This window comes from Pseudomonas sp. FW305-96, assembly GCF_058783825.1.
This window is the reverse complement of sequence record NZ_JBYSYW010000013.1, coordinates 55756-112096: the sequence shown is the minus strand read 5'-3', so window position 1 is coordinate 112096 and position 56341 is coordinate 55756. Positions and strand designations below refer to the sequence as shown.

Sequence of the window (56341 nt, the reverse complement as noted above, 5' to 3'; positions counted from 1 at the left end):
CGCATTTGACGTGTTCACGGACCACGCCCCGATAATTGCGCCCCTCCCAGGCGAAGGCGACGCTGTGCGCCTTCTCCACCTTGCCGGGTAGCGGTGGTTCGATATGCAGGCGCAGCGCGGGGCGGCCCTGCAGGCTGAGGGCGGCCAACTGGACCTGACACATGGCGCGCTGGGCCACTGGGCCGAACAGGGTATCGCGGACGAAATCCAGCTCCAGGCAAGCGCAAGGGGCACGACAGGGCATCTTCATGGTGGCTTTCCGACGAAAGAGGCATACCTCGAAGATTTGAAGCCTAAAGGCGCGAGACGTTCAAATTATTTCAGTTGGCCCTGGCATTGCACGGTTCCCGTGGGCGCCGGCTTGCCGGCGATGGGCCGCAAAGCGGCCACTCTACCCCTGACACAATGGCGTCGGTGCCTGGCGGGGCTAGCCTGGCCCCTTCAGCGGATTAACGGTGCGCCGAGAATCTCCAGCACTTTGTCGCGCAACTGGTCGATGCTGAACGGCTTGCCGATCAGGTGCATGCCCGGGGGCACGTTGAAGCTCTCGGCGTAGCCACTGGCAAACAGCACCGGCAATGCCGGCCGGCTTTCCCGGGCCTTGGCCGCCAGTTCCTCGCCGCGCAGGTCGGGCAACCCCACGTCGGTCATCAACAGCGCCAGCGGTTGCGTGGGATCCTCGATGATCTTCAGGGCCGCGGCAGCGCTGTCGGCCTCGATGGCGGCATAGCCCAGTTCGTCGAGCACTTCGACTATCAGCATGCGAACGATGTCGTCGTCTTCGACTACCAGAAGGTGCATTGTGTGGATCCTGTTTCGATGGATTGTCTCTACTCTGTGCGCAGGGCCATGGCAGAAGTTCCCAAGCTTAACGGCATGGACAAATAGATGGAACGATTGCCATAGACAGGCTTCAAATACTGGCTAAATGCCCTGCCAGTTCCGCGAAAGCTGGTTAGACTCGCTGTATTCGCGGTCGGTCTGGCGCAGGGCAACCCTTACACGATGTAGACGCCGGTCTGTTCAATGGATTTATTTCGCTCGGGCACTTTCACATGATTCAAGCAGCCTCGATGGACCAACGCAGTTTTCGCAAACTGCTGAGCCGCAACGTCGGCCTGCCCCTGGGAGTGGGGCTACTGGGCGCCGTGGCCTTTGTCGCGGTGATCTACTACCTGCTTTCGGCCATGCAGTGGGTCGAGCACACCGATCGGGTGATCGGCAATGCCAACGAGACGATCAAGCTGTCGATCGACATGGAAACCGGCATGCGCGGCTATCTGCTGACAGGCGAAGAGCGTTTCCTCGACCCCTATGAAGTGGCAAAGCCACGCATCTTCGGCAGCCTGGACAGCCTGCGGGCAATGGTGGCCGACAACCCTCAGCAAGTCGACCGCATCGACCGCATTGCGGCGCTGCAGCGCGAGTGGAACACTTTCGGCAACGAAGTCATCAGCCAGCGGCGCAGCCAGCAGGGTGATGTGGTGTCGTCGATTGGCCGTGGCCGCGGCAAGCGCCTGACCGACGAGATCCGCAAGGAGTTCGAGACCTTCATCAACACCGAGCAGCAACTGCGCACGACGCGCAACGAGACGGTCAGCACGGTCACCATGACCGCGATCTCGGCGTTCGTGCTGTTCATCGTAGCCCTGAGCGCGTTGCTCGCCTACCTGGGGCGGCGTGACCTGCTGGCCTTGTCATCGAGCTATGTCGAGAACCTGGAAGCCCAGCAACGCGCCGCCGAGCGCCTGGAACAACAGGCCTGGCTGCGCGCCGGGCAGACCCAGCTGGCCGAGCAGGTGCTGGGTCAACTGACGCTGCCAATGCTCGGCGACAATATCCTGCGCTTTTTCGCCGGTTACCTGGGCAGTGTGGTCGGTGCGCTGTATGTGCGCGATGAACATGGCCAGCTGGTGCGGGTCGCCACCTATGGTCTGGATGCCGAACAGCAGGGCAGCGAACCGCGCGTGGGCGATCATGCCGGCCTGCTGGGCGAGGCGGTGGCCCAGGCGCGGCTGTTGCGCCTGGACGAACTGCCGGAGGACTACTATCGCCTGAGCTCGGGTCTGGGCCGTGGCTTGCCGCGCAGCGGCGTGGTGGTGCCGTCGCAGGACGATGGGCGGGTCAACGGCGTGCTGGAGCTGGGATTCCTGCGTCCACTGCAAGAGCGCGACGTGGAATTGCTGCAGCGAGTCGCCGAAAACCTGGGCATCTCCATCGAAAGCGCCCGCTATCGCCAGCGCCTGCAGGAAGTGCTGGCCGAGACCCAGCAGCTCAACGAAGAACTGCAGGTGCAGCAGGAGGAGCTCAAGACCGCCAACGAGGAGCTCGAGGAGCAGTCGCGGGTGCTCAAGGAATCCCAGGCCCACCTGGAGACCCAGCAGGCCGAACTTGAGCAGACCAATGAGCAACTGGCCGAGCGCACCGAGGCCCTGGACCGCAAGAACAGCGAGCTGAACCAGGCCCAGGTCGAGTTGCAGGCCCGCGCCGACGACCTGCAGCGCTCGAGCAAGTACAAGTCCGAGTTCCTTGCCAACATGTCCCATGAACTGCGCACGCCGCTCAACAGCTCGCTGATCCTGGCCAAGCTGCTGGCCGAGAACGCCGAAGGCAATCTCAGCGAGGAGCAGGTGAAATTCGCCGAGTCGATCTATTCGGCTGGCAACGACTTGCTCAACCTGATCAACGATATTCTCGACATCGCCAAGGTCGAGGCCGGCAAGCTGGAAGTGCGCGCCGAAAGCACCCCGCTGGAGCGCCTGGTCGAAGGCCTGCAGGGCATGTTCCGGCCGTTGGCGCAGGACAAGGGCCTGTCCTTCGCCGTGCAGCTGGAGCAGCCGTTGCCGGCGTCACTGTTCACCGACCGTCAGCGCCTGGAGCAGATTCTCAAGAACCTGCTGTCCAACGCCATCAAGTTCACCGAGCGCGGCCAGGTCAGCCTGCGCATCAGCCACCAGGCGGGCCTGGGCATCGTCTTCGCGGTGCGCGACACCGGCATCGGCATTGCCGCCGACCAGCAGCAGGCGATCTTCGGCGCCTTCCACCAGGTCGATGGCACCAGCAACCGGCGCTATGGCGGCACGGGCCTGGGCTTGTCCATCTCCCGTGACCTGGCCCACCTGCTTGGCGGACAGATCAATGTCGACAGCAGCCCGGGGCAGGGCAGCGTGTTCAGCCTGATCCTGCCCGAGCACTTCGAACCCTCCGCGCAGCAGGTCGAGGTGCACAGCCTTCGCCCGGCGGTCGACGAACTGCCGCCGCCACCGCCAGTGCCGACACCCGTGCGCAGCGAGCGTCCGACCCCGGCCTTTGCCGATGACCGCGAGAGGGCGCCGTTCGGCAACCGCTGCATCCTGGTGATCGAGGACGAGCCGAATTTCGCCCGCATTCTCTTCGACCTGGCCCACGAGCTGGGTTACAGCTGCCTGGTTGCCCATGCCGCCGACGAGGGCTTCGAGCTGGCCGCCCAGTACTTGCCCGACGCTATCCTGCTGGACATGCGCCTGCCTGACCATTCCGGGCTCACCGTGCTGCAGCGCCTGAAGGAGCAGGCCAGTACCCGGCACATTCCGGTGCATATCATTTCGGTCGAGGACCGCGTCGAGGCTGCCATGCACATGGGCGCGGTGGGCTACGCGGTCAAGCCCACCAGCCGCGAGGAACTCAAGGCAGTGTTCGGTCGCCTGGAGGCCAAGCTCACGCAGAAGCTCAAGCACATCCTGCTGGTGGAGGACGACGACCTGCAGCGCGAGAGCATCGCCCGCCTGATCGGCGACGACGATATCCAGATCACTGCCGTAGCCATGGCCCAGGACGCCCTGGCGCTGCTGCGCGAGAACATCTACGACTGCATGATCATCGACCTCAAGCTGCCCGACATGCTCGGCAATGAGCTGCTCAAGCGCATGACTGCCGAAGACATCCGCAGCTTCCCGCCGGTGATCGTCTACACCGGGCGCAACCTCACCCGCGAGGAGGAGGCCGACCTGCTCAAGTATTCGCGCTCGATCATCATCAAGGGCGCGCGTTCGCCCGAGCGCTTGCTCGACGAGGTGACGCTGTTCCTGCACAAGGTCGAGTCGCAGCTGTCCAACGAACGCCAGCGCATGCTCAAGACCGCCCGCAGCCGCGACAAGGTGTTCGAGGGGCGCAAGATCCTGCTGGTGGACGATGACGTGCGCAATATCTTCGCCCTGACCAGCGCCCTGGAACACAAGGGCGCCATCGTCGAGATCGGGCGCAACGGGCGTGAGGCCATAGAATGCCTGGAAGCCAATGACGACATCGACCTGGTGCTGATGGACGTGATGATGCCGGAAATGGACGGCTACGAGGCGACCCGGCTGATCCGCCAGCAACCGCGCTGGCGCAAGCTGCCGATCATCGCCGTGACCGCCAAGGCGATGAAGGACGACCAGCAGCGTTGCCTGCAGGCTGGGGCCAACGACTACCTGGCCAAACCGATCGAGCTGGACCGCCTGTTCTCGCTGATCCGGGTCTGGCTGCCGCAATTGGAGCGAATCTGAAATCTTGACCAGTGAACGCAATACCGATATCGAGATCCGGCTGCTGATCGAGGCGATCTACCTCAAGTACAGCTACGATTTTCGCGATTACTCCGGCGCCTCGATCAAGCGCCGGATCCTCCATGCCGTGCGCCAGTTCGACTGCCGCACGGTATCGTCGTTGCAGGAGCGGGTGCTGCACGACCCGGGCATGTTCCTCGAGCTGCTGCAGTACCTGACGATCCCGGTCAGCGAGATGTTCCGCGACCCCGGGCACTTCCTGGCACTGCGCAACGAAGTGGTGCCGCTGCTGCGCACCTGGCCGTCGCTGAAGATCTGGATCGCCGGTTGCAGCACCGGCGAGGAGGTGTACTCCATGGCCATCCTGCTGCGCGAGGAAGGCCTGCTCGAGCGCACCATCCTCTATGCCACCGACATCAATCCACACTCGTTGGAGCGGGCCAAGCAGGGCATCTACTCGATGCAGAGCATGCGTGAGTACGAAGAGAACTACCGCAAGGCCGGAGGCCGGCGCGACTTTTCCGACTACTACACCAGCGCCTATGGCAACGCCATCATGGACGCCAGCCTGCGTGACAACGTGACCTTCGCCGATCACAGCCTGGCCACCGACAGCGTGTTCTCCGAGACGCAACTGGTGTCGTGCCGCAATGTGTTGATCTACTTCAACAAGGGCCTGCAGGACCGTGCCCTGGGGCTGTTCCACGAGTCGCTGTGCCACCGCGGTTTCCTGGTGCTGGGCAGCAAGGAGTCGGTGGACTTCTCGGCCTACGGCGAGCGTTTCGAGCCGTTGGTGCGGCCCGAGCGGATCTACCGCAAGACATGAACAGCGTGCGTGCGATTGTCATTGGCGCCTCGGCGGGTGGCGTGTCGGCACTGTTCAGCGTGCTCGGCGTGCTGCCCGACGATTTCGCCATCCCGGTGTTGTGCGTGCTGCACCTGCCCGATGATCGCCACAGCCAGCTGGCCGAGGTGCTGCAACGCCGCCTGCGCCGCCCGGTTCGCGAGGCCTTCGACAAGGCGCGGATAGAGCCGGGGCTGATCTATGTGGCGGGGCCGGGCTATCACCTGTCGGTGGAGCGTGATTGCACCTTGTCGTTGAGCCAGGAGGAACCGGTGCATTTCTCGCGACCGGCCATTGATTTTCTTTTCGAGTCGGCCGCCGACGCCTATGGCTCGGAGCTGCTCGGCGTATTGCTCACCGGGGCCAATGAAGACGGTGCCCGAGGGCTTTTGCGCATCAGACAAAGCGGTGGCCGGACGGTCGTCCAGGACCCCCGCGAAGCACAGGTCGCGTTGATGCCGGAGGCCGCCCTGGCCCTGCACGACCCGGACCATATTCTTTCCCTGAGTGGTATCGGGCAGTTGCTCGCTACCCTGGAACCCAGCGCATGCTAAGCCACATCACCGCGAAACTGCTGATCGTCGACGACCTGCCGGAAAACCTGCTGGCTCTGGACGCCCTGATCCACGGCGATGACCGCGAGGTGTACCAGGCCCAGTCCGCCGACGAGGCGTTGTCGCTCCTGCTCGAGCACGAGTTCGCCCTGGCCATTCTCGATGTGCAGATGCCGGGCATGAACGGTTTCGAGCTGGCCGAGCTGATGCGCGGCATGGAGAAGACCCGCAACATCCCCATCGTCTTCGTCAGCGCCGCCGGGCGCGAGATGAACTATGCCTTCAAGGGTTACGAGAGCGGGGCGGTGGATTTCTTGCACAAACCACTGGAAACCCTGGCGGTGAAGAGCAAGGTGTCAGTGTTTGTCGACCTGTTCCGTCAGCGCAAGGCGCTGGACCGCCAACTGCAGGCCCTGGAGCAGGGCCGCCAGGAGCAGGAACTGTTGCTCAACCAGTTGCAGCTGGCCCGTGGCGAGCTGGAGCGGGCGGTGCGCATGCGCGACGACTTCATGTCGATCGTCTCCCATGAGGTGCGTACGCCACTCAACGGGCTGATCCTGGAAACCCAGTTGCGCCGCATGCACCTGTCCCGCGGCAACCTCGCGGCGTTCAGCGAGGACAAGCTCAAGGCCATGGTCGAGCGCGACGAGCGTCAGATCAACAGCCTGATCCGCCTGGTCGAGGACATGCTCGATGTCTCGCGGATTCGCACCGGCAAGCTGTCGATCCGGCCGCGCACCTTCGACCTTGGCCAGCTGGTACGCGGGCTGGTGGAGAACTTCGCCGCCCAGGCCAGCGCGGTGGATACCGTCATCGAGCTGCAGCGTTGCGATGCCTTGCAGGGCGAGTGGGACGAATTCCGGATTGAACAGGTGGTGGCCAACCTGTTGTCCAATGCCTTGCGCTACGGCAATCGCAAGCCTGTGCAGGTGCGGGTGTTCGAAGAGGATGCCATGGCCTGCGTGCAGGTGCAGGACCAGGGTATCGGCATCGATGCGCAGAACCAGCAGCGGATCTTCCAGCAGTTCGAGCGTGTCGCCGCGCAGCAGGCCAGTGGCGGCCTGGGCCTGGGGCTGTACATTTCCGAGCAGATCATCCTCGCCCATGGCGGGCGGATCCAGGTCCACAGCCAGGTTGGAGCAGGGTCGACGTTCACCGTCCAGCTGCCGCTATCGGTGTTGCCGCACGCCTGTGACCAGACCCGGGCAACCTCTGCGTAAAGCTGCGGTCTGATAGCCAACCTATTGAATTCGAAGGCGTTGTCATGAGTGAAGATGCACAAGACGTGGTACTGGTGGTCGAGGACGAGCCGGCGATCCGCATGATCCTGCGCGATTACCTGGCAGGCGAGGGCTACCACGTGCTGGTGGCCGAGGATGGCGAGCAGGCGTTCGCGATCCTGGCCAGCAAGCCGCACCTGGACCTGATGGTCACCGATTTCCGCCTGCCGGGCGGGATTTCCGGAGTGGAGATCGCCGAGCCTGCCGTGAAACTGCGGCCTGACCTGAAGGTGATCTTCATCAGCGGCTACCCGGCGGAGATTCTCGAGTCCGGCAGCCCGATCGCACGCAAGGCGCCGATCCTCGCCAAACCGTTCGACCTGGATACCCTGCACGAGCAGATCCAGGCGTTGTTGCGCTAGCTGCGAGCACGTGGCCGGTTAAAGTGAGAGCGGGCTTGCCCCGCGACGGCGCGCATGCAGGATGGCACCGGCGGGGCCGGTGATCGCGGGGCAAGCCCGCTCCCACGCAGCCCTGTGGAGCCTGTGACGAGGCTTACCCGATCTGCGTACGCAGCAATGCCATGGCCCGGTCAACCTGCTGTTCGTCGTTGAGCAGGCTCGGTGCGAAGCGGATCACCGGTCCTGCGTCGCGGTCCACGGCATCGACCATGACCTTGTTGGCGTTCAGGTAGGCGGCGACGGCATCGGGATCGCGATCCTTGATGCGGAAGAAGGTGAAGCCTGCGGAGAACTCGCGGCTGGCCGGAGTTACCAGCTCCACGGCGCGGTGTTCGGCGAGCCGCGCCTTGAGGTAGTCGTTGAGCTGGTGGATACGCGCCTGGACATCGGCCTTGCCCAGCTCCAGGTGCAGCTTGAAGGCCTCGCCCAGCGCCCAGCGGTGCTCAAAGGCGTGGTACCCGCCCGGGGTCATGATGGTGCCAAAGTCCTCGTTGCGCGAAAAGGTGGCGAAGGTCGGTGTCAGGTGCTGCATCTGCTCGGACGCCGCGCAGATGATCCCGGTCCCGCGTGGGCCGAACATCCACTTGTGGGTGCCGGCGATGAAGTAGTCGCAGTTGAAGTCGGCGAAGCGGGCGTTTTCCACGCCGAAGCCGTGCACGCCATCGACCACGTAGACAATGCGCTCGGCCTCGTCGCGGTTGCGGTTGTGCTGGCGCACCAGCTCGCCGATAGCGCCCACCGGCAGCTTGACGCCGCTGCCCGAATGCACCCAGGTCATGCCCAGCACCCGGGTTTCAGGGCGAATGCTGCGGTCGATCACGCTCAGCACCCGGTCGGTGGACACGTCGCCCGGCTTGTCGAACAGGCGCAGCTTGCGCACCTGGGTGCCGTGCTGGCGCTGACGGAAGGCCAGGCAGTTGTGGGTGGAGTAGTGCTCGTGCTCGGTAGTCAGGATCTCCTGGTGCGACGCCACGTGCAGGCCGCCATAGATCATGCCCAGGCCCTCGGTGGTGCTGCCGGTAAGGGCGACCTGGCGGGGACGCACGTCCAGATAGCGGCCTGCCCACTCGCGGACCTCATCCTCGCGCTGCCATTCGTACTGGCTCTCCCAGTCCATGCACACCGCAGGGTTGTGGTCGAGGGTGGCGCGGTGGCGGTCGATCGCATCCTGTACCGGCCGCGGGTGGGCGGTGATCAGGAAGTTGGCGAAGTGCGCGACATCCGGCGCCAGGGGGAACAGCTGGCGCAACTGACGCCATTTGTCCGGGCCCTGCAATGACGCCGGGGTGGCGGTGGCGGCCAGGGCGCTTGGCAGCAACGGCAGGCTGGCCGCCAGGGCGGCGGCCTGCTTGAGGAAGGCGCGCCGATCAGTCATGGCGGGTTTCCTGGGCGGTATTGGCGAGCTGGGCCACGGGGTTGGCGGCTTTCTGCACCTGCCCCCAGACGCGCAGGAAGTTGCCTGCCCAGAGCTTGGCAATATCGGTTTCGGAATAGCCACGGGTCAGCAGTTCGGCGGTCACGTTGCGGATCTCGCCGACGTTCATGAAACCGGTGACGCCACCGCCATCGTTGAAGTCGGAGCTGATACCGACATGGTCGATGCCCATTTTCTTCACGGCGTAGTCGATGGCGTCGACATACTCCTTGAGGCCGGCGCGGGGCTCCTCATCGACGATGGCGTACAGGCTGCTGGCGTATTCGCCGAAGCGCGCCTCCGGCCAGATGGCGATGATCGGGTCGCCCGGCATCAGTGCGTTGGTCAAACCTTGCAACGGTTGCAGGTCGAAGCGTGCGCGCAGGGCTTCGAGTTTCTCCAGGGTCGGCTTGCTCAGGGGCTTGAGGTAAGTGGTGAAGGCCACCACCTGAAGCACGCCGCCGCTGTCCTTGATCAGTTGCATCTCTTTGTCGGACAGGTTGCGCGGAATGTCCACCAGCGCCCGTGGTGCCGAATGCGAGGCCACGAACGGCGCGCGGCTCAGGCGGGCGACATCTTCCAGGGCCAGGGTGGACATCTGCGAGACATCGATGATCACCCCCAGGTCGTTGAGCCGCTTGACCGCCTGCTCGCCCAGTGGCGAGAGGCCGCCGAAGGCGTCGGGGGTGTCGTTGAAGAATGGCAGTGGCCGCGAGGAATCGGCCCAGGCGTTGTTGCCGGTGTAGCTGAAGCCGAACATGCGCATGCCGCGCTTGGTCCACAGGTCGAGCTGTGACAGGTCGCTGCCCAGTGGGTAGGCGTTGAGCATGCTGATGAAGATGGCGAATTTGCCTTCACCGTTCAGGCGTCGGAAGTCGTCCGGTGTGTAAGCGATGCCGACCTGGTTGGGGAAGTCGCGCACAATGCCGCTGATGATCTTGTAGCGCACTTCCTGCTGGTTGCGGGCCTCGTCGATGAAGCCAGGTGTGGGGCGGTGTGGCGCGTTCGGGCCGTTCCACAGCTCCGGCCAGCCGAAGACGGTCAGCGCCGCGCCGGACAGCCGGCCCTTGGCCGCCTTGGCCAGGTCGAACTGGCCACGGCCGTCCTTGTCTGCTTCGTAACCGGTGCTGCCGTAGCCCAACGGCACGGTGACATGGCTGTCGAAGGAGAGCATGTGCTCATGCAGGTCGTTGGCCTGCTGCACGATCGCACGGGGGTAGCCGCCGTCCTGTTTCCAGAAGTAATAGCCGGCGGCTCCACCCAGGGCGGCCACCAGGGCCAGGGGCAGGCCGATGTACAAGGCTTTGCGGGAGCGGGTCTTGGTCATTGCCATCTCGTTGCAGGGCTGATCGGTTCCGGCCTGGCGGCGCGGTGGGCGCTAGGGCAGGGCTCGGGTATCAGGTGGACGAATGGCGGGCGGGTAAATTTATCGGTGGGCGAGCATCAAGTTTGCGCGCGTGGCGCCGATATTCCAGTCATTGAAAGGACCCACCGTGGAGGATTAAGGAATGGTAGGTATCAACAACGTCAGCAGCAGCATCGCCACGCAACTGGTCAAGGGGCAGGCCAAAGAAGACGAGAAGTCGCCGGCTACTGTCGCGGTAGACCTCAAAGGCACCGGCGAATCAGGCAAGCCTGCCGGCGCAAAGAAGGCCGAGGATGACGAGGGTAGCGGCGAGCCGTCGTACATTCAGCAAATGCGCGAGATGATCAGGCAATTGCAGAAGCAGATGGCCGAAGAGCAGCGTCAGCTGGCGAAGATCGCCGCGCAGGAAATGGACGACACCACGAAAGCGACGATGATTCTCGCCAAGCAGTCGAGCATTGCCACCTTGAGCGGGCAAATACAGGCAGCGACCGCGAAGTTGCTTGATGCACTGACCAAGACCGGCGGCAACAGTGCCGGTGGCATGGTATCCACCCAGGCCTGAAAACGCCCGGTTTCAGCCCACAACGCCCCGCTTGCGCGGGGCGTTGTCGTTTCAGTCCTGCGCCAGGCGCGCACGCTGTCTTTCGCTCTTGTATTGCATGGCCACCGCCGGCGCCGGCTTGGCACTGCCGGTTTCCAGCCACTGGCGCATGCGGCTGGCGTCGGCGAAGTGGGTGTACTTGCCGAAGGCGTCGAGGATCACCATGGCCACCGGACGGTTGTCCATTTTGGTCAGCAGCACCAGGCAGTGCCCCGCCTCGTTGGTGAAGCCGGTCTTGGTCAGCTTGATGTCCCAGTTGCTCTTGTTCACCAGGTGATCGGTGTTACGGAAACCCAGGGTGTAATTGGGCTTGCGGAACGCCACGGTCTTTTCGCGGGTGACCGACAGCTCGCTGAGCATCGGGTACTTGCGCGAGGCCATCAGCAGCTTGGCCAGGTCCTGGGCGGTGGAGACGTTCAAGGTCGACAGGCCGGTCGGCTCGACGTAGCGGGTGTGGCTCATGCCCAGGCTGCGGGCCTTGGCGTTCATCGCCTTGATAAACGCGCCGTAGCCACCGGGGTAGTGGTTGGCCAGTGAGTTGGCCGCACGGTTTTCCGACGACATCAGGGTGATCAGCAACGTCTCGCGACGGTTCAGCTCGCTGCCCAGCCGTACCCGGGAATACACGCCTTTCATCTCCGGGTTGTTGGCGATGGTCATGGTGAGCATCTCGTCCATGGGCAGCTTGGCGTCGAGCACGACCATCGCGGTCATCAACTTGGTGACCGAGGCGATGGGGCGCACGCGATCGGCGTGGCTGGAATACAGCTCCTTGTTGGTGTTGAGGTCGATCAACAGGGCGCTGCCGGACGCCAGATGCAGTTTGCTCGGGTCACGCTGGACCTGGGCCGGGGGTTGTGCAGCAGCGGTCGACGGTAGGGTCGCGGTTCCTGTGAGCAACAGCAGCAGGCTGAGGATGGACAGGGAAGTTTTCACGTTGAGGCTCACTAAATGTTGGTATGTCGTTGGCTGTGCAAGGGTTTCCCCCAAAAAACCGTTGCATTCTGGAGTATGGCCGAACGGCTGTCGAATGCCTTATATCCAAAGGGCGTAACGTGAACGAAATTTAATCCTGTACCAATTCCGTACCAATGACTGCCGATTCCAGCTTGGCAAGCTCGGACAAGTCACTCGCTGAATTCGTTGAAGTGGGGAAGACGCTGGCGGGCAGCGCCGATTTGAGCTATTGCTTCGATCTTGATCAACCACTCAAGGCGCGTGAGATGAAGCGATTACTGCTGTTGGCTTTGCTGGTAGCGTCAGGCGCGGCTCAGGCTGGTATTCCACTGCTGAACGCAACATGCCCCGGGAAAATTGAAGTCCACGCGGACGAGGGCGGCCCGATCTACATCAATGGCAAAGAGGGCAAACTGAAGAAGTTCAACGAGAACTACTTCGAAGCCAAAGCCAGCGGAGTGACCATTTCGCTATCGATCAACCCGGACGGCTCCCCGAGCGTCTCATACACCGGAAGGAACCGGGCCAACGGCATTTGCCAGGCGAAGGCGCAGGGCTCTTAGGCTCTGTATGAAAAGCCTTGATACTCGGTGATGCCGCGTTGAAAACAGCCTGGTGCGCCAGCCCGGTCGGAATGCTCATTTGCAACCCGTAAAGTCGAGCGCGACTCCGACCGTTCCTCGGCTGTTTTCGCCTTGCCTGACCTTCGTCCAAAGGCTTTTCATACAGCGTCTAGATCGAAGTTACGATCGCAAGAGCCAGCTGCTCATCAGACATATAAGGTTGGCTGTAGGCTGAATGGTAGTACCGGACAGCTTGCTCAAATTGAGCTCCCCGTATCTCGCCACCTGAACCGATAAACGCCAGTGCGTCGGCTTTTGCCGATTTCATATTGGTATTCCAGACCGTCAGCGCCGTGGTCCCCCCAACAATTATAAAGGGGAGTAGTGTCGTGCCATACGTCGCACTTTCGAATGGATCACTCGTTTCGTGCGCCATTGTAGGAGCGCAAGCACAGGCCAATAAAATCATGCCTAGAGTTCTCAAGAGGTCCATCCCCAACTTGCTTCCTGCTGCCCGGTAGAAGGGCGCTACCATAGCAGGGAAACAGGTTTCTGGCGTTACGCTCTGTACGTAAAGCCTTGATGTAACGTCAAGCAAATTTAACCCGGCGCGCTTGGCGCCGCCCCTCCATGGTCAACCGGACGACCTGCCATGACACTCGGTATCGATTTCACCGACCAGGCGACCAGCCTGCATCACGATGCAATTCTAAAACCCTTGCGCGCATTCAACGATGGCGTGATCGGCTCGCCCGGCGCGGCCACTGTCGCCTGGACGCTACGCGATCCTGCCAACGATGAAATCGTCGGTGGCCTTTATGCCAGGCTCGGCGGGGGCTGGATGTTCGTCGAACTGCTGGTGGTGCCCGAGCGGATGCGCGGGCAGGGCTGTGGGCGTGAACTGATGGCCAGGGCCGAGGCACTGGCGAGGGAGAAGGGCTGTGGCGGGATCTGGCTCGACACCTTCAGCTTCCAGGCGCCGGACTTTTACCGCAAGCTGGGGTTCGAAGTCTTTGGCGAGATTGCCGATTTCCCGCCTGGACATACCCGCTATTTTTTGCGCAAGCGCTTGGCCTGGCTCGCGGGGACTTAACCAACCCGCAACCAGATCGCCGAGGCGTCGTCGCTCATCTTGAAGCGCGGATAGCGCAGGCAGGCCGCATCGTCGTGCTCGATGCCACGCAACGTGCGCGCCAGGTCATCGAGGCCATGAGCCAGCAGGCGCTCGATGAAACCGGCCGGGTCGTAGGCCCGGTAGGTGTCGAACAGCGCCGCGAAACCGTCGCTCATCAACAGGATATCGTCGCCTCGGGCCACTGGAGCGCGGCTGTAGAGCGTCCCTTCCCGGGACAACTGGGCATCGATGCCTAGCACGGCCCGGGGGCGTTCACGGGCTACCCGTCGGTCAGCCAGCACAGCGGGGGTGCGCACGCCATGGGCGCCGGTGCCGGGGCCAAGTGCCGTAGCCTCGGCACGCTCGGCCTCGCGGTCGGGCTCCGGGGTGAGGAAGTGAATGCCGCGCGCGCTGCGGTGCAGCACCACGCAGTCGGCCAGGTGCGCGCAGACCAGCTCTTCGCCTTCCAGCGCCACGGCGGCAAAGGCGGCACGTGGCAACTCCCAGGTGGCCACGGGCTCACGCTGGCGGTCTTGCAGATAGGCCTGGGCGATCGAGTCGAAGACTGACGCGCAGACCTGCCGCAGCGGCCCCGACGCCATGGCGAAGGCACGCTGGGCCGTGGCCGAGAGCCAGGCCGCGCCGCCGCGCTCACCCAGCAGGCCTGGGGCGCCGAGGTCGGTGGCGCCGTCGATCACCCAGGCATGACGGTCGGCACTGCCGAGGCGGTCGTCATTGGGCACATCGGTCTTGCCGGCCAGGCTCAGGGACTGGATCAGGTCGAAATGCATGGAGAACTCCGGATCGATGGGGTGCGACAACCTTGAACGCTGGGCCACCGAGCGTCAAATATCAGGGCGTGGGTGGGCGGTCCCAGCAGTCGCTGTCCAGGGCGCAGACGCCGTACTGCCGGTCCATCTGCGCCATGCGCCGCAGGTGGGCGTCGATGATGTCGCGGTTTACTTCGCTGTCGATGATGTAGCGGCTGTAACGATCGATCAGGCGGAGCTTCCAGTCCTCGCGAGTGGCTGCGTCCAATGTGTCGGGCGCGTTGGCCAGGCGTTGCAGGGTGAGGTCGTCGACGCGCTTGAGCTGATCGGTGAAGGTGGCGATGTAAAGGGCACGCTGCGCTTCCTTGTGGCGCAGGGTGTCGGCATCGAAAGCATCGAGGTTACGTTGCCATTGCGTCCAGTAGGCGTCCGGCAGCTGAAGATCGCGCTTCTGGCGCAGCTTGGCGACGACCTGCGCATTGCTCTGGCGCGGTGCTGGTTGGCGGTTCTGGCTGGCCAGCGGATCCCGGGCGAGCGCCTGGGCGATCCAGGCATTGCGCGCCTCGCTGTCCGGCAGAACCGGGCCCAGTGGCGGGGCGTTGTCGGTGGTGGCGCGAGGCAGGCCATTGCAGCCGGTGAGTGACAGGAACAGCGACAGGATCAGCAGGGCCGGGAGGTTGTAACGCAATTTGAATCTTCCTTGAGTAACCGCACAATCAGGGCGGATGCACGAGAGGTATCGGCGCTTGCGCGGCTGACTTGAGCGCTCAGCCGAGGTGCTTGGCCATTTCCGTGGTAGGCGCCCAGCCCATGCCGGCGTAGACCGGGCGGCCCACCTCGGTGGCATGCAGGACGGCAAAGCCCAGGCCGCGCCGGGTGAACTCTGCCTCGGCCAGACGCATCAGTTTCGACGCCAGTCCCCGGCGGCGATGGGAAGGTTCCACGTAGACATTGAGCACATAGCCGCGCTGGTCGTGACAGGGATGCGCCGGGTGCGGCGGCCAGTCGATCGACATCAGGCCGATGGCCGCCACCGGCTGCTCGTCATCCAGCAGCACGAACCCGTAGTAGCGACCATCGGCCAGGCGCGGTTGCAGCCAGGGCCGGAAGTGTTCGGTCATGGTTTGCAGGTTTAGAGGGTCGCCACCGGCCTCCAGGAACATGGCCTCGCGTTGGGCGCAGACCATGGCCTGGTCGCCCGGCAGCAAGCGGCGCAGGACCAGCCCGGAAATATCGCGGGTGGTGGGCAGTTCGTTCATGGCAGCTCCCTTGGTTACTGGCTTCGATCCTAGGCGTGGCGGACAATTGCCGTTAGACACAGATGGCGAGCAAACCCGGCATACAGCACCCTTGTTGCTGTCTGCGTTTATTTCAAAGTGTTCGCCACGAAGGCTTCTGCGCTCGATCTCATCTGACTGGCCAGCCGTTGATCGCGCTTGCCCAGGGCAGGTGGATCCGGGGGCTAGACTCGTGGGCAGTGAGACCCGCCCAGGAGAGCGCCCATGACCGCCAAGAACACCGTTTGCCTGTGGTACGACAACGACGCCGAGGACGCGGCGAACTTCTACGCCAGCACCTTTCCCGACAGCCGCGTGAGTGCGGTGCACAAGGCGCCCGCCGACTACCCCTCGGGCAAGGCGGGCGACGTGATCACCGTCGAGTTCACCGTGATGGGCGTGCCCTGCATCGGCCTGAACGGCGGCAAGGCGTTCAGCCACAGCGAGGCGTTCTCGTTCCAGGTGGCGACCGACAGCCAGGAAGAGACCGACCGCTACTGGAACGCCATCGTCGGCAATGGTGGCAGTGAAAGTGTCTGCGGCTGGTGCAAGGACAAATGGGGCCTGTCCTGGCAGATCAGTCCACGGATACTCACCGAGGCCGTTGCCAGCGCCGATCGCGGCGTGGCGAAGCGGGCGTTCGAGGCGATGCTGCAGATGGGCAGGATCGATATCGCCGCCATCGAGAAAGCCATCAAGGGCTGAACCGAGGGGCGCCTCAGTGCACGCGCTTGCGTTCGCTGACGCATGCCCTCGCTTGCTCGGCCAGCGTATCCAACCGTGCGTCGCGCAGCCGTTCGGCCTCGACCATCGTCGCCTCGCCCTGCTGTTTGAGCAGGTAGGCATGGATCTGCCGCACCTCGACGGTCTGGTAGATCGGCGCGATGTCCAGTCGCCCGATCAGTGCGTCGCTGGCCTTGCCGGTACTGCTCATCAATACCTGCGGCCCGGCGCTGGCGACTACCTGCAGGCCCATGTTCTCGAACCACGGCACTTGCTGGGCAAAGGCGCTCAGCTCGACACAGGGATAGCGGCCACGCACGGCATCCAGCAGGCCACGGGCGATGCCTTGGCGGCGGTGGCTGGCGTCCACGGCGAGGTAGGCGAGGGCGCAGGCTTGCGGGTTGTCCTGGGCCGGCAGTACCAGGGCAAAGCCGAGCAACCGGTCCGGCGCGTCGGCATCCAGGGCGAGGGTCAGTTCGACCCGCAGGCCGCGGTTGCCGTCCAGGGCCATCAGGTACTGGTGCACCTCCAGGCCGACACCATATTGGTACAGCGGGTACAGCGGGTTGTCCGGGCTGATGGCGACGCTGCTGAGCTGACCGACATGGTCGATCACCAGTTGGCGGATCTGGTTCTGGAAGGATTCGGGCGGCACGCCGTCGAGGCGGCGGAGGATGAACATCGCGGGTGGAACTCCGGCAAGGTGTGAAACACCCGCCCCGGACGAGGCGGGTGTCCATTCTACCCGCAGATGCTAGCGCAGCCCAGCCAGCATCAGGTCGAGGTTCTGCACGGCGGCGCCCGACGCGCCCTTGCCCAGGTTGTCGAACACCGCGGTCAGCAGCACCTGGCCGTGCTCGGGGTTGGCGTACAGGGCCAGGCGCAGGTCATTGCTGTCGTTCAGCGCCTGCGGGTCGAGCGCCGCGGCCGCGCCATGCTGGTGCAGGGGCATGACCTGCACGTGCCGGGCACCCTGGTAGTGTTGTTCCAGGCAGGCTTGCAACTGCTCGGCGCTGACGCCGGGCAGCAGGCGCAACTGCAGGGGGATGCTCAGCACGATGCCCTGGCGGTAGTCGCCGTAGCCAGGGACGAACACCGGCCTTGCGCTGAGCCCGGCGTGTCGCTGGATCTCCGGCACATGCTTGTGGGCCAGTTCCAGGCCGTACAGCTGCAGCGTCGGCAGGTAATCATCGCTGCGCCGTTCATGGCGCTCGACGGCGGCACGGCCACCGCCGGAGTAGCCGGAAATGGCATGGATGCTTAGCGGGTAGTCGGCGGGCAGCAGGCCGGCCTTGACCAGCGGATGCAGCAGGGCGATGGCACCGGTAGGGTAGCAGCCGGGGTTGCTGACCCGGGGGGCCGTGGCGATGCGCTCGGCCTGCTCGGCGTTCAGCTCCGGCAGGCCGTAGACCCAGCCTGGAGCTGTACGGTGCGCCGAGCTTGCGTCGATCACCCGCACCGCCGGGTTGCGCAGGGTGGCCACGGCCTCGCGGGCGGCTTCGTCGGGCAGGCAGAGCAGGGCGATGTCGGCGCTGTTGATAGCCTCGCTGCGACGGGCCGGGTCCTTGCGCTCGGCCTCGGGCAGGGTTAGCAGGCGCAAGTCATCGCGGCCTTGCAGGCGGGCATGGATCTGCAGGCCGGTGGTGCCTTGGTCGCCATCGATGAAGACGAGGGGTTGGTGCATGTCGATTATCCGGTGACGAGGGTGATGGCTAATCCTCGCCGCTTACTGGACGAAAGAAAATTTGAATATCATGATGGCCACGTTCAGTAATTCTGAATTGATAGCCGCTCCTGCGAGATCCCATGCGAGAAATCAGCCTCGACCGCCTGCGCACCCTGGTGGTGATCGCCGACTGCGCGTCCTTCGCGCAGGCCGCCCGCCAGCTCAACCTGGCGCCCCCGACCATCAGCCTGCATGTGGCCGAACTGGAGGCGCGCATCGGTGCGCCATTGCTCACCCGCACGCGCGGCCAGGTTCGCCCCACGACCGTCGGCGCGACGCTGCTGGCCCGCGCCCGGCGCCTGCTGGCCGATGCCGACCAGGCGCTGGACGAGGTGCGTCGCCAGGTCGAAGGCCTGACCGGCCGGGTGCGCCTCGGCGCCTCGACCGGCGCCATCGCCCACCTGTTGCCCCAGGCCCTGGAAACCCTGCGGGTGGACCACCCCGGGATCGACGTGCAGGTCCAGGTGCTGACCTCGCAGGCCTCCCTGGCGCGTCTGCGCGAAGGCACCCTGGACATCGGCCTGGTGGCGCTGCCGCAGGTGGCAGGCAAGGGCTTGAGGATCACGCCGTGGCGGCGCGATCCGATCATGGCCTACGTGCCCGCCGACTGGCAGCCGCCGGCGCGGGTCACCCCGGCTTGGCTGGCCGGTAGGGCGCTGATTCTCAACGACAGCACCACCCAGCTGTCGCGGGTCACCTCGGAGTGGTTCGCCACGGCGGGGCTGTACCCCGAGCCGCGAATCGAGCTGAACTACAACGATGCGATCAAGAGCCTGGTGGCCGCCGGGTACGGCGCCACCTTGCTGCCGCAGGAAGGTGAGGTGCGTCAGCCGCAGGCGCGCATTGCCCAACGGCCGCTGCGGCCAGGTTTGTGGCGCCAGCTGGGCATCGCCTGCCGCGAAGGTGAGGTGGAGCGGGCGACCGGGCATGTACTGGAGGCACTTGGGCGGTTGCGCCAGTGACATTTTCAAGGGGCCTGCGGATCGTGCCCCAACGATTGCAGAAACAATGAGAACAGCTCCGGTTGCGACGAGATGTCCAGCTTGGCGTAGAGGTGCCGGCGGTGCACCTTGATGGTCTCCGGTGAAATGGCCAGCCGCTCGGCCATGGCTTTCGATGAATAACCGCGCAGGATAAGCCGGGCGATCTCCAGCTCGCGCTCCGACAGCACCTTGGCACCGAACAGGCTCATGGCGTCGCGCACCTGGTGGGCCATGCCCGCCGCTGGCGTCGGGCGCAGGCTGTGCTGCTGCCAGTGCTGGGTCATCAGCGCGACCACCCACGGACATACCAGCGCCAGCAGGCCGTGGCTGGCGCTGTCGAACCGTTCGCGCCGGCCCAGCGACAGGGACAGGGCGCCGCTGTCGCCGAGCTGGACGATGAACTGCACCTCGTCCTCCAGGACATGGTCGTGGAAGTACTTGAGGTAGTACTCGCTCTGGCGGAACTGGTCCGGCGCCACTTCTTCCAGGCGATGCAGGCCATCGCCGATGCGCTCCTGGCAGGCCTGGTAGAACGGGTCGAGCTGATACAGGCCACTCAGGTACAGGGCCATGGCCTCGGGGTTGCCTTCACCCCGCGCGTCGAAAATTTCCAGTGCCCGGGGCAGCCCGGTACGGGGGTAGAACATCGCCAGGGCATTGTCGAATGCCAGCCATTGCTGCAGCAGCAGGATCAACTGGCGCCAGAAGCGCGGCTGGCCGATCTGCTCGACGGTGCGGGCAAGGCCAGCGTGGGCGCTGGCTTCGGTGAACAGGTGGTGCATGGGCCCCCGTGGCTTACGCCAGTTGCAGGTCAGGTATATCGCAGATTTCCCGATCGCAATGGGTGCGTGGGAGCGGGCTTGCCCCGCGATGGCGTCGGATCAGGCAACCCTGAGTCATCGCGGGGCAAGCCCGCTCCCACAAGTTTCGACCTGCGATTGCGCAGTCTCGGGAGGTTTCCCGCTCCCCGTCAAGGGGCGTACCCCCTAAGGGTAATTGGCCGAAGGCTTGCCCAGGCCTACAGTCCGGCTCAGGTCCAGCGGCCGCGCGACCGGTTTTCCCCTCACAACCAATAACAATCAGAGGAAAAACGCCATGAGCTCCAGCGAAGAGCCCGCAAGCGCGCTCAAGCAGCGCCTGGGTGTGTTCGACGTGGTCGCCATCACTGTTTCCGCGGTGACCCCGGCCAGTTCCGTGTTCGTCATTGCCCCGTTCGCCATCCAACAGGCCGGCAGTGGTGCGTTTCTGTCCTTCATCATGGCCGGTGCGCTGGCGTTGATGTTCGCCTGGTGCTACGCCGAACTGGGGCGCGCCCACAGCTCTGCCGGCGGCGAGTATGTGTACGCCAAGCGCGTGTTCGGCGGGCTGGCGGGCTATGCCACCTTTCTCACCGTGCTGGCCTCGATGCTGTTCATTCCGCCAGTGCTTGCAGGTGGCGCCGCCACCTACCTGAACAATGCCCTGGGCACGCGTTTCGACACCCAGACCGTGGCGCTGGTGATCGTCGTCTCCAGCTATGCGCTGGGTATTCTCAACATCCGCCTGAATGCCTGGATCACCGGGGTGTTCCTGTTCTGCGAGGTCGCCGCGCTGCTGGTGATCGTGATTCTGGGGTTCGGCAATGCCAGCCAACCGGCGGCGAGCCTGTTGCAGCCGCAGATGCTCGAGCAAGGGGGGCTGACGGCGGCACCCTGGGCACTGGTGCTGGGCGCGGTGGGCATGGCGCTGTTCGCCTTCAATGGCTATGGTGGCGCTGTGCTGCTGGTCGAAGACATGAAGGACCGTGGCCGCACCGTGCACCGGGCGGTGCTGTGGTCACTGGCGGTGGTGGTGGCGATCGAGGTGATCCCGCTGGCCGCGTTGCTGATCGGCGCACCGTCGCTGCAGGCGATGCTGGCCAGCGGCGATCCGATCGGCTACTTGCTGACCGCCCATGGCAACGAGACCCTGGCACGGCTGGTCAGCGCGGGGATCTTCCTCTCGGTGTTCAACGCCATCGTGGCCATTGTCATCCAGGTCGGCCGGGTGGTGTACAGCAGCGGGCGCGACGCGATCTGGACGCCCACGCTCAACCGCGCCTTCACCCTGATCCATCCGCGCTGGGAGTCGCCGTGGCTGGCCACGCTGTTCCTCGCCGTGCCGTCGGCCTTGCTGAGCCTGTCCGGCAGCCTGGAGGAACTGACCTCGTTCACCGTGCTGCTGTTGCTGCTGATCTACCTGGTGGTGGCCGCATGCGCCCTGTGCAGCCGGGTACTGCGCCGCGACCGCGAGCATCCGTACCGTATGCCGCTGTGGCCGTTGCCGGCGCTGCTGGCGGTCAGCGGCGCCGGCTGGCTGCTGGTGACCCTGCTGCGCGAGGCGTCCCTGCGCGACCTGTTGATCATCCTCGGGCTGCTGGCCGTGTCGGTCACGCTGTACAGCACCCACGGCCGGCTCAGCCCGACCTTCCAGAAATTGTGAGCATCCAAGGAGTACACATGCGTGCGCGTCAACTGGGCATCACCCTCGGCCACGGCACCCCGGGCCCGTTCAATGCCATCACCGACGTACCGGGGGTGCGGGTCGGCCACAGCACCCTGATCGACGAACACCGCCCGGCGCCGATCCGCACCGGGGTGACGCTGATCGAGCCCCGCGCAGGCGCGGCTCGTCAGCAGCCCTGTTTCGCCGGCTGCCACGTGCTCAACGGCAACGGTGACGCCACGGGCCTGGAGTGGATCCGCGAGGCCGGTTTGCTGACCACGCCGATCGCCATCACCAATACCCACAGCGTCGGCGTGGTGCGCGATGCGCTGATCGCCGCCGAGCGTGAGCGCCTGCCGGACGAGGCGGTGTACTGGTGCATGCCGGTGGTGATGGAAACCTACGATGGCCTGCTCAATGACATCTGGGGCCAGCACGTGACCCCGGCGCAGGTGCGTCAGGCACAGGAAGCGGCCATCTCGGGGCCGGTGCAGGAAGGGCCGGTGGGCGGTGGCACGGGGATGATCTGCCACGAGTTCAAGGGCGGCATCGGCACCGCCTCGCGGCGCCTGGAGGACGGGCAGGGTGGCTGGACCGTAGGCGCCCTGGTCCAGGCCAACCATGGCCAGCGGCGCGAGTTGCGGGTGGATGGCTACCCGGTGGGGCGTCAGCTGGGGCATTTGCCGTCGCCTTTCGCCGAACCTGTGACCGGCACCCCGGGGATGGGCTCGATCGTGGTGGTGATTGCCACCGACGCGCCGCTGCTGCCACATCAGTGCCAGCGCCTGGCCCAGCGCGCGTCGATCGGCATCGCCCGTACTGGTGGCGGCACCGAGGACTCCAGCGGCGATATCTTCCTGGCGTTCTCCACCGGCAACCAGAATCTGCCGCCGGCGGACTATGCACGCAAGGGGCTGGAACAATGCACCGAGTTGCGCATGCTCAACAACGACCATATTTCGGCGTTGTTCATGGCGGCGGCGGAAGCGGTGGAGGAGGCGATCGTCAATGCCTTGCTGGCGGGACGCACGATGCAGGGCCAGGGAGGGGTGGTGGTGCCGGCGCTGGACGGGGATACCTTGCTGACGGCATTGCATGAAGCCGGTTGGAAACCTCGCAACTAGCGTGGTGGCCATCGCGGGGCAAGCCCGCGATGGCCTCGTCGGCACCTACTGGCGAACGCCTGCCAGGGCGCTGCTGGTGCTGCGCGAAACGCGCAAGGCCACCAGGCTACCGACCACGATCAACCCGGCCAGCGCATACAGCGCCGCATCGGTCGAGCCGGTCTGGTCCTTGATGAAGCCCACCAGGTAGGGGCTGAGGAAGCCGGCCATCTGTCCCACCGAGTTGATGATCGCCAGGCCCGCCACGGCGGTGCCGGCGGTGAGCAGCGCGGTCGGCATCGGCCAGAACATCGGCAGGCCGGTCAGCGCGCCCATGGTGGCGATGGACAGGCCGAGGATGGCGATGGTCGGGTGGGCGGCGAAGTTCACCGCGATCAACAGACCCAGCGCCCCCATCAGCATCGGTACCACGAGGTGCCAGCGGCGTTCGTTGCGCAGGTCCGCCGAGCGGCCGACGACAATCATGAACACACCGGCCAGCAGGTATGGGATGGCGCTGAGCCAGCCGATCAGCAGGGGGCTGTCGAAGCCCATGTTCTTGATGATCGACGGTAGCCAGAAGTTGATGGCATAGACACCGCTCTGGATGCAGAAGTAGACGAAACCGAAGGTCCAGATCAGCGGGTTGCCCAGCACCGACAGCACGCTGTCGCCGCGGGTGGCCGGCTTGCCGGCGGCGTCGGCCGTAAGATCCGCCTCGATCAGCTGGCGTTCGGTCGGGCTCAGCCAGCGGGCGCTCTGGTAGCCGTCGCTGAGCAGCACGATGGCCAGCGCGCCCAGCACGACGGTGGGCAAGCCCTGGATCAGGAACATCCACTGCCAGCCGGCCAGGCCGTGCTGGCCCGCGGCGAAGTGGTCGAGGATCCAGCCGGAGAACGGCCCGCCCAGCAGCCCGGACACCGGGATCGCCGACATGAACAGGGCCATGATGCGGCCGCGCCGGTCCGCCGGGAACCAGCGCGAGAGGTACAGCACCACGCCCGGGAAGAAGCCCGCCTCGGCGGCGCCGGTCAACAGGCGCAGGGTGTAGAACTCGGTGGGGGTGGTGACGAACAGCAGGCAGGTGGACAGGCTGCCCCAGGCGATCATCATCAGCGCGATCCAGCGCCGCGGCCCGAAGCGGTTGAGCGCCAGGTTGCTGGGCAGGCCGCAGAGCACGTAGCCGATGAAGAAGATGCCGGCGCCGAGGCCGTACACGGTTTCGCTGAATTTCAGTGCGTCGAGCATCTGCAGCTTGGCGAAGCCGACGTTGACGCGGTCGAGGTAGTTGAACAGGTAGCAGATGAAAATGAACGGGATCAGCCGCAGGGTGATGCGCCGGTAGAGCGCGTTGCGGGTGATCTCGTTGCCTTGGTCAGGGGCGGGGCTGTGTGCCATGATCGGGTTCTCTGTTGTTATGGTTGTCACCGCGTCGCCTGTGCCGGCGCTCGCCTGGAAAAGTCTCGGGCAGTGTAGCGCGGCTGTCTTTGTGCTTTTGCACAGCTGAAGGTGTGGGCTGCTGTGCCGCCGACCAAAGCCTAGGTGAGGACCCTTACATGTTCGAGCTGGACCACGACCTGGCCCAGGACATCGTCGACCGGGCGATGGCCATCCTGCCGTGCAACGTCAACGTGATGGACAGCCAGGGGCTGATCCTGGGCAGTGGCGAGGCCGAGCGCATCAACACCCGCCACGAAGGCGCGCAGCTGGTGCTGGCCAACGGGCGCATCGTCGAGCTGGACGTCGAGGCGGCCAAGTGCCTCAAGGGCGTGCAGCCGGGCGTCAACCTGCCATTGATGCTTGATGGCCGGCTGATCGGCGTGCTCGGCCTGACCGGTGACCCGCAACAGTTGCGCACCTACGGCGAGCTGGTGCGCATGACCGCTGAGATGCTCCTGGCCCAGCGCCATCTGCAGGTGGAGCAGCAGTGGCGTCGCCAGCGCTGCGACGACCTGCTGGCACTGTTGCTGGGCGGCAGCGGCGACTCGCCGCGGCTGGTCGATGAAGCCCGGCAACTGGGGCTCAAACCGAACCTGCCACGCATTGCCTGCCTGTTCGAGTTGCGTGGCGGCCCGCCCGCCGAGGCGCTCTCGGCCTGGCTGATGAGCCGCTACCCGGACAGCTGGTGTGTCAGCCCTGCGCGCCAGTCGCTGCTATGGTGCCGGCCGGCCGGCGTGCCGCTGGACGAACCGCGCCTGCTCGAACGCCTGCAGCGCCACGGCTGGGACGTCGAGCGCCTGGCCCTGGGCAGCCCGGCGCAGAGCCTGGAGCAACTGCGCCGCAGTTACCGGCGGGTGCGCGACCTGCTGGCTTACGGCCGTGAGGTGCTGCCCGACGAGCGCCTGCTGAGCCTGGCCCGCTATCGCCTGCCGGCGCTGCTGTGGCGGCATCGCAACGACGATGCGCTGGACGAGCTGCTCGAACCCTTGCAGCGCATTCGCGCCAAGGATGCCAGCGGGCAATTGCTGCTCACCTTGCGCGCCTGGTGCGCCCATGAGGGGCAGAGCCAGGCCTGCGCCGAGGCGCTGGGTATCCACCGCAACAGTTTGCGCTACCGGCTGGAGCGCATTGCCGAGGTGGGGGAGGTGGACCCGTTGCGCATGGAGGGGATGCTGAGTTTGTACCTGGGGTTGCAGCTGTTGCCGGTGGCGTGAGCGGCGGTAGCGTACCTGGTATTTCTGCCAGCTGTGCAGTTGATGAATCTGAAAGATAGTAGGGCAGTTCATCAGTTTGCGGAGCTTTGCGCCATGAGGTCAGCACCTAGCCGAAACCTTCGTTCGACCGTGTGCTCATTGTTGATGAGCGATGCTCATGAGTCTGTACTGCAGATCCCCGCGCGTCCTGATGCAAGTGTCTATTGCGCTTATGGCTACCATCGGCGCTCCGATCCGCCTTCTGCGTCGTTGGCATTCAATGGCGAGTGTGCAGAGCCGCTAACAGGTAACTATCTGCTGGGAAATGGCAATCGGAACTACAGTCCGGTTTTGATGCGATTACATAGTGCCGATCTTTTTAGCCCATTCGGACAGGGAGGGCTCAATGCCTACGCTTATTGCCTGGGAGATCCGATCAATAATATTGATCCTTCGGGTAACATGCCGTTATTTTCCAAAAAAACCTCTTCATCCAACTCAGGCAAGGCTAAGAGCTACAGTACCCTGATGAATCTCCAGGGGGGCGAGCTCTCCGTGGAAATGACGTGGCTCGACTCAGCAGTAAAACAACGGGCGGCTGAGGTGAAAGAGATCAAAGGAAAAGTAGATTGGAAAAGCATTGACAGTAAAGATGTCAGTAAACATACGAAATGGGTGTTCACCGAGGATGGTCGTTTTTTTACAGCTACGTATGAGCTTGCAGGGCCAAAGGTTACTCATGCGGCATTAGCAAATTATGCGCGCGAGAATTTTTTTGCCAGTGCGGGAGTCGTTGCTGCAGGCGCATTGAAAATCAAGGATAAATATAATTTTATAACAAATTGGAGTGGCCATTACCGACCATCTCTGAGCGCGCTAAAGCCAGCCAGAGAATACTTGGCCACGATCAGCATAAAGGCCACCTCTATGCGTTTCGATGAATAATTAAATACGGCAGAGCGGGATTCCGCACCCGCATTTACATGGCCGGGATACATTGTGGCGGCAATGGAGACGGCAAGTTCGGCCCTGCCGCGGTGTCAGAGCGGTCATCCGCCCAAACAACCGTCTACGATTTTGTGCATCCGACCGAGGCCAGTGCACCGCGCACCTGTCAGCATGCGCGGAACAGGACAGGAGAATCCCCATGAAAATCGTCATCGCCCCCGATTCGTTCAAGGACAGCCTCGACGCCGCCGGTGTCGCCCGCGCCATCGCCAGTGGCCTGGCCGAGGTGTGGCCGGCCTGCGAGCGCATCGAATGCCCGATGGCCGATGGCGGTGAAGGCACCATGGAGGCGATCGTCGCCGCCAGTCAGGGCGAGCTGCGCCGCCAGGTGGTGCGCGGCCCGCTGGGCGAGCCTGTCGAGGCCGCCTGGGGCTGGCTAGCCGAGAGCCGCACGGCGGTGATCGAGATGGCCCAGGCCAGTGGCATCCAGTTGGTGCCCAATGGGCGGCGCGATGCGTGTCGCAGCAGCACCTGGGGCACCGGAGAGCTGATAGCCGCGGCGCTGGCGGCCGGCGCCTCGCGCATTGTCCTGGCCATCGGCGGCAGCGCCACCAACGACGGCGGCAGCGGCATGCTGCGTGCGTTGGGCCTGCGCTTGCTGGATGTCGGGGGCGAGCCGTTGGCCGAGGGCGGGCTGGCCCTGGCGCAGCTGGCGCGCATCGACGCCAGCAATCTGGACCCGCGCCTGGTGCAGGTGCGGGTGGACGTTGCCGCCGATGTCGATAATCCGCTGTGCGGCGCCAATGGCGCCTCGGCGATCTTCGGCCCGCAGAAGGGTGCCAACCCCGAGCAGGTGCAGGCCCTGGACCAGGCCCTGGCGCGGTTCGCCGATCATTGCGCGGACGTGCTCGGCAAGGATGTGCGTGATGAGCCAGGCAGTGGCGCGGCCGGAGGCATGGGCTTCGCGGCCAAGGCATTCATGGGCGCGCAGTTCCGCCCAGGGGTCGAGGTGGTCGCCGAGCTGGCCGGGCTCGATGCCCTGGTGCAGGGCGCGGATCTGGTGATTACCGGCGAAGGGCGTTTCGATGCCCAGACCCTGCGCGGCAAGACGCCCCTCGGGGTGGCGCGGGTGGCCAAGCGCCACGGCGTGCCGGTGGTGGTGCTGGCGGGCACGCTCGGTGCGGGCTACGAGCAACTGTATGGGCAGGGCATCGATGCGGCCTTCGCCCTGGCCAGTGGGCCGATGAGCCTGGAGCAGGCTTGTGCCGAGGCGGGGGCGTTGCTCAAGGCGCGGGCCGCGGATGTGGCGCGGTTGTGGCAGGTGGCGCGCCAACGCTGACGACTTCACAAGAGAACCAGGCGCCATGAGGCTGATCCGTTCCCTGTAGGCGCAACTGCCTTGTGTTGTTTGCAAGGGCCTTATCGCTGGCAAGCCAGCTCCCACAGGGACAGCGTTTGGATCTCCCGCCAGGCGCCGTCTCGATGCGTCGCCTCCTTTTTCTTGAATAGGCAACAGCCCGTCCCCGCACAGCAAAGCGCTGGCACTTCATCCCTCTCCAATGAATATTTATTTAGCCACCTAATCAAAGCTTTGACATTCACTGCCTAGGCAGTAATATTTTCACACAATTGCCCGAGCAGACCGCCGATGTCCCATTTCACCCCGGAAAACTTCCAGACCTGCGCCATCGGCATGCTGCTCGGCCGCGCCGCGCTGCTCAAGGACCGCATCCTCGACTGGCACCTCGAAGCCGACGGCGTCACGGCCGCCCAGTTCAAGGTGCTGATCATCGTCACCCAGTACCAGGTCGATACCCCGGCCGAACTGTGCCGCTACCTGGGCCTGGACAGCGGTTCGATGACCCGCATGCTCGACCGCCTCGAGCAGAAGGGCCTGATCCTGCGCAACCGTTGCCCCGACGACCGCCGCCAGGTGCGCCTGGCCCTGACCGCCGACGGCCAGCGCCTGGCCGACCGCCTGCCCCAGGTCGGCGCGGCGGCAATGAACGAACTGGTCGGTGTGCTGCAGCCCGAGGAGCTCAAGACCCTTGAGCAACTGCTCGCCAAAGTCCTGCTCAGCGCCGGCGACCCCCTGACGATCCGCCGTTTCGGCGATCGTTGATCCCAGTCACGCATTTTCCAAGGTATTGTCATGGCCACTCCCGCTGACACCTCCACCCCGGCACCCGCGCCTGACAACTCGGGCAAGCGCAAGGCCTGGCTGCTCGCCCTGTTGCTGATCCTGATCCTCGCCGGGGCCGGCACCTGGGCCTGGTACAGCCTGGTCGGGCGCTGGCACGAAAGCACCGACGATGCCTACGTCAATGGCAACGTCGTGGAAATCACCCCGCTGGTGACCGGCACCGTCACCAGCATCGGCGCCGACGATGGCGACCTGGTGCATGCCGGCCAGGTACTGCTGCGCTTCGACCCGGCCGACAGCGAGGTTGCCCTGCAGGCTGCCGAGGCCAAGCTGGCGCGTACCGTGCGCCAGGTGCGCGGGCTGTACAGCAATGTCGACTCGCTCAAGGCGCAGTTGCAGACCCGCCAGGCCGAGCTGCAGAAGGCCCAGCAGGACTACAACCGGCGCAAGGTGCTGGCCGACAGCGGTGCCATCGCCGCCGAGGAAGTCGCCCACTCCCGTGATGACCTGACCGTGGCCCAGGCCGCCGTCAACAGTGCCCGCCAGCAACTCAACACCAGCACCGCGCTGGTCGACGACACGGTGGTCTCGTCGCACCCGGAAGTGATGGCCGCCGCCGCCGACCTGCGCCAGGCCTACCTGGACCATGCCCGCACCACGCTGGTGGCGCCGGTCACCGGCTATGTCGCCAAGCGCACCGTACAACTGGGCCAGCGCCTGCAGCCGGGCACCGCGACCATGGCGGTGATCCCGCTGGACGAGGTGTGGGTCGACGCCAACTTCAAGGAAACCCAACTGCGCGACATGCGCATCGGCCAGCCGGTGGAAATCACCGCCGACCTGTACGGCAGCGAAGTGACCTACTCCGGCACCGTCGACAGCCTCGGCGCCGGCACCGGCAGCGCCTTTGCCCTGTTGCCGGCGCAAAATGCCACCGGTAACTGGATCAAGATCGTCCAGCGGGTACCGGTACGCATCCATCTGGACCCTGAACAGCTGAAGACCCATCCGCTGCGCATCGGCCTGTCCACCGTCGCCGAAGTCGACCTGCATGACCAGAGTGGCCCGGCCCTGGCCCAGCAACCGCCGCAGCAGGCCAGCTACACCACCGAGGTGTACGACCGCCAGCTGGTCGAGGCCGATGACCTGATCGCCCGGCTGATCCACGAAAACAGCGCCACCGGCAAGACGGCCCAGCGATGAGCCAGGCGGCCCCCGCGCAGTTCACCCCGCCGAGCCTGCTGCTGACCACGATCGGGCTGTCCCTGGCGACGTTCATGCAGGTGCTCGACACCACCATCGCCAACGTGGCGTTGCCGACCATTTCCGGCAACCTCGGCGTGAGCTCGGAGCAGGGCACCTGGGTGATCACCTCGTTCGCGGTGAGCAACGCCATCGCGCTGCCGCTGACCGGCTGGCTGAGCCGGCGTTTCGGCGAAGTGAAGCTGTTCATCTGGGCCACGCTGCTGTTCGTGCTGGCGTCGTTCCTGTGCGGTATCGCCCAGTCGATGCCCGAGCTGGTGTTCTTCCGGGTGCTCCAGGGCGTAGTAGCTGGCCCGCTGTACCCGATGACCCAGACTCTGCTGATTGCCGTGTATCCGCCGGCGAAACGGGGGATGGCCCTGGCGTTGCTGGCGATGGTCACGGTGGTCGCGCCGATTGCCGGGCCGATCCTTGGCGGCTGGATCACCGACAGCTATAGCTGGCCGTGGATCTTCTTCATCAACGTGCCGATCGGCCTGTTCGCCGCCGCCGTGGTGCGCCAGCAGATGCGCACGCGCCCGGTGGTCACCAGCCGCCAGCCGATGGACTACATCGGCCTGCTGACCCTGATCGTCGGTGTCGGCGCCTTGCAGGTGGTGCTGGACAAGGGCAACGACCTGGACTGGTTCGAGTCGTCGTTCATCGTCATCGGCACGTTGATCTCGGTGGTGTTCCTGGCGGTGTTCGTCATCTGGGAACTGACCGACCGCCATCCGGTGGTCAACCTGCGCCTGTTCGTGCACCGCAACTTCCGTATTGGCACCCTGGTGCTGGTGGGCGGCTACGCGGGGTTCTTCGGCATCAACCTGATCCTGCCGCAATGGCTGCAGACCCAGATGGGCTACACCGCCACCTGGGCGGGCCTGGCGGTGGCGCCGATTGGCCTGTTGCCGGTGCTGATGTCGCCGTTCGTGGGCAAGTACGCGCACCGTTTCGACCTGCGCCTGCTGGCCGGCATCGCCTTCCTGGCGATCGGCGCCAGCTGCTACATGCGCGCCGGCTTCACCAACGAGGTGGACTTCCTGCACATCGCCCTGGTGCAGCTGTTCATGGGCATCGGCGTGGCGTTGTTCTTCATGCCGACCCTGAGCATCCTGCTGTCGGACCTGCCACCGCACCAGATCGCCGACGGTTCGGGGCTGGCGACGTTCCTGCGCACCCTGGGCGGCAGCTTCGCCGCGTCGCTGACCACCTGGATCTGGATACGCCGGGCCGACCAGCATCATGCCTACCTCAGCGAGCACATCAGCACCTTCGAGCCGGCCACCCGCCAGACCCTGGAACAACTGGGCGGTGCCAGCCCGCAGAACTACGCGAAGCTGGAGCAGATCCTCAACAGCCAGGCGTACATGATGTCGACGGTGGACTACTTCACCTTGCTGACCTGGGTATTCGCCGGGTTGATCCTGCTGGTGTGGCTGGCCAAGCCACCGTTCACGGCCAAGGCCGCGCCGGCGTCGGCGGGGCATTGAGAGCAACATGCGGGGCGGCCCGACAAGCCCCCTTTGGCGGTGGGGCCGCAGGTTTTCAAATGATGGCACTTCCCCTAATCTTGTAGGTCTTTTCCGGACTACTTGGCAGGCTCATGGACAAGGTCATCGTCATTACCGGCGCCAGCCGGGGCATCGGCGCCGCTACCGCGTTGCTGGCGGCGCAACAGGGTTACCGCATCTGCATCAACTACCACGCCGATGACCAGGCCGCCGAGGCGATGCTGGCGCAGGTCCGCGCGCTGGGCGCGGACGCCATCGCGGTGCGCGCCGACGCCAGCGTCGAGGATGAAGTGGTACGGTTGTTCCACTTCGTCGACCAGGAGCTCGGGCCGGTCACCGCGCTGGTCAACAACGCCGGGACCATCGGCCAGCAGAGCCGGGTCGAGGAGATGTCGGAGTTTCGCCTGCTCAAGGTGATGAAGACCAATGTGGTCGGACCGATGCTGTGCGCCAAGCATGCCTTGCTGCGCATGGCCCGACGACATGGCGGGCAGGGCGGGGCGATCGTCAATGTGTCGTCGGTGGCCGCGCGCCTGGGCTCGCCCAATGAGTACGTCGACTACGCCGCGTCCAAGGGCGCGCTGGATACCTTCACCCTCGGCCTGGCCAAGGAAGTGGCGGGCGAGGGCGTGCGCGTCAACGGTGTGCGGCCGGGGTACATCCACACCGGCTTCCATGCCCTGAGTGGCGATCCGGACCGTGTTGGCAAGCTTGAGCCCGGCCTGCCGATGGGCCGTGGCGGCAAGCCCGAGGAAGTGGCCGAGGCAATTATGTGGCTGCTGTCGGACAAGGCTTCCTATTCGACCGGCAGCTTCATCGACCTGGGCGGCGGGCGTTAGAAGTGCGCCTCAACCCTGCAGCATGTGCTCGATCCGCTCCGCCAGTTGCTGCAAGGAAAACGGCTTGGTCAGCACGCTCATGCCTTCCTCCAGAACGCCATCACGCAGTGCGGCCGTTTCGTCATAGCCGGTGACGAACAGTATTTTCAAACCTGGGTAGCGCAGGCGCGATGCGCTGGCCACCTGTCGGCCGTTGAGGCCGGCAGGCAAGCCAACATCGCTGATCAGCAGGTCTGGTGCGCTGCGCGCCTGGAGCCCCGCCAGCGCCTGAGGGCCGTTTTCGAACATCCGTACCTCATGGCCGAGGTCCTCGAGTACTTCGGCAATGACCAGTCGTATGGCCATTTCGTCCTCGACCACCGCCACATGCCGTGCACGAGCCTGGGCACGCGCAAGGGCTACGGGAGCGACAATCGCTGGCTTGCGCTGCACCGCGCTGTGATGACGCGGCAGGAACAGGTTTACGCACGTGCCTTGCCCTGGGGTCGAGTCGATGTTCAACTGCCCTCCGGATTGGCGCACGAAACCGAAGATCATCGAAAGCCCAAGGCCTGTCCCCTGGCCAAGTGGCTTGGTGGTGAAGAACGGGTCCATGGCCCGCGCCAGGGTTTGCTGATCCATGCCACGCCCGTTGTCGTACACACTGATGCGTACGTATTGACCGGCGTTCAGATCCAGAGGGCTGGCGTGTTGTTCGTCGAGCTGCACGTTGCAGCAGGCGATGCGGACCGTGCCACTGCCGCTGATGGCGTCGCGGGCATTGATGCAAAGGTTTAGCAGCGCGCTTTCCAGTTGCGGTGGATCGATGCGCACGTTCCAGAGGTGGTCGTCGTTCTGGCAATGCAGTTCGATATGTGGGCCGACACTGCGGGCAATCAGATCATGCTGCCGTCGACCAACGCGGCCACCGCCGTTGGCTCGGGCTGCAAGGTCTGCTGGCGGGAGAACGCCAGCAGCCGGTGAACCAGCGAGGCGGCCCGTTGCGCCGCGTCCCTGGCGTTGTCCGGCAGCGGGGGCAAGGCATTGTGACGTTGCTGATCAGGCGCTGGCTCGCCAGTTCCAGTGCGCCCAGTATGCCGCCGAGCAGGTTGTTGAAATCATGGGCCACACCGCCAGTGAGCTGGCCCACGGCTTCCATCTTCTGCGCTTGGCGCAACGCGTGTTCGGCGTGTGCCAGGCGCCGTTGCTCCTCGATCCGCTCGCTGATGTCGTAGGCGAACAGATAAGCGCCAAGCGTCTGGTCATTGCTGTCACGCAAGGGGGCAAAGCGCATTTCATAATGACGCCGTGCATCGCCTTCGCCGAACGCGTCGATTTCGATGAAGGTCTCCCCGGCCAGCGCCCTGTTCCACAACGCCAATGAGCGTTGGCAACCGTCTGTGGCGGCTGCGAACTCTGCTTCAAGCGATGCACCGACTTCGGGCTGGAAACCGAAGATTCGCTGGAACTCGCCGCGGGTGGCGGCGTTGATGGCCAGCCAGCGCATCTGCCGGTCCACCACCTGCACGCAGGCGACACTGGCATCGATCAGATCGGCGAAAACCTTGCGCTCGGCCAGCGCCTGTCCAATGCGTTGTTCCAGTTGCGCATTGAGCGCCTGCAAGGCCGTCACGTCGCGAAAGATAACCGCCACCTGATGGCGCTCGGCGGGCTCGACCCGAATTGCCGCCAGCCCCAGGCAGCGGTCGGTGGCATACAGTTCGTGCTCGAAGTAGATCGGCTCGCCGGTGCGCGCCACATGACCGAAACGTTCCAGCCAGATCTCGGCCTCATCGGGAATGACTTGGCGCAGGGTTCGCCCGACCACATCGGGCAGGCCGGCATGGCGACAATAGGCGGGATTGGCCATCAGGTGCAGGTAGTCGACCCAGTCGCCATTCGCGTCGGCAATGAACTCGATGATGCAGAAACCTTCCTCCATGGTTTCGAAGAGGAACCGATAACGTTCGGCTTCCTGCACGCGCTCGCGCAGTTGCCCAAGCTCCTCGGCCATGCGCAGGTTGTGCTGGCGTTCGATGCGCAGCGCCTGTCGAAGGTCGTGCAGCTCGTCAGGGCTCTCGCTGCGTGGGCTCACGGTCATCGACGGGACTCCTTGTCATTGATAGCAACTGCTCCACCTGTTCGACCAGCGCCTCGAGCGCAAAGGGTTTGGTCAGCACGCAGGTCGCGCGTGGCATGGGACGTTCGTGCAACACGGCCTTGGCATCGTAACCGGTGATGAACAGCACCGGTACATCAGGCAGGCGCAGGCGAAACGCTTCGGCAACCTGTCGCCCATCAAGCCCACCGGGCAGGCCGATATCGGTGATCAACAGCTCAGGCTGGCCTGGCGCCTCCAAGGCTGCGGGGCCGCTTGCGTAGCTTTCGACGCTGTGGCCGAGCTCTTCGAGCACTTCGGTAATTATCGCGCGCAGCGGCACATGGTCCTCTACCAGGGTGATGCGCCGCCCAGGGGCGTGACTACGGGCAGCAGGCTTGATCGCCGGCAGGGCGTGGTGTTCGCTCCCGGGCTGCCAGGGCAGATAAAGGCGTATGCATGTCCCTTCACCCTGCGTCGAGCAGATCTGCAGCTGGCCGCCGGACTGGCGGACGAAGCCGTAGGCCATGGACAGCCCCAGCCCTGTGTTGCGGCCCGCCGGCTTGGTGGTGAAAAACGGCTCGACCGCACGTGCCGCGACCTCGGCGGACATGCCCTGGCCATTGTCCTTGATGCTCAGGCACAGATAACGACCCGCTGGCAGATTCACCGTCTCGTCCGTGTCATCCGGACTCTGCACCTGGCGGCAATCGATATCGATGCGGCCGCCATTGGGCATGGCATCGCGGGCATTGATGCACAGGTTGAGCAGGGCACTCTCCAACTGTGGCGGGTCGACAAAGGTCACCCCTTCGTCATGCTCGAAATGGCAGCTCACCTCAATGGCCGGCCCGACACTGCGACTGATCAGGTCCTGCATGCCCTCGACCAGGGTACGGAGCCGGATCATCTGGGGCTGCAGGGTCTGTTGCCGGGAAAAAGCCAGCAGGCGCTGAACCAGCGTGGCGGCCCGCTGGGCTGAACTGCAGGCGCTGTCGAGCAAGGCTGGGATATCAGCATGGCGTGCTTGCTGCAGGCGTTGGCGCATCAGCTCCTGGGCGCCGAGCATCCCCGCCAGCAGGTTGTTGAAGTCATGGGCGATGCCGCCGGTAAGCTGACCGACTGCCTCCATCTTCTGCGCCTGGCGCAAGGCCTTTTCAGCCTCGAGCAGTTTTTGCTGTTCGTTGACCCGACGCGTGATGTCGTAGACGAACAGGTAAGCGCCGACTATTGCCCCGGCGGCATTGCGCAGGGGGGTGAAATGCGACTCGAAGTGGCGAAGGCGGTCGTTTTTACCGTAAGCAATTACTTCGGTAAAGGTTTCACCGGACAATGCCCTGCGCCATAGCGCCATGGAACCTTCAAGCTCGACGGGGAAACCTTTCAGGCACTCGATCAGGCTGTCACCTGCCTGGAGCCTGTGGTTGAACAGATACTCGAAATCCTTGACCGCGCGTTTGTTTACCGCAAGGAATGTCATCAAGGTGTCCACCACCTGAACCCGCGCGACGCTGTTCTCCACCAGTTCGGCGAGCAAGCCGCGCTCTGCCAGGGCAGCGGCCACCCGTTGTTCGAGTTGCTCGTTGAGTTGTTGCAGGGCAGCTTCGGCGCGGTATCGCTCGGTGACATCCTTGAACAGTACCGCCACCTGCCGTCGCTCGACCGGCTCGATGCGGAAGGTGGTTACCGACAGCACACGCCCTGTCGCCACCAGCTTCTGTTCGAACTGCAAGGGTTTCCCGGTGCGCAGTACCTCGCCATAGCGGGCGATCCAGTCATCGGCCTCATCCGGCACCATTTCCCGCAGTTTCTGCCCCGTCACGTCGGCAATGCCTGCGTGGCGGGCATAGGCCGCGTTCGCCAGCACATGCACGTAATCGCTGAGCGGGCCGTGGGGGCCATCGAAGAACTCGATGACACAGAAGCCCTCGTCCATCGTATCGAAGAGAAAGCGGAACAGGCCCTGATCGGCCTGTTGATGGTGGGCCCATTGTGCTTCCAGCTGGGCATTGCGCTGGCGAAGGTCTTCGACCTGTCGACGAAGGGACTGCAGTTCGCGCGAGGACATGCGGGCTTCCAGTGAAGTGGCAGGGCACTGTAGCTGTTTTGCGTTACACCGTGCCAGGTGCCTGGCTGGCGCTACTGAGCAATTGGTCGACCCGGGCGATCAGCAACGCCAGCTCAAAGGGCTTGTGCAGCAGGGCCGTCAGGTTGGATGTCGTCAGCCGGTCACTGTCCAGGTCACCATCGTAGCCGGTGATGAAGAGCACGGGGGCGTGCTCGTTGCTTGCGCGATAAGCGTTGGCAACCTGGTAGCCATCGACGCTACCGGGTAGTCCGATATCGACAATCAGCAATGCTGGGCGGGTAGCCTGCCCCAGCGCCTGCATGGCGGCATTGCCTTCGTCGAAGACTTGTAGCCGATGCCCTCGCTCTTCCAATACCTCGCGGATCACCATGCGCAGGGTTGGCTGGTCTTCGACCAACAGAATGTCGAGGCCAACGTTGCGTGGTGGCTGTATTGCGGTACGAGGGTCGAAGGACGCGAGCGGCACCTCGGTACGCTGTTCACGGGGCAGGTACAGGCTGACGCGCGTGCCGCCCTGGGGAGTGCTGTCAATGCTCAAGTGCCCGCCGGACTGGCGCATCAACCCGTAGGCCATGGACAAGCCCAGGCCTGTGCCCTGGCCGAGGGGCTTGGTGGTGAAGAACGGCTCGATGGCGCGGGAGGCAATGTCGTCGGACATGCCGCAGCCGGTATCTTCCACCACGATCTGAAGGTAGTCGCCAGGCGCGAGTTGCAAGCTGGCGGCCTGGGTCGGGGCGAGTGAATGATCCTGGCAACTGATACGCAGTGTGCCGCCTCTGGTCATGGCATCCCGGGCGTTGATGCATAGGTTCAGCAAGGCGTTTTCCAGTTGCGGTGGGTCCACGCGCACTGTCCATTGCCCGGCCAGCGTCGCATCGACAAAGCCGATGCTCGCGTCCAGGGTGCTGTGAATCAGGTCATGCATGCCAGCCACCAGGTGGTGCACATCCACGGTCTGTGGCGTGAGCGTCTGCTGACGGGCGAACGCCAGCAGGCGTTGGACCAGCGAGCTGGCGCGCGAGGCGTTTTGCTGGACGATGCCCAGCATGTGGCGACAGTCCTGGCCGCGTCCCTGATCCAGTCGTTTGTCGGCGAGCTCCAGGGCGCCGAGGATGCCACCCAGGAGATTATTGAAATCATGGGCAATGCCACCGGTGAGCTGACCTATAGCCTCCATTTTCTGCGATTGACGCAAGGCCTCCTCGGTCTGGCGCAGGTGCTCCTGCTCCCGCACCCGTTCAGTGATGTCGTAGGCAAACAGGTAGCCGCCCTGAATCCGCCCCTGCGCATCACGTAATGGGTTGTAGCGCATGTCGTAGTGCCGCTGCGCCTCAGGTTGGCCGAGGGTGATGGTGTGAGTGAATGGCTCGCCCGCCAGCACCCTCGGCCACACCGGCTCGAGACAGTGCAGGATGTCCGGCTTGTCGGCCAGGATCCGCGAAATGGAATCGCCCACCTTGGGCGTGAAACCGTGCAGCCGTTCGAAGGTTTCGCACGCGGTCCGGTTGATGGCGATCAGGCGCAGGCTGCAGTCGGCGGCGAATACGTTGGCCAGGCTATGGTCGACCAACTCACCAAGCAGCTTGTTGTTGACCTGTGCTTCGTCAACGCGCTGCTGGGCGCGATCGAGCATGGCATGGGTGAGACGTTCGTTGGCCGGGGCTCCGGTGAACAGCACCGCCACCCGTCGGTCGCCCGCCGGGCCGAGGGGGTAGGCGGTAATGGACAGCAAGCGATCGGTGGCGTTCAAGCGCTGCTCGAAGCAGGCTGGGCTGCCAGTGCGCACCACCTCGGCGAAGCGAGGCACCCAGGCATCGGCTTCGGCCGGGATGAGTTCACGCACCGTCTGCCCCATCTGCTTGGCATGCGCGGTGTGCTGGATGCAGGCATCGTTGCTGAGGATGTAGCGATAGTCGCTCAGCGGTCCTTCGGGCCCGTCCAGCAGCTCCAGCACGCAGAAGCCCTCGGCCATATGGCTGCGCAGCAATGCGAAGCAGGTGCGTTCGAGCTCATGCTGGGCAAGTTGAGCCTCGAGCTCGGCGATGCGCGCGTTCAACTGTGCGCAGGAGGGGGCAGGGGCATTGAGCATGGGCAGGTACCGGGCAGCGGATCGCGAAACTATAGCCGCGTCGGCCTGTACCTGCCACGGCGTCAGAACGAACGCACGATCCGCCCCAAGGTTTCCATGGCCTGCTCCGCGCCATCGCCCCAGGGGCTGCCATAGTTCAGGCGGATGCAGTTGCCGAAGCGCCGGGTCGGCGAAAAGATCGGCCCCGGTGCGATGCTGATACCCTGGGCCAGCGCCATGTGGAACAGCTTCAGCGCGTCCATCTGTTCGGGCAGTTCCAGCCACAGGAAGTAGCCGCCGGAAGGCTGGCTGACCCGGGTCTGCGCCGGGAAATGGCGGGCGATGGCGGCGAGCATGTTGGCCTGCTGGCCCTCCAGCGCGTAGCGCAGCTTGCGCAGGTGGCGATCGTAGCCACCGTGCTGCAGGTAGTCGGCGATCGCCGCCTGGGCCGGCATCGAGGCGCACAGCGAGGTCATCAGCTTGAGCCGCTCGATCTTCTGCGCAAAGCGCCCGGCCGCGACCCAGCCGATGCGATAGCCCGGGGCCAGGCTCTTGGCGAACGAGCCGCAATGCATCACCAGCCCTTCGGTGTCGAAGGCCTTGGCCGGCTTCGGCGCCTGCTGCGAGTAGTACAGCTCGGCGTAGACGTCGTCCTCGATCAGCGGCACCTGGTGGCGGCGCAGCAGCTCGACCAGTTCCTGCTTCTTGGCCTCCGGCATGCTCGCGCCCACCGGGTTCTGGAAGTTGGTCATGCACCACACGGCCTTGACCGGGTGCTTGTCCAGGGTCTGGGCCAGCACGCCGAGGTCCATGCCCTCGCGCGGGTGCAACGGGATTTCCACCGCCTTGAGCTTGAGGCGCTCGAGCACCTGCAGGCAGGCATAGAAGGCCGGTGCCTCGATGGCCACCAGGTCACCGGGCTGGGTCACGGCCTGCAGGCACAGGTTCAAGGCCTCCAGCGCGCCGTTGGTGATCAGCAGCTCTTCCATCGGCAGCATCAGCCCGCCGACCATGTAGCGCAGGGCGATCTGCCGACGCAGTTGCGGGTTGCCCGGCGACAGGTCGGTGACCACCATGCGTGGGTCCATGGCCCGGCTGGCGCTGGCCAGCGAACGGGACAGGCGCTGCAGCGGGAACAGGCTCGGGCTGGGGAAGGCCGAGCCGAACGGCACGGTGTGCGGGTCCTTGATCGAGTCGAGGATCGAGAACACCAGGCCGCTCACATCCACATCGGTGGACTCGCTGGCCGGCGCCTGGGGTTGCGGCTCGCAGAACGGCCGCGGCGCGTGGGCGTTGACGAAGTAGCCAGAGCGCGGCCGCGCGCGGATCAAGCCGCGGCGTTCCAGCAGGTAGTAGGCCTGGAACACGGTGGACGGGCTGACCCCGTGGGTCTGGCTGGCGTAGCGCACCGAGGGCACCCGCTGGCCGGGGCCGAGCACCCCGGAGCGGATCAGTTCGGCAATGTCGTCGGCGAATCGTTCGTAGCGTTTCATTGTGTTTTTGGCAGGCAAGGTGAGTGTCAGTGTAAGGGATCAGCGATTCATCGGCGCGACGAAACGGCTGTGCGCAGTGCTGCGGATCCCCGGCTGGTCGCTGTCCTGGATCTCGAAGGTCAGTTCCTGGGAGCTGCTGGTCGGGCGATCGGCAAGCATCGCCACCGACACCGGCAGTTCGCTCATCTCGCCGGAGGCCAGGGTGAATTCGGTGCGGCCGTGCAGCTCGAAGCCGTCGGCGTCAACCAGGCGCAGACGATAGTGCTGGGGTTCCTGGGTCTTGTTGATGATCTTGAGCAGGTAGATGTTCTCGATCTGGCCCAAGGCGTTCTCGCGGAACAGGCCACGGTCCTTGATCACGTCCATCGATACCATCGGGCGCATCTGCAGGGCGACCACCAGGGCGCCGATCATCACCGTCAGCGCGGCGGCGTAGCCGAGCAGGCGAGGGCGCAGCCAGTGGGTCTTGCCGCCTTGCAGGTTGTGTTCGGACTTGTAGCCGATCAGGCCGCGCGCATAGCCCATCTTGTCCATCACCCCGTCGCAGGCGTCGATGCAGGCGGCGCAGCCGATGCAGGCCATTTGCAGGCCTTCGCGGATATCGATGCCGGTGGGGCACACCTGCACGCACAGGGTGCAGTCGATGCAGTCGCCCAGGCCCTGGCTGCGCGCGTCGCTGCCTTTCTTGCGCGGGCCACGGGCTTCACCGCGGCTGGGGTCGTAGGCCACCGCCAGGGTGTCCTTGTCGAACATCACGCTCTGGAACCGTGCATAGGGGCACATGTGCATGCACACCGCTTCGCGCAGCCAGCCGGCATTGAGATAGGTGGCGGCGGTGAAGAACAGCACCCAGAACAAGGCTACCCCACCCAGCTCGAAGGTGAACAGTTCGGTAGCCAGCGGGCGGATCGGCGTGAAGTAGCCGACGAAGGTCAGCCCGGTGAGCACGCCGATGGCCAGCCACAGGCCATGCTTGAGGCCGCGACGGGCGATCTTCTCCGCGCCCCACGGCGCGGCGGCCAGCTTGATGCGCTGGTTGCGGTCGCCCTCGGCGATCTTCTCGCACCACATGAACAGCCAGGTCCAGGTGCTTTGCGGGCAGCTGTAGCCGCACCACACGCGCCCGGCGAACACGGTGATGGCGAACAGGCCGAAGGCGCAGATGATCAGCAGCGCCGACAGCAGGATGAAGTCCTGCGGCCAGAAGGTCGCGCCGAAGATATGGAACTTGCTGTCGGCCAGGTCCCAGAGCACGGCCTGGCGGTCGCCCCATTGCAACCAGGCGGTACCGAAGAACAGCACGAACAGCAACCCGGCGAAGGCGATCCGCAGGTTGCGGTAGAAGCCGGTGAAACTGCGTGTATGAATGCCACCGGCCACCTGGCTTTTGCTCTTGTGGGTGGTGGGGGCAATCTCGATGACTCGGAAGGGGATTCTGTCGCTCATGGTTCGTCGCTCATCAGGCCTCGATCAGGCCAGGGCACTATGGCCCTCGATCTGTTTTCAGCACAGGCCCAGGTATTGAGATAAAAACCATATCAGATGAGAGGTGAGTTTCTTGAAGCCTTGTATTTCGGTGCTTGGCGTACTGGATTGCAGATGCCTGCGGCTATCCACCGCACCTATGCTTAGTGGTATTGGCCGCTTTGCGCCCCATCGCCGGGCTGGCTGAAAGAGAATCGCCGGATCGTATCGCGCTTCGACAGGCTCGCGAAAAGCCATGCCGCCACGAGGTCACCACCCAGAACGCAAGCGCCCCCGCTCCCTTAAAGCTGCATGACGGCGAGCGCCCTGCGCAGAGGCTCGTCGGATATCTGGATAGGGCCGTGAAATGGCACGTCCATGTCCAATACGAGGTACACGGAAGCCGAAATAAGCAATGAAGAAATGATGAACATCGCTATTACCATCGAATTATGGGGCGCGCGGTATCCAAAACTGGCGAAAATGAGCGTCAACCAAGCAGCAAGCATCCCGACAAGCGGGCCGGGAATTGCCCCCTCTGACTGCTCGACGATCCTCCAGCGTTGCTCGATGAGCGAATGATATTGCTGACGAATATCCTGCAGCATCGTTTCATGGTAACGGTCCGGCGGCTTAATAACGGCCAAAGATTTTCCTATGTCATCCAGGTATTTAGCTGCTTCGCTGTTACGATGTTGCAGCGCCTCGTCCCCCCGGTACGGCGTCGCGATAGCGTGCTCAAGATAGATGATCAGTCGGTTGCGAGTCTCCTGGGCCGAATCGCCATAGCCCCGCAGTGTCCGATCAAAAATGATCATGCTGGTTGCATACCCATGGAAGTTTGCATCAATGGACTCGAAGGTATTTTTGGCAGAATTGATCATCAAGCCAAAGACCAGTGATGTCATCACCACAAAAATGTTAGCTACCAGGCGAATTACTGTATTTGTGTCTTCATCCCTGTGGTGGGATGCTAGCTTTGGGTACCACAGCATCATGAGCAGCGAGGCGGCAACCAAGCACCCAAAAATGGCCAGTGCGATCCAGAGAGCGTTCATGCATCAGGGACCTGATCAATCTGAGTCAAGCCTTAAAAGATAGACCGTGACCGACCGCTATGATTGGAAAGCTGCTGGCCGTGGATGGCCGCTTCCGACCCAGGCAGCCATTCTGCATCGGCAGTAATCGGCCAGCAGGCCCGCCAGGTTGCGGGGCCACGCTGAACGGTTGAGCCGGGAACTATTGCGTTGCGGCACGCCCAAGTACAGGAAGGTGAGGAATGGTCTGTCCGAGGGCAATGGCACTGGCTTCAAGCTTCACACGCTCTGCTTCCAGAAAAACATACGTGGCTTGCAAGGTGGTTATTTTCGTCTGAATTTCGGCCATCTTGCTGGCGACCAAGGCCGCGCCTTGCGCGCAATTGATCGTATTACCCCGCCTGGCAGCAAGAATGTCGCCAATCTCGGCGAGTGAAAAGCCCACGCCCTGGGCACTCTGAATGAAGGCCAGATCAACAACGGTCTGATCGCCGTAGCTGCGATAGTTGTTGGCCTGTCGATGGGCCACGATAAGCCCGAGTTGTTCGTAATAGCGCAATGCATGGCGGCCAATGCCACTGCGGCGCTCCAACTCTCCAATGTTCACAGTAAAAATTCCTTGACTGTAGAGCAGGCTCTACACCTTAGCCTGGGCCCATCATCCAAACAAGGATTCAGGCATGAGCGTGGAATGTTTCGTCACAGGCGGCAGTGGGTTTGTAGGTCAACATTTACTGGCTCGTCTTACCGCGACAGGGCACAAGACCTGGGTGCTTATGCGCACCCCTGCAAACATCGAGCGCCTCAGGGAGCAGGTAGGCCGACTGGGCGGTAACCCTGCCTGTATCCATGCCGTTGAGGGCGATATCAGCAGAGAGGGGCTTGGACTCAGCGAGGCAGACGAGCAGCGCGTGTCTTCGGCCTCTGTGGTCTTCCACCTCGCGGCGCAATTTTCCTGGGGGCTGACAATGGAGCGCGCCCGCGAAGTCAATGTGCAAGGGGCGCTGAGAGTCGCCAGGCTTGCGGCGAGCCAGCGCATCCGCTTGCTGATGGTGGGTGGCTTCATGCTGCAAAACCTTGGCCACCTTGCCAGTATCGGGGTTGACAATGAGTGCCCTGATAACACGAACTGGCCCGTGGTCTACGGCCGTGCAGGTGGCTACGAAGGCAGCAAGCTCGAGTCCCATTTTGCGGTCATCCGTTACATGCAGGAAGCGGGCGCGGATTACACAATCGTTCATCCTGCTACGGTGTGTGGCCACAGCGAGAGTGGGCACATTCTGGAAGGACAACCTTTGGCCGAACTCATTCGAAACCTGGCACAAGGCCGGTTCAAAGCTGTTCCCGGTTCCACCAGGCACTGGTTGCCATTGGTCAGCGTCGATTACCTGGTGACAATGATGACTTGCGCGGCGTTCGACCCCTCGATGGCCAACCAGCAGGTCCTGGCACTCTATGAGCACACACCGAACTTGCAGGGGCTGCTAGGGCAGATAGCGAAAACGCTGAAGATCAAGGCACCCCGCCGCCATGTAGCGATAGGGTTGCTGAGATGGCTTTTGACAATTCCCGGACTGGCGGCCCGATTCGCGATCAGCGCCGAGTCATTGAATTTTATTCAGACGCAACGCTTTGATATGAGCCATAGCAGGCAATTGGAACTGAAGTATCGGTTGACACATCCCGACATGGCGCGAGCTTTGGAAAAGACAGTGCGCTACGTCAAAGATTACTTGCCCCATTGAAGCAACCACCTCAGACAAGGTATGGCATGTATAAGATGGGAGGCTGGACCGTTGGACTTTGACGAGAAAATATTCATGTCATGCGCGCTTCGTGACGTTCCATGATCTGAATGCCCTGTTCAGTCAGCGCTTGGCGTACCGCCACTTGATAGCTTTCTATTGCTTCACGCAACCAGATTTCAAACTTCTGACTTGCGGGAGAACTTGGTCTTTTGGGTTTGAAGAGGGTGTAGTTCTGAGCGCTGACCAGGCCAAGTGGGTAGGGCACGATAAGCTCGCCTGCGCGGATGGCAGGCATGGCCAGGAAGCTGTCGCCGATCGTCAGGCCACCCCCGGATGCCGCGACAGACAGGCACAGGGTGGTTTCGTTGAACGTTGTCTGCCGGCGCCGTGGGCCGCCGGGGTCGAGCCCGGTCAGGGCGCACCACTCGTCCCAGATGTCGTAATTTGCATCGATCAGGTACGGCGCATTGCAAGGCTTGCGGTCTTCGCACAAGTACGTCTGGGCGAAATCGCGGGTGCAGACCAGCAGGTCGATCCAGCGGCATAGCTCAGAGGCTTCCAGTCCGCCGCCGACCTTGGCGCCGTGCATGCCATAAAAGATACGGAAATCGAAGTCTTCGTCGAGACGGAAGGTCGCGTTCTTCTCCGCAGTGATTTCCACGGAGATGCCGGGGTTGGCGACCAGGAATTTTCCCACCTGGCCGGCCAGCCAGCTCGAGGCGAAATCGCGGCATACCAGCACCCGGAGCTGTTCGCCCTGGCGTGCACGGCGGCTTATGGTATCGGTGGTGAGCTGAATCAGCTCGAAAGCTTGCTGCAGGGCAATGAACAACTCGCGCCCGGCCGCTGTCAGGCGGATGATATTGCCTGTGCGCAGTAGCAGCGGGCAGCCCATGTCGCTCTCCAGCTGAGTGACCTGCTTGGACACAGCGGGGCGCGTGACATTCAGCTCCTGTGCGGCGCAGGAGATGCTGTTTAGCCGGGCAACGGCCTCGAAGGCACGGAGCGCGGTAAGGGACTGGTGCTTTCTCAAAAGGGGAGGCTCCGTAACCTGAGGTGACTCAGGCAGAAATCTTGTCACTTGTCTGTATGGGAGCCCGACCCTAGCCTGAATGTCAATCTCAACGCGCAAATCCGAGGCTTCATCATGCTTCTTCCGATCCGCTTTTCTTCTATTGGTCCCGCTGGCTGGCAGCGGTTGCCGAACCAAGCCCTTGAACATGCCGAACTGATCGAAGGCCGGCCGATGGGCCTTGATCATGCCTACTTCAGCCGCAGCGAGCCGCTGGTGAAATCAGGTATCTGGCGTTGCGAACCGTATACCGAACACTACGAAAGCTATCCGGCCGACGAATTCATGGTGGTGCTGGAGGGCGAGGTCACGCTTGAGGGAGAGGGCTTCTGCGAAACCTATGCTCCAGGCGATTGCTTCCTGGTACCCAAAGGCTTTCGTGGTATCTGGCGTCAGCCAGTGCCGATGCGCAAGTTCTACGTGATCGTCGGCTAGCCCGCCCAGGCAAACCGCCACGTCTTTAACTCGACCCAAACCCTGGACGTTGCGCGGGCATTCCCGCGCACTGCGGGTGGGCCTGTCTCCAGCTTCACGACGGTGGAAACTTGTACCATGTCGACTTCTGAGCAAACCTCGTTTTCCAGCGCGCATGACGAAGGGCGCTATGACTACATCATCGTCGGCGCCGGTGCCGCCGGGTGTGTACTGGCTAACCGCCTTGGCGAAAACCCGGGCGTGCAGATACTGGTGATCGAAGCCGGTGGCAGCGACAACTCAGTCATCGTGTCGATGCCGGCGGCGTTGTCGATCCCGATGAACACCAAACGCTTCAATTGGGGCATGAAAACCGAGCCGGAGCCCGGCTTGGATGGCCGGCAGGTGAACCTGCCGCGTGGCAAGGGCCTAGGCGGCTCCTCGTCGATCAACGGCATGTGCTGGGTTCGAGGCAACCCCATGGACTATGAACTATGGGAAGCGTTGGGGGCCGAGGGCTGGCGCTGGTCGAACGTGCTTCCGTATTTCCAGCGCCTGGAAAATGTCGAAGGCGGTGGGCTGTTGCGCGGCACTCAGGGCCCAATGCGAATTACCCGGGGGCTTCAGACCAATCCGCTGTATCAGGCCTTCGTCAGAGCGGGCAACGAAGCGGGCTACGCCGTGACCGACAACATGAACAGCCGCCAGCATGAAGGCTTCGGACCGATGGAGATGAACGTCGGTGACGGGCGTCGGATGAGCGCTGCGGTTGCCTACCTGCGGCCGGCCATCGCCCGCGGCAATGTGCGCGTGATCAAAGGCGGCCTGGTGGACCGGGTGATGTTCATGGGCCAGCGAGCCACCGGGGTGGTGTTTTCGGTGGGCGGCAAGCTCGCCAGGGCCATGGCCTCGCGAGAGGTGATTTTGTCGGCGGGTGCCATTATGTCCCCGGTGATCCTCAAACGCTCAGGCATCGGCCCGGCGCAAGAGCTGGCGCAGCATGGCATCCCCGTGATCCACGACGCCCCCGAAGTAGGCGAGAACCTGATGGACCACATGGAACTCTACCTGCAAATGGAGTGCACCCAGCCGGTCAGTCTGTTCCCCACCCAGAGCCTGCTAGGCAAGGCGAAGATCGGCATCGAGTGGCTCGCCACCCGGCGCGGGCTTGGGGCCACCAACCATTTCGAGAGCGGCGGGCATATTCGCAGCCGGGCGGGCATCGTTTATCCGGACATCCAGTTTCACTTCCTCCCGCTGGCCATCTCCTATGATGGGCAGACGCTCGCCAAAGGACATGGGTTCCAGGTGCACGTGGGCACCAAACGCTCGAAAAGCCGGGGTTGGGTCAGGCTGCGCGACACCCTCCCACAGAGCCTGCCGCGGGTACGCTTCAATTACATGACTCACCCCGACGATTGGGCGGAATTCAGGGCCTGCGTGCGCCTGACCCGGGAGATTTTCGCCCAGCCGGCCTTTGCGCCCTATCGGGGCCGGGAATTGGCGCCGGGCGCGGCCGTGCAGGATGATGCCGCTATCGATGCATTTCTCAAGCAAAAGCTTGAAAGCGCCTACCACCCTTGCGGGACCTGTCGCATGGGCAGCGACGATGCTGCGGTGACCTTCCCGGATGGCAGGGTCCGCGGTGTCGACGGGCTGCGCGTGGTAGACGCCTCCCTTATGCCGGCGGCCACCGCAGGCGACTTGCAGGCCCCCACCCTGGTGCTGGCCGAACGGTTGTCCGACCTGATCCGCGGCCGTCAGCTGCCCGAAGCGCAAGGGGCCGCATTGCTGGCCGACCCGCAATGGGCCACCCGGCAGCGTGGCCGGGAGATCTCCCGCGATTACGCCCGCGAACGCGATCGGCTGGCCGCCGCACTGCTGGCCAATGCCAAGGGGCAACCGCTGGCGATGGTCGCCGGTTGAGCCAAGGTGTGAATCCCAGTATTGCCATCGACCCATGAGGGATACCACCGAGCGATCGATAAACGCACTATCAAAGATGCACGCATGATCAATCTCAACCAGGAAAACAAGAACATGAGAATGACATCCAATGGGCAAAGTGCCTCGGTGAGGCCTGCGGTTGCGCAGGCCCGAACCGACGGTGCGGAACGGCGCTCCGTAGATTTCGTACCGGTGTCTGAGCGTCACGGCAGCGTGCGACACCTAGGGGCAGTCTGGATCGTTGCCAACATCAACCTGACCGCAATGGCGACCGGCGTTACCACGCTGGCGCTGGGAGGGCCATTATTCTGGACGTTGGTCGCGACTGTGTGCGGCTCACTGTTCGGCACGCTGTTCATGGCGCTACATTCCTCGCAGGGACCGCAATTAGGACTTCCGCAGTTGGTTCAATCCCGCGCGCAGTTCGGCTTCTTCGGCGCCGCGATCACCGTCTGGGTCTTCGCCCTCGTCAACTACTTCAACTACAACGTCGCCGATGCCATCCTGGCGGGGTCAAGCCTGCATTTTCTGCTGGGAATTCCAACCGCCTGGGGGTTCCCGATCGCGGTACTGTTCGCGGGCACGCTAGCGTTGTATGGCTACCGCTGGATCCACCGGGTCAACCGCTTCCTGGTCGTGCCGCTCGGATTGACCATCGTGGTACTGACCTTCGCCGCGGTGGCCCGAAGCGCGATTCCCGCGGGGGCGTTCGAGCCAGGCCCCATCGAATGGCATGCCTTCGCCACCACTTTTGTCATCGTGGCGGGCTTCCAGCTTGGCTGGGCGCCTTATGTGTCGGATTACTCCCGTTACCTGGCCCCCAGCATTTCCACGCGCTCCTCGTTCCTGTGGACCTACCTGCCGTCGGCGATATCGGCGCTGTGGGTGATCGGCCTGGGCTCGCTGCTCGCGGCGGCCACGCCCGGCGCCACGGTGATCATGGCGATCGCGAATGGTGGCGACAGCTTGTTCGCGGGGGGCGGGCGGCTTGCGGTCGCGCTGCTATTCGTTGGCCTGCTGGTGGTGATGGCGCTCAATGCCTATGGCGGCAGCCTGACCCTGATCTCGATCGTCGACTGCTTCCGCCGAGTGCGGCCGTCGCTGGCAATGCGAGCTGTCACGATTGTTGCGATGACGCTGTCGGTGTGGGGAATAGCGGCAATGGTCGGCGAGGATCGGTTCAACGTGTTTTACGGAAATGTCCTTGTATTCCTTGCCTACCTATTTACTCCCTGGACGGCTATCAATCTGGTGGACTTCTACCTGGTACGCAAAGGCTGCTACTCGATCCGCGAACTGTTTAATCCCGCGGGTATCTACGGGCGATGGGGGTGGCAAGGAAATGTCGCATATATCGGCGCGCTGGCGGTGATGGTGCCGTTCTTTGTCACTGCGCCTTACACCGGATGGGTCGCCCGGCAAATGGGTGAAATCGACCTCTCGATGTTCGTGGGCCTGGTGGCTGCCAGCGCACTTTATCTTCTTACTTCTCGAACCCTTGATCTGGGCAACGAACGTCGCCTGGTGGACAAGGAACAACAAGTCAGCGAGCGATGAATATGAAAACAACCGGCTGGATTTGGGACGAACGCTTTACCACGCACGATACCCGGGCCTGGAGCCTGCCTTGGCAGGAGCCGATCGACCACCCGGAGAAGGGCGATACAAAACGCCGCTTCGCAAGCTTGGTCAAACGCAGCGGCCTTGAGAAAAACCTTGTTGCGTTGCCCTTCAGCCCGGCCTCGGAGGCCGACCTGCTGCGGGTGCATACGCCGGCCTATGTTGATCGAATTCTCAACCCGGTCGGCCCTGCGTGGAGCGATGCGGGCGATGGCGAAACACCTGTGGGACCTAATTCGGCAGACGTCGCTAGGCTCGCGGCAGGGGCAGTTATCGCGGCGTTCAAGGCGGTCGTGGCGGGCACAGTGAGCAACGCCTACGCACTCATCCGGCCACCAGGGCATCACGCGCTTGCGGGCCAGGGCATGGGTTACTGCATCTTCCACAACACGGCGGTCGGCATTCGCCATCTTCAGCACACGGGCGAAGTGGAGCGGGTTGCGGTTATCGACTGGGATGTTCATCACGGCAATGGTACCGAGACCCTGTTCTACGACGACCCGTCGGTAATGACGATCTCCCTGCATCAGGACAATCTGTACCCCATCGGGCGTGGGAAGGTCGATGACATCGGCACCGGCGCAGGCCTGGGCGCTAACCTGAATATTCCGCTTCCAGCAGGGTCCGGGCGAGGTGCCTACGTGGGGGCGTTCGAGCGTGTGGTTCTCCCGGCAATCCGCCGCTTCCGGCCGGACCTCATTGTGATCGCGAGCGGCTTCGACTCGGCGGCGATGGATCCCTTCGGGCGTCAGCTGTTGCACTCCGAAGCCTATCGGGAACTGACCGCACTGGTGATGGGCCTGGCCGATGAGGTGTGTAGATCGCGGGTTGTGGCCGTGCACGAGGGTGGCTATGACCCGTTGATGGGACCGTTCTGCGGTCTAGCCGTCGTCGAAACCCTTGCCGGGCTTCGCACGGCCGTCGAGGACCCTTGGATCGGTACGGTCGTGAATCTGCCGGAGCAAGCCTTATTACCCCATCATGACGCGGCGATATGTGCGTGCGAGCCACTTCTGGCAGGTGTTCCGGTTGGCCGTGAGCTTCCCCGATGACACTGGGAGTCGGCGCTTGAAGTAGGTTCAACGAATGAGCCATTGCCCCTGCACGGCATCATGCAGGGGTGTTTCTCCATGGCGAGGTTCACCGCCCAGCGGCGATGTTGGCTCGAGTAATGGCTAAAATGCGTTTGAACGCCGTGCTGAATGCGCAGGCGCGAATCGCCGAGATCTCGCGCACCGTGTTTTCGCAACCCTGCACCAGGATGATCGTTGGCTGTGCCTGGAAGAAGCCAGCGGGGGGCGCCCAAGAAGGTAAGACACCCACTATGGGGTGACCGAGGGCTTCGGTAATACCCCAGCAGCTTTCGCTAATCTTTGCGGCCGCTGAAAGCGCGAGTGCGCTTGCAGTTGACCGAACTAGCCATTGCCGTACAATCGCGCCCCCAAAAATCAGCAGGCATGGCGAGAGGGAGCTTCAATGCAACGGGTGATGATCGTTGGCCAGCCTGGGTCTGGGAAAAGTACCTTGGCGCGCAAGCTTGGCGAGCAGACAGGCTTGCCGGTCGTGCATATCGACACGATTCACTGGCAGCCAGGGTGGGTTGAGCGAAGCCCTGACGAGAAGACGCGTCTTTGCCGTGAGGTCGAGGCCCGTGAGCGCTGGATCTTCGAAGGCGGGCATTCGACCACCTGGAGCAACCGTCTGGCCCGCGCAGATATGTTGATATGGATCGATCGGTCGGCGGCGCTTCGCTTCTGGCGCGTGTTCTGCAGAACGACGCTCAACCGCGGTCGTTCACGGCCTGACTTGCCGGACGACTGCCCGGAACTGCTGGCCAACCTGCCGGAGTTCTTCAGGTTCATGTGGCGGACGAAAAAGTCGGCCAGGGAGAAGATGAAGCAACTCGTGACAAGGGCACCGTCGGGTTGTCGCGTGGTCTGCCTGCGGTCCAATCGAGATACCGAAGTTTTTCTCGCGAGCCTGGGAACATTGCCTGATCAGGTGGCGCGAGGTCATTAGAGGTCCGTTCTCGTTTGCTTGGCGGCAGATGCCTTTGAGGCGTATTACAACGTTTTAACCTGCCCAAGGATGGCCCATGCAAGGCGCTGACCAGCAAAATCACGATCTACAACCCTGAATGGCCGCAGCGGTACGAGGTGGGCAAAGTGGTTTTGCGGCCGTTGACTCTGGATTGAAACCGATTTGCTTTCAGCGCCGCGCGGAAAGTTGTTGCGGCGCCAGGAACGCGTCGTGGAAGTAATTGTGGAACGCGTGCATCGCCGGGCTGAATTCCCGCTCGCGATGCCAGGCCAGGCCGACGCTCATGGGGGTGACCTTGTCGGTGATGGTCACGGTTTCGATGCGTTTACCCTCCAGCGACCACGGACGGTGTACCAGGTCGGAGAGGATCGCCACACCGCTGCCGTTGGCCACCATGCTGCGCACCGCTTCCACGGAGCTGGTGCGGATTCGCACGTTGGGCTGCTGTCGGGCATGTTCCCAGTAGCGCATGGCGCTTTGTTCGGCTTCGTCGACGGTAAGCAGGATGAAGGGCTCCTGTGTGACGTCGGCAAGGCTCACGGCCGAGTGTTCGCACAGCGGGTGATGGCTGGGCAGCCACAGCCGGCGCTCGGAATTGAACAGGGTTTTCGAGACGATGTCCGGGTGGGTCAGGTTCGAGGTCAGCACCACCGCCATGTCGAATTCGCCTTCCAGCAGGCCTTGCTCGATGGCCTGGCGCTCCCGTTCGTGCACTTCGATGGCCACGTCCGGGTGCCAGTGTTCCAGGCGTTGCAGATGGTGCGGCAGGAAGTAGCCGATCACCGTGTAACTGGCCGCTACCCGCAACAGGCCGGTGGCGCGAACGTCCGGCAGTGGGCTGTTAAGGGCATCGTCGACGCTGCGCAAGATCACGTAGGCCCGATTGAGAAAGTGCCGTCCGGCATCGGTCAGGCTCATGCCCTGGGCCGAGCGCTGGAACAGTAGCGTGCCGAGCATGCCCTCCAGCTCCTTGATCGCTGTGGTCACCGCCGACTGGGAAATATTCAAATGAATCGCAGCCTGGGAGATTTGCCCGATCTCGGCCGTGGCGACGAAATAGCGAACCTGGCGCAGGGTCAGTGACATGAACACTCCGCTTGATGAGGTATCTGATTTTCAGAAGATATCCCCTCTGATAATTGATCTTCCCAAGGGGGTGGCTGGAATTTAACGTGCTCTGCATGAAGTCACAAGCGTCAGGAGCAAGTGTCATGCAGGCAGTAGATTTCAATTCGGACATGGGCGAAGGCTTCGGTCCGTGGACTATCGGCGACGGCGTCGACAACGAACTGATGGGCTTCATCAGCTCGGCCAACATCGCCACCGGTTTCCATGCCGGCGATCCCGGCACCATGCGTCGCACTGTCGAGCAGGCCAAGCGCCTGGGCGTGGCCGTCGGTGCCCATCCGGGCTTTCGCGACCTGGTCGGTTTCGGCCGCCGTCACATCAATGCACCGGCCCAGGAGCTGGTGGACGACATGCTCTATCAGCTGGGCGCCCTGCGTGAACTCGCCCGGGTTCAAGGCGTAGCCCTGCAACACATCAAACCCCACGGCGCGCTGTACATGCACCTGGCCCGGGACGAGGAAGCGGCGCGTTTGCTGGTGGAAAACCTGCAGCGCCTGGAGCCCGAGCTGCTGCTGTATTGCATGCCCGACTCGGCGATCTGGCGTATCGCCACGGAGCTGGGCCAACCGGTGATCCGCGAGTTCTACGCCGACCGCGAATACGACCTCAGCGGCTCCATCGTCTTCACCCGCAACGTGCGTGCCTACGACCCCGCGCAAGTAGCTGCGCGGGTACTGCGTGCCTGTCAGGAAGGCGTGGTGCGCACGGTGGAGGGTGAAGACCTGGCGATCGAATTCGACTCCATTTGCTTGCACAGCGATACACCCGGTGCCCTGGCACTGGTCGAGGCTACCCGTAATGCGCTCGATGGCGCGGGGATCCAGGTGCGCGCACCGCGATAACGCACCCGAAGACACCTGGCACACAGACGCCAGGGCTTACTCGACACACAGATTTTTTGCCTGCCTTTCTACAACTATTCCAAGAGGAACAGACATGGCGCAGCACACAGTCATCACCCCGTTGCCGGGGACTTTCTACCGCAAGGCCACCCCGGAATCGCCGAACTACGTCGAGGCCGGTGCCAACGTCAGCGCCGATACGGTGATTGGCCTGATCGAGGTCATGAAGCAGTTTTCCGAACTGACCGCGGGTACGGCAGGGCGTCTGGACGCGTTTCTGGTCGAAGACGGTGATCCGGTGGAGCCGGGTCAGGTCATCGCCACACTCGAAGACGCGTGAGGGCACGACCATGACTCAAGGCATTCGTAAATTGCTGATCGCCAACCGCGGCGAGATTGCCGTGCGGATCATCCGCGCCGCGCAAGCGCTGGGTATTCCCACTGTGGCAGCCTGCAGCGAAGCAGACGTCGACTCCCAGGCCGCACGCATGGCCGACGAAGTGCACATCCTCGGCCCGGCCCGCGCCGACAAGAGCTACCTCAATGTCGAAGCGCTGCTCGGTGCCCTGAAGGCCACCGGGGCCAACGCGGTGCACCCAGGCTACGGCTTTCTCTCGGAGAACGCCGAATTTGCCGAAGCGGTGCAAGCCGCCGGGGCGATTTTCGTCGGCCCAAGCCCCGAGACCATCCGGCGCATGGGCGACAAGGCCGAAGCCCGGCGCACTGCGCAAGCCGCGGGTGTACCGGTGGTGCCCGGCTCCACGGATGAGCTGTTCGATGTGGAGTCGGCGCGCAAAGCCGCCGAATCCGTCGGCTTCCCGCTGCTGATCAAGGCCTCGGCCGGTGGCGGCGGGCGTGGGATTCGCCTGGCGGAAAACCCGCAGCAACTGAGCGAAGAATTCCCCCGTTCCCAGCGCGAAGCCCAGGCCGCCTTCGGCAACGGCGCGGTGTATCTGGAGCGCTTCATCGGCAAGGCCCGGCACATCGAAGTGCAGGTGCTGGGCGACGGCAAGCATGCGGTGCACTTGTTCGAACGCGAGTGTTCGCTGCAACGCCGTCGGCAGAAGATCTTCGAAGAAGCGCCGTCGCCGGTCCTCGACGCGCAGCAGCGCGAGGCCCTCTGCGCGAGTGCCGTGCGCCTGACCGAGGCCCTGGGCTATCAGGGCGCGGGCACCCTTGAGTATCTGTACGACGACGCCACCGGAGAGTTTTTCTTCATCGAGATGAACACGCGGATCCAGGTGGAGCACCCGGTCAGCGAGCTAATCACCGGCATTGATCTGGTTCAGGCCATGTTGCGCATCGCCGGCGGCGAACCGCTGGGCCTCAAGCAAAGCGATATCCGGCTCAACGGCGCGGCCCTGCAAATGCGCCTGAACGCCGAAGACCCGGCGCGGGATTTCTTCCCAAGCCCGGGTCTTGTGCAAGCGCTGAACTGGCCGGAAGGCGAGGGCGTGCGCGTAGACAGCCATCTGTATGAAGGCTACCGAGTACCGCCATACTATGACTCGCTGCTGGCCAAGCTGATCGTCCATGGCAGCGATCGCGACGAGGCCCTGGCCCGCGCGCGACTGGCCGTGGAGCAGACCACGCTCACGGGCATGGCCAGCACCTTGTCTCTGCATGGCGAGTTGCTGGAGCAACCCTGGCTGCACACTGCCGATTTCCACACCGGCACTTTGGAAACCTGGCTGGCCGAGCGCCGCAGCGGAGGTGCAGCATGAGCAGTCCGATTCGCTACAGCTTTGGCGCCGACGAGCATCTGTTTGCCGAAGTCAGCGACAGCATGTCCCTTGAAGCCTTCTTCAAGGGCATGGCCGTCACCCGTGCGGTGGAGCGCTTGGCCCTCGATGGCGTGCTCGACGTGTGCCTGGCCAACGCCTCGTTCCAGATCCGTTTCGACCCGGACCGCATCGCCCCGGCCGATCTGCTCGAAGCGGTGAAGGGCGCCGAAGCCGAGGCCGTGGCCGAGCGCACCCTGCATACCCGGATCATCGAAATCCCGGTGCTCTACAACGATCCGTGGACCCACGAAACCCTGATGCGCTTTCGCGACCGCCACCAGGACCCGAACGCCACGGATCTGGAGTACGCCGCGCGCATCAACGGCCTGGCCGACGTCGAGGCGTTCATCGCCGCCCACAGTGGCGCGCCGTGGTTCGTTTCGATGGTGGGCTTCGTGGCGGGCCTGCCGTTCATGTTCCAGATGGTCGAGCGCGAATGCCAGTTGCAGGTACCCAAGTACCTGCGACCGCGTACCGACACGCCGAAATTGACCCTGGGCCATGGCGGCTGCTTCGGTTGCATCTACTCGGTGCGTGGCGCCGGTGGCTACCAGATGTTCGGCGTCACTCCGGCACCGATCTACGACCCGCAGCAGAACCTGGGGTACCTGAAGGAACACATGGTGTTCTTCCGTCCCGGCGACATCGTGCAGTTCAAGTCGATGGACCGTGCTGCCTATGACCACGCCGTGGCCGAGGTCGAAGCCGGGCGCTTCGACCTGCGCATCCGTCCAGTGGAGTTCTCGCTCGATGCGTTCCTCGCCGACCCGATCGGCTATCCCAAGTCGCTGCAGGAGGTGCTGGCATGATCAAGGTACTCAAACCCGGTCTGGCCACCTCAGTGCAGGACCTCGGCCGCGAGGGCTACTACCATCTGGGTATCCCGCCTTCCGGGGCACTGGACCAGTACGCCCTGAGCGCGGCCAACCAGTTGGTGGGCAACCCGGCCAATTCGGCGGCGCTGGAGTGCACCTTGCTGGGGCCGGAGCTGGAGTTTCAGCATGACGCCCTGGTGGCGGTATGTGGTGCGCAGATGACGCCGAAAGTCGATGGCGTGGACATGCACTTGGACACCGCCTTCGAAGTGAAGGCCGGACAAGTGCTGCGTTTCGATTTTCCCAAGGCTGGCGCGCGGGCTTATCTGGCGGTGGCCGGCGGTATCGATGTACCGGTGGTGCTCGGCAGTCGTTCCACCTACGCGCTGGGGGCGCTGGGTGGCTTTCAGGGGCGCAGGCTGGTGATTGGCGATGAACTGCCGATAGGCGCCGCCAGCGGCAAGGGGCGTGTCGGGGCGAGTCTGCCCATGGCGTTGCGACAGTCGCTGGGAGGGGAGATCACCCTGCGGGTGGTGCCGGGTCTGTACTACGATCGCTTGACCCTGGCGGCGGCGGACAGCTTTTTCGCCGAAGCCTGGACCGTCGGCTCGGAGGCAGATCGCATCGGCTATCGCTTCAAGGGTGGCAGCCCGCTGAGCTTCCAGCCTCGCGAGCAGCCGTTCGGCGCCGGCTCCGATCCTTCGAACATCGTCGAC

51 protein-coding genes and 1 pseudogene (2 of these 52 running past the window's edge) are annotated in these 56341 nt (G+C 63.7%); 30 read left to right on the top strand and 22 right to left on the bottom strand.

The features are described 5' to 3' along the window. Positions 1 to 250: the 5' portion of a hypothetical protein gene (locus AC3WL2_RS12605; RefSeq protein WP_102682381.1), read on the bottom strand. The gene continues 38 nt to the left of window position 1, outside the view; the window shows 250 of its 288 coding nt (coding positions 1-250); it begins with the start codon at positions 248 to 250; its stop codon lies beyond the left edge, outside the window. A 191-nt stretch (positions 251 to 441) separates the two neighbouring features. Continuing rightward, positions 442 to 801, bottom strand: a complete 360-nt coding sequence (locus tag AC3WL2_RS12600; RefSeq protein WP_102682382.1) for a response regulator — start codon at positions 799 to 801, stop codon at positions 442 to 444. Positions 802 to 1055: 254 nt separating this feature from the next. Between AC3WL2_RS12600 and AC3WL2_RS12595 the strand changes: the two genes are divergently transcribed. Genes AC3WL2_RS12595 through AC3WL2_RS12575 form a run of 5 tightly spaced genes read left to right on the top strand, consistent with a single transcriptional unit; the run spans position 1056 to position 7566 of the window. After that, entirely contained in the window at positions 1056 to 4526 is a 3471-nt protein-coding gene (locus tag AC3WL2_RS12595; protein WP_102682383.1) for a response regulator, read from the top strand. Between the two features lie 4 nt (positions 4527 to 4530). Then, entirely contained in the window at positions 4531 to 5352 is an 822-nt protein-coding gene (locus AC3WL2_RS12590; protein ID WP_102682384.1) for a CheR family methyltransferase, read from the top strand. After that, positions 5349 to 5924, top strand: coding sequence for a chemotaxis protein CheB (locus AC3WL2_RS12585; protein ID WP_102682385.1), 576 nt, complete (start codon positions 5349 to 5351; stop codon positions 5922 to 5924). Before AC3WL2_RS12590 ends, AC3WL2_RS12585 begins: the two co-directional genes overlap by 4 nt. Then, positions 5918 to 7144, top strand: coding sequence for a hybrid sensor histidine kinase/response regulator (locus AC3WL2_RS12580; RefSeq protein ID WP_102682386.1), 1227 nt, complete (start codon positions 5918 to 5920; stop codon positions 7142 to 7144). The genes AC3WL2_RS12585 and AC3WL2_RS12580 overlap by 7 nt, the downstream gene beginning before the upstream one ends. Positions 7145 to 7188: 44 nt before the next feature. Then, positions 7189 to 7566, top strand: a complete 378-nt coding sequence (locus AC3WL2_RS12575; protein ID WP_023629509.1) for a response regulator — start codon at positions 7189 to 7191, stop codon at positions 7564 to 7566. 133 nt (positions 7567 to 7699) lie between these two features. On the opposite strand, the gene pvdN is transcribed toward AC3WL2_RS12575, so the two are convergent. Next, positions 7700 to 8980: a pyoverdine-tailoring periplasmic protein PvdN gene (gene pvdN / locus AC3WL2_RS12570; RefSeq protein ID WP_102682387.1), complete on the bottom strand. Its 1281-nt coding sequence runs from the start codon at positions 8978 to 8980 to the stop codon at positions 7700 to 7702. Further along, complete coding sequence (gene pvdM, locus AC3WL2_RS12565; RefSeq protein WP_046855255.1) at positions 8973 to 10346, bottom strand: pyoverdine-tailoring dipeptidase-like protein PvdM; 1374 nt, start codon at positions 10344 to 10346, stop codon at positions 8973 to 8975. Before pvdM ends, pvdN begins: the two co-directional genes overlap by 8 nt. 181 nt (positions 10347 to 10527) lie before the next feature. On the opposite strand from pvdM, the gene AC3WL2_RS12560 reads away from it, so the two are divergent. Then, positions 10528 to 10950, top strand: coding sequence for a hypothetical protein (locus AC3WL2_RS12560; RefSeq protein WP_102682388.1), 423 nt, complete (start codon positions 10528 to 10530; stop codon positions 10948 to 10950). 51 nt (positions 10951 to 11001) lie between these two features. Here AC3WL2_RS12560 and pbpG read toward each other — a convergent pair whose 3' ends face one another. Beyond that, complete coding sequence (gene pbpG, locus AC3WL2_RS12555; protein WP_046857753.1) at positions 11002 to 11925, bottom strand: D-alanyl-D-alanine endopeptidase; 924 nt, start codon at positions 11923 to 11925, stop codon at positions 11002 to 11004. A gap of 287 nt (positions 11926 to 12212) precedes the next feature. On the opposite strand from pbpG, the gene AC3WL2_RS12550 reads away from it, so the two are divergent. Further along, a complete protein-coding gene (locus AC3WL2_RS12550) occupies positions 12213 to 12509 on the top strand; it encodes a hypothetical protein (RefSeq protein WP_102682461.1) in 297 nt (98 codons plus the stop codon). A 169-nt stretch (positions 12510 to 12678) separates the two neighbouring features. Here the strand turns inward: AC3WL2_RS12550 and AC3WL2_RS12545 are convergent, their stop codons facing one another. Beyond that, positions 12679 to 13002, bottom strand: coding sequence for a DUF2388 domain-containing protein (locus AC3WL2_RS12545; RefSeq protein WP_102682389.1), 324 nt, complete (start codon positions 13000 to 13002; stop codon positions 12679 to 12681). Positions 13003 to 13161: 159 nt separating this feature from the next. Here AC3WL2_RS12545 and AC3WL2_RS12540 point away from each other — a divergent pair, with 159 nt between their 5' ends. Continuing rightward, positions 13162 to 13602: a GNAT family N-acetyltransferase gene (locus tag AC3WL2_RS12540; RefSeq protein WP_102682390.1), complete on the top strand. Its 441-nt coding sequence runs from the start codon at positions 13162 to 13164 to the stop codon at positions 13600 to 13602. Here the strand turns inward: AC3WL2_RS12540 and AC3WL2_RS12535 are convergent. The 3 genes from AC3WL2_RS12535 to AC3WL2_RS12525 form a co-directional block, all read right to left on the bottom strand. Next, the gene (locus tag AC3WL2_RS12535; protein ID WP_102682391.1) at positions 13599 to 14414 is read right to left on the bottom strand and encodes a protein phosphatase 2C domain-containing protein; all 816 of its coding nucleotides are present in this window, start codon (positions 14412 to 14414) and stop codon (positions 13599 to 13601) included. The two genes, AC3WL2_RS12540 and AC3WL2_RS12535, sit on opposite strands and share 4 nt — an antisense overlap. A 61-nt stretch (positions 14415 to 14475) precedes the next feature. Continuing rightward, positions 14476 to 15081 (bottom strand): hypothetical protein, encoded by a 606-nt coding sequence (locus AC3WL2_RS12530; protein ID WP_102682392.1) that lies wholly within the window; start codon positions 15079 to 15081, stop codon positions 14476 to 14478. A gap of 79 nt (positions 15082 to 15160) precedes the next feature. Further along, complete coding sequence (locus tag AC3WL2_RS12525; protein WP_102682393.1) at positions 15161 to 15652, bottom strand: GNAT family N-acetyltransferase; 492 nt, start codon at positions 15650 to 15652, stop codon at positions 15161 to 15163. Positions 15653 to 15895: 243 nt separating this feature from the next. On the opposite strand from AC3WL2_RS12525, the gene AC3WL2_RS12520 reads away from it, so the two are divergent. Next, complete coding sequence (locus tag AC3WL2_RS12520; protein ID WP_102682394.1) at positions 15896 to 16375, top strand: VOC family protein; 480 nt, start codon at positions 15896 to 15898, stop codon at positions 16373 to 16375. A 13-nt stretch (positions 16376 to 16388) separates the two neighbouring features. Here the strand turns inward: AC3WL2_RS12520 and AC3WL2_RS12515 are convergent, their stop codons facing one another. Together AC3WL2_RS12515 and argC are read right to left on the bottom strand one after the other, a co-directional pair. Further along, positions 16389 to 17075 (bottom strand): GNAT family N-acetyltransferase, encoded by a 687-nt coding sequence (locus tag AC3WL2_RS12515; protein WP_102682395.1) that lies wholly within the window; start codon positions 17073 to 17075, stop codon positions 16389 to 16391. A 72-nt stretch (positions 17076 to 17147) separates the two neighbouring features. Continuing rightward, a complete protein-coding gene (argC, locus tag AC3WL2_RS12510; RefSeq protein WP_102682396.1) occupies positions 17148 to 18077 on the bottom strand; it encodes an N-acetyl-gamma-glutamyl-phosphate reductase in 930 nt (309 codons plus the stop codon). A gap of 122 nt (positions 18078 to 18199) precedes the next feature. Here argC and AC3WL2_RS12505 point away from each other — a divergent pair, with 122 nt between their 5' ends. Beyond that, positions 18200 to 19081 carry a LysR family transcriptional regulator gene (locus tag AC3WL2_RS12505; protein ID WP_102682397.1) on the top strand — a complete coding sequence of 294 codons (882 nt, stop codon included), beginning with the start codon at positions 18200 to 18202 and terminating at the stop codon, positions 19079 to 19081. A gap of 5 nt (positions 19082 to 19086) precedes the next feature. Here AC3WL2_RS12505 and AC3WL2_RS12500 read toward each other — a convergent pair whose 3' ends face one another. Beyond that, positions 19087 to 19884, bottom strand: coding sequence for a helix-turn-helix transcriptional regulator (locus AC3WL2_RS12500; RefSeq protein ID WP_102682398.1), 798 nt, complete (start codon positions 19882 to 19884; stop codon positions 19087 to 19089). Positions 19885 to 20197: 313 nt separating this feature from the next. Between AC3WL2_RS12500 and AC3WL2_RS12495 the strand changes: the two genes are divergently transcribed. Beyond that, positions 20198 to 21562, top strand: coding sequence for an APC family permease (locus AC3WL2_RS12495; RefSeq protein WP_102682399.1), 1365 nt, complete (start codon positions 20198 to 20200; stop codon positions 21560 to 21562). Between the two features lie 17 nt (positions 21563 to 21579). Beyond that, complete coding sequence (locus AC3WL2_RS12490) at positions 21580 to 22689, top strand: DmpA family aminopeptidase (protein WP_102682400.1); 1110 nt, start codon at positions 21580 to 21582, stop codon at positions 22687 to 22689. Between the two features lie 45 nt (positions 22690 to 22734). On the opposite strand, the gene AC3WL2_RS12485 is transcribed toward AC3WL2_RS12490, so the two are convergent. Next, entirely contained in the window at positions 22735 to 24066 is a 1332-nt protein-coding gene (locus AC3WL2_RS12485) for an MFS transporter (RefSeq protein WP_102682401.1), read from the bottom strand. A 158-nt stretch (positions 24067 to 24224) separates the two neighbouring features. On the opposite strand from AC3WL2_RS12485, the gene AC3WL2_RS12480 reads away from it, so the two are divergent. From AC3WL2_RS12480 to AC3WL2_RS12450, 7 genes are all read left to right on the top strand, one after another. Beyond that, the gene (locus AC3WL2_RS12480; RefSeq protein WP_102682402.1) at positions 24225 to 25322 is read left to right on the top strand and encodes a sugar diacid recognition domain-containing protein; all 1098 of its coding nucleotides are present in this window, start codon (positions 24225 to 24227) and stop codon (positions 25320 to 25322) included. 144 nt (positions 25323 to 25466) lie between these two features. Next, a complete protein-coding gene (locus tag AC3WL2_RS12475) occupies positions 25467 to 26246 on the top strand; it encodes an RHS repeat-associated core domain-containing protein (RefSeq protein WP_256582567.1) in 780 nt (259 codons plus the stop codon). A gap of 202 nt (positions 26247 to 26448) precedes the next feature. Further along, on the top strand, positions 26449 to 27588 hold the full coding sequence (locus AC3WL2_RS12470) for a glycerate kinase (protein ID WP_102682403.1): 1140 nt from the start codon (positions 26449 to 26451) through the stop codon (positions 27586 to 27588). 309 nt (positions 27589 to 27897) lie between these two features. Continuing rightward, on the top strand, positions 27898 to 28371 hold the full coding sequence (locus AC3WL2_RS12465; RefSeq protein ID WP_038706300.1) for a MarR family winged helix-turn-helix transcriptional regulator: 474 nt from the start codon (positions 27898 to 27900) through the stop codon (positions 28369 to 28371). Between the two features lie 30 nt (positions 28372 to 28401). Continuing rightward, positions 28402 to 29595 (top strand): HlyD family secretion protein, encoded by a 1194-nt coding sequence (locus AC3WL2_RS12460; protein WP_102682404.1) that lies wholly within the window; start codon positions 28402 to 28404, stop codon positions 29593 to 29595. Next, positions 29592 to 31127, top strand: a complete 1536-nt coding sequence (locus tag AC3WL2_RS12455) for a DHA2 family efflux MFS transporter permease subunit (protein WP_102682405.1) — start codon at positions 29592 to 29594, stop codon at positions 31125 to 31127. The genes AC3WL2_RS12460 and AC3WL2_RS12455 overlap by 4 nt, the downstream gene beginning before the upstream one ends. Positions 31128 to 31240: 113 nt before the next feature. Next, positions 31241 to 31987, top strand: coding sequence for an SDR family oxidoreductase (locus tag AC3WL2_RS12450; RefSeq protein ID WP_102682406.1), 747 nt, complete (start codon positions 31241 to 31243; stop codon positions 31985 to 31987). A 9-nt stretch (positions 31988 to 31996) separates the two neighbouring features. Here AC3WL2_RS12450 and AC3WL2_RS12445 read toward each other — a convergent pair. From AC3WL2_RS12445 to AC3WL2_RS12415, 7 genes and pseudogenes are all read right to left on the bottom strand, one after another. After that, positions 31997 to 34067: pseudogene (locus AC3WL2_RS12445) on the bottom strand (hybrid sensor histidine kinase/response regulator). After that, complete coding sequence (locus tag AC3WL2_RS12440) at positions 34036 to 36132, bottom strand: hybrid sensor histidine kinase/response regulator (protein ID WP_102682407.1); 2097 nt, start codon at positions 36130 to 36132, stop codon at positions 34036 to 34038. Before AC3WL2_RS12440 ends, AC3WL2_RS12445 begins: the two are co-directional and overlap by 32 nt. Positions 36133 to 36175: 43 nt before the next feature. Then, the gene (locus AC3WL2_RS12435; RefSeq protein WP_256582570.1) at positions 36176 to 38242 is read right to left on the bottom strand and encodes a PAS domain-containing sensor histidine kinase; all 2067 of its coding nucleotides are present in this window, start codon (positions 38240 to 38242) and stop codon (positions 36176 to 36178) included. A 62-nt stretch (positions 38243 to 38304) separates the two neighbouring features. Further along, on the bottom strand, positions 38305 to 39714 hold the full coding sequence (gene mapR, locus AC3WL2_RS12430) for a GntR family transcriptional regulator MpaR (RefSeq protein ID WP_102682408.1): 1410 nt from the start codon (positions 39712 to 39714) through the stop codon (positions 38305 to 38307). A gap of 39 nt (positions 39715 to 39753) precedes the next feature. Next, entirely contained in the window at positions 39754 to 41160 is a 1407-nt protein-coding gene (gene ccoG / locus AC3WL2_RS12425; RefSeq protein ID WP_102682409.1) for a cytochrome c oxidase accessory protein CcoG, read from the bottom strand. Positions 41161 to 41480: 320 nt separating this feature from the next. Then, entirely contained in the window at positions 41481 to 42236 is a 756-nt protein-coding gene (locus AC3WL2_RS12420) for a bestrophin-like domain (RefSeq protein ID WP_102682410.1), read from the bottom strand. Positions 42237 to 42417: 181 nt separating this feature from the next. Beyond that, complete coding sequence (locus AC3WL2_RS12415) at positions 42418 to 42822, bottom strand: MerR family transcriptional regulator (protein WP_102682411.1); 405 nt, start codon at positions 42820 to 42822, stop codon at positions 42418 to 42420. 73 nt (positions 42823 to 42895) lie between these two features. Between AC3WL2_RS12415 and AC3WL2_RS12410 the strand changes: the two genes are divergently transcribed. Then, entirely contained in the window at positions 42896 to 43960 is a 1065-nt protein-coding gene (locus AC3WL2_RS12410) for an SDR family oxidoreductase (protein WP_102682412.1), read from the top strand. A gap of 73 nt (positions 43961 to 44033) precedes the next feature. Here the strand turns inward: AC3WL2_RS12410 and AC3WL2_RS12405 are convergent, their stop codons facing one another. Next, positions 44034 to 44996: a LysR family transcriptional regulator gene (locus AC3WL2_RS12405; RefSeq protein WP_102682413.1), complete on the bottom strand. Its 963-nt coding sequence runs from the start codon at positions 44994 to 44996 to the stop codon at positions 44034 to 44036. A gap of 114 nt (positions 44997 to 45110) precedes the next feature. On the opposite strand from AC3WL2_RS12405, the gene AC3WL2_RS12400 reads away from it, so the two are divergent. The 5 genes from AC3WL2_RS12400 (at position 45111) to AC3WL2_RS12380 (ending at position 51035) form a co-directional block, all read left to right on the top strand. Then, complete coding sequence (locus tag AC3WL2_RS12400) at positions 45111 to 45470, top strand: cupin domain-containing protein (RefSeq protein WP_102682414.1); 360 nt, start codon at positions 45111 to 45113, stop codon at positions 45468 to 45470. A 117-nt stretch (positions 45471 to 45587) separates the two neighbouring features. Then, positions 45588 to 47375, top strand: a complete 1788-nt coding sequence (locus tag AC3WL2_RS12395; protein WP_102682415.1) for a choline dehydrogenase — start codon at positions 45588 to 45590, stop codon at positions 47373 to 47375. An 84-nt stretch (positions 47376 to 47459) separates the two neighbouring features. After that, entirely contained in the window at positions 47460 to 48953 is a 1494-nt protein-coding gene (locus AC3WL2_RS12390) for a purine-cytosine permease family protein (protein WP_232967937.1), read from the top strand. Next, positions 48950 to 50068 (top strand): class II histone deacetylase, encoded by a 1119-nt coding sequence (locus AC3WL2_RS12385; protein WP_102682416.1) that lies wholly within the window; start codon positions 48950 to 48952, stop codon positions 50066 to 50068. The genes AC3WL2_RS12390 and AC3WL2_RS12385 overlap by 4 nt, the downstream gene beginning before the upstream one ends. A gap of 424 nt (positions 50069 to 50492) precedes the next feature. After that, on the top strand, positions 50493 to 51035 hold the full coding sequence (locus AC3WL2_RS12380) for an AAA family ATPase (RefSeq protein ID WP_102682417.1): 543 nt from the start codon (positions 50493 to 50495) through the stop codon (positions 51033 to 51035). A 189-nt stretch (positions 51036 to 51224) separates the two neighbouring features. Here AC3WL2_RS12380 and AC3WL2_RS12375 read toward each other — a convergent pair whose 3' ends face one another. After that, positions 51225 to 52142 carry a LysR family transcriptional regulator gene (locus AC3WL2_RS12375; RefSeq protein WP_102682418.1) on the bottom strand — a complete coding sequence of 306 codons (918 nt, stop codon included), beginning with the start codon at positions 52140 to 52142 and terminating at the stop codon, positions 51225 to 51227. 125 nt (positions 52143 to 52267) lie between these two features. On the opposite strand from AC3WL2_RS12375, the gene AC3WL2_RS12370 reads away from it, so the two are divergent. The 5 genes from AC3WL2_RS12370 to AC3WL2_RS12350 all read left to right on the top strand — a co-directional run. After that, complete coding sequence (locus AC3WL2_RS12370) at positions 52268 to 53026, top strand: 5-oxoprolinase subunit PxpA (protein ID WP_046855293.1); 759 nt, start codon at positions 52268 to 52270, stop codon at positions 53024 to 53026. Positions 53027 to 53120: 94 nt separating this feature from the next. Then, positions 53121 to 53366, top strand: coding sequence for an acetyl-CoA carboxylase (locus AC3WL2_RS12365; RefSeq protein ID WP_023629552.1), 246 nt, complete (start codon positions 53121 to 53123; stop codon positions 53364 to 53366). Positions 53367 to 53376: 10 nt separating this feature from the next. Further along, positions 53377 to 54750, top strand: a complete 1374-nt coding sequence (locus tag AC3WL2_RS12360) for an acetyl-CoA carboxylase biotin carboxylase subunit (protein ID WP_102682419.1) — start codon at positions 53377 to 53379, stop codon at positions 54748 to 54750. Further along, entirely contained in the window at positions 54747 to 55619 is an 873-nt protein-coding gene (locus tag AC3WL2_RS12355; RefSeq protein ID WP_102682420.1) for a 5-oxoprolinase subunit B family protein, read from the top strand. Before AC3WL2_RS12360 ends, AC3WL2_RS12355 begins: the two co-directional genes overlap by 4 nt. Next, positions 55616 to 56341: the 5' portion of a 5-oxoprolinase subunit C family protein gene (locus AC3WL2_RS12350; RefSeq protein WP_102682421.1), read on the top strand. The gene runs 249 nt beyond the window's last position; only the first 726 of its 975 coding nucleotides appear in the window; its start codon is at positions 55616 to 55618; its stop codon lies beyond the right edge, outside the window. Before AC3WL2_RS12355 ends, AC3WL2_RS12350 begins: the two co-directional genes overlap by 4 nt.

Bases quoted from the DNA above. Each gene is read 5' to 3' on its own strand.
- AC3WL2_RS12600 (WP_102682382.1), bottom strand. From the start codon at position 801: ATGCACCTTCTGGTAGTCGAAGACGACGACATCGTTCGCATGCTGATA.
- AC3WL2_RS12595 (WP_102682383.1), top strand. From the start codon at position 1,056: ATGATTCAAGCAGCCTCGATGGACCAACGCAGTTTTCGCAAACTGCTG.
- AC3WL2_RS12585 (WP_102682385.1), top strand. From the start codon at position 5,349: ATGAACAGCGTGCGTGCGATTGTCATTGGCGCCTCGGCGGGTGGCGTG.
- AC3WL2_RS12580 (WP_102682386.1), top strand. From the start codon at position 5,918: ATGCTAAGCCACATCACCGCGAAACTGCTGATCGTCGACGACCTGCCG.
- AC3WL2_RS12575 (WP_023629509.1), top strand. From the start codon at position 7,189: ATGAGTGAAGATGCACAAGACGTGGTACTGGTGGTCGAGGACGAGCCG.
- pvdN (WP_102682387.1), bottom strand. From the start codon at position 8,980: ATGACTGATCGGCGCGCCTTCCTCAAGCAGGCCGCCGCCCTGGCGGCC.
- pvdM (WP_046855255.1), bottom strand. From the start codon at position 10,346: ATGACCAAGACCCGCTCCCGCAAAGCCTTGTACATCGGCCTGCCCCTG.
- AC3WL2_RS12560 (WP_102682388.1), top strand. From the start codon at position 10,528: ATGGTAGGTATCAACAACGTCAGCAGCAGCATCGCCACGCAACTGGTC.
- AC3WL2_RS12550 (WP_102682461.1), top strand. From the start codon at position 12,213: ATGAAGCGATTACTGCTGTTGGCTTTGCTGGTAGCGTCAGGCGCGGCT.
- AC3WL2_RS12545 (WP_102682389.1), bottom strand. From the start codon at position 13,002: ATGGACCTCTTGAGAACTCTAGGCATGATTTTATTGGCCTGTGCTTGC.
- AC3WL2_RS12540 (WP_102682390.1), top strand. From the start codon at position 13,162: ATGACACTCGGTATCGATTTCACCGACCAGGCGACCAGCCTGCATCAC.
- AC3WL2_RS12535 (WP_102682391.1), bottom strand. From the start codon at position 14,414: ATGCATTTCGACCTGATCCAGTCCCTGAGCCTGGCCGGCAAGACCGAT.
- AC3WL2_RS12525 (WP_102682393.1), bottom strand. From the start codon at position 15,652: ATGAACGAACTGCCCACCACCCGCGATATTTCCGGGCTGGTCCTGCGC.
- AC3WL2_RS12520 (WP_102682394.1), top strand. From the start codon at position 15,896: ATGACCGCCAAGAACACCGTTTGCCTGTGGTACGACAACGACGCCGAG.
- AC3WL2_RS12515 (WP_102682395.1), bottom strand. From the start codon at position 17,075: ATGTTCATCCTCCGCCGCCTCGACGGCGTGCCGCCCGAATCCTTCCAG.
- argC (WP_102682396.1), bottom strand. From the start codon at position 18,077: ATGCACCAACCCCTCGTCTTCATCGATGGCGACCAAGGCACCACCGGC.
- AC3WL2_RS12505 (WP_102682397.1), top strand. From the start codon at position 18,200: ATGCGAGAAATCAGCCTCGACCGCCTGCGCACCCTGGTGGTGATCGCC.
- AC3WL2_RS12500 (WP_102682398.1), bottom strand. From the start codon at position 19,884: ATGCACCACCTGTTCACCGAAGCCAGCGCCCACGCTGGCCTTGCCCGC.
- AC3WL2_RS12495 (WP_102682399.1), top strand. From the start codon at position 20,198: ATGAGCTCCAGCGAAGAGCCCGCAAGCGCGCTCAAGCAGCGCCTGGGT.
- AC3WL2_RS12490 (WP_102682400.1), top strand. From the start codon at position 21,580: ATGCGTGCGCGTCAACTGGGCATCACCCTCGGCCACGGCACCCCGGGC.
- AC3WL2_RS12485 (WP_102682401.1), bottom strand. From the start codon at position 24,066: ATGGCACACAGCCCCGCCCCTGACCAAGGCAACGAGATCACCCGCAAC.
- AC3WL2_RS12480 (WP_102682402.1), top strand. From the start codon at position 24,225: ATGTTCGAGCTGGACCACGACCTGGCCCAGGACATCGTCGACCGGGCG.
- AC3WL2_RS12475 (WP_256582567.1), top strand. From the start codon at position 25,467: ATGAGCGATGCTCATGAGTCTGTACTGCAGATCCCCGCGCGTCCTGAT.
- AC3WL2_RS12470 (WP_102682403.1), top strand. From the start codon at position 26,449: ATGAAAATCGTCATCGCCCCCGATTCGTTCAAGGACAGCCTCGACGCC.
- AC3WL2_RS12465 (WP_038706300.1), top strand. From the start codon at position 27,898: ATGTCCCATTTCACCCCGGAAAACTTCCAGACCTGCGCCATCGGCATG.
- AC3WL2_RS12460 (WP_102682404.1), top strand. From the start codon at position 28,402: ATGGCCACTCCCGCTGACACCTCCACCCCGGCACCCGCGCCTGACAAC.
- AC3WL2_RS12455 (WP_102682405.1), top strand. From the start codon at position 29,592: ATGAGCCAGGCGGCCCCCGCGCAGTTCACCCCGCCGAGCCTGCTGCTG.
- AC3WL2_RS12450 (WP_102682406.1), top strand. From the start codon at position 31,241: ATGGACAAGGTCATCGTCATTACCGGCGCCAGCCGGGGCATCGGCGCC.
- AC3WL2_RS12440 (WP_102682407.1), bottom strand. From the start codon at position 36,132: ATGTCCTCGCGCGAACTGCAGTCCCTTCGTCGACAGGTCGAAGACCTT.
- AC3WL2_RS12435 (WP_256582570.1), bottom strand. From the start codon at position 38,242: ATGCTCAATGCCCCTGCCCCCTCCTGCGCACAGTTGAACGCGCGCATC.
- mapR (WP_102682408.1), bottom strand. From the start codon at position 39,714: ATGAAACGCTACGAACGATTCGCCGACGACATTGCCGAACTGATCCGC.
- ccoG (WP_102682409.1), bottom strand. From the start codon at position 41,160: ATGAGCGACAGAATCCCCTTCCGAGTCATCGAGATTGCCCCCACCACC.
- AC3WL2_RS12420 (WP_102682410.1), bottom strand. From the start codon at position 42,236: ATGAACGCTCTCTGGATCGCACTGGCCATTTTTGGGTGCTTGGTTGCC.
- AC3WL2_RS12410 (WP_102682412.1), top strand. From the start codon at position 42,896: ATGAGCGTGGAATGTTTCGTCACAGGCGGCAGTGGGTTTGTAGGTCAA.
- AC3WL2_RS12400 (WP_102682414.1), top strand. From the start codon at position 45,111: ATGCTTCTTCCGATCCGCTTTTCTTCTATTGGTCCCGCTGGCTGGCAG.
- AC3WL2_RS12395 (WP_102682415.1), top strand. From the start codon at position 45,588: ATGTCGACTTCTGAGCAAACCTCGTTTTCCAGCGCGCATGACGAAGGG.
- AC3WL2_RS12390 (WP_232967937.1), top strand. From the start codon at position 47,460: ATGATCAATCTCAACCAGGAAAACAAGAACATGAGAATGACATCCAAT.
- AC3WL2_RS12385 (WP_102682416.1), top strand. From the start codon at position 48,950: ATGAATATGAAAACAACCGGCTGGATTTGGGACGAACGCTTTACCACG.
- AC3WL2_RS12380 (WP_102682417.1), top strand. From the start codon at position 50,493: ATGCAACGGGTGATGATCGTTGGCCAGCCTGGGTCTGGGAAAAGTACC.
- AC3WL2_RS12375 (WP_102682418.1), bottom strand. From the start codon at position 52,142: ATGTCACTGACCCTGCGCCAGGTTCGCTATTTCGTCGCCACGGCCGAG.
- AC3WL2_RS12370 (WP_046855293.1), top strand. From the start codon at position 52,268: ATGCAGGCAGTAGATTTCAATTCGGACATGGGCGAAGGCTTCGGTCCG.
- AC3WL2_RS12365 (WP_023629552.1), top strand. From the start codon at position 53,121: ATGGCGCAGCACACAGTCATCACCCCGTTGCCGGGGACTTTCTACCGC.
- AC3WL2_RS12360 (WP_102682419.1), top strand. From the start codon at position 53,377: ATGACTCAAGGCATTCGTAAATTGCTGATCGCCAACCGCGGCGAGATT.
- AC3WL2_RS12355 (WP_102682420.1), top strand. From the start codon at position 54,747: ATGAGCAGTCCGATTCGCTACAGCTTTGGCGCCGACGAGCATCTGTTT.